This window comes from Acinetobacter legionensis, assembly GCF_057165765.1.
In genome coordinates, this window is sequence record NZ_CM169896.1 from 3,229,601 (window position 1) to 3,287,271 (window position 57,671).

Genomic DNA, 57,671 nt, shown 5'->3' on the forward strand with positions numbered 1-57,671 from the left:
TTTTTCAAAAGCATACATTTAGTAGAAAAAATACTGAATAAATTATTTCAACTCTAAAAATCTTTAAATTTATTAAAAAAAGTTTAATAGAGACAAACCATGCATTAAAATTTAATAAAAATTAATCTAAATCCAATGAAATATTTATCTAAAAATAAAAAACGACCTTTAAACATTAAAAACCAAGCACCCTAAAGTTTAAAAACCAAACTTCAAATTTTAAAAGCAACCTAGATCATACAAAAGATTAATTACTATTATAATAAACATAAAACCAGTTTAGGAAATAAACCTTTTTTTTGATCTTTTACACCAAAATCATTTTTATATAAAAAAATATGCTAGCTTTCAAAGTATAGAAACTTGTTTTACTCTTCAGATCCTAATTACCAAAATAAGGGTTTTAAGACAACAAGGCTTTCTTCAACCAAGTTAAAAATTGAAGAGGTCAAAATGATTAAAGATCTTTATCTAATAAAATTAATTATTAGATATACAAAAACTGTAGCAAGACTTTCGAATACGACTGCGGAGGTTCAACAATGAATAAACATTTTGAACTCGTTGACTGGGTCACCGCGGAAAAGTTTTGCGAACTCACGGGCGAACAGATCTCGAACCTAAAAAACCTACGTCCACAATGGGATGAGGGAAAAGTATGGGTAAAAGTATCTGATCGAAAAATTTTATATAGCTTAAAAGGTTACAACGCATGGGTCGAACAAGCAGCTCAGGTCTACCAAAAGGTACAAGAGCAAGAAGCAGCAAGATACAGATTAATTTTAAATGGAACGGTAAACGCGAGTGGTTCACCCTCGACCTCGCAGACACACCAGCCAACTTCAGTAAGGCGGCTAAGATTAGAGAAGATTTTGTAACTAAGGCCAAGTACGGAATCTTAAAGATTGAAGATATCGAAGCGGTTACAGTCAAACCCATCAAAAAAGCTGACGCTGCGCAAGAATCATTGCCAGCGTCACATGGCCCTACTTTCACTCACTATGCCCAAGAATACCTTTATAACCTTTCAGATCATAAGCACGGCACCAAGAAAAAATATCTATCAATTTTGGAACGGCTGTGGATGCCATTATTTGCTGACATGCCAATTAATACGATCACCAGCCAAATGTTGCGTAGCGCCGTCAATGGGCGTGAATGGTCATCGGCTAAGACTCGAAACGATGCTTTGATTCCATTACGTGGTGCATTCGAATTAGCTCATGATGATGAGATTATTGATAAGAATCCCTGTGACCGATTAAAAAATCAGAAAACGCAGGAAGCTGAACCTGATCCATTTAATGAAATTGAAAGGGAAAGAATACTGAACTGGTTAAGAGAGAAATATCTTGCAGACTATCCAACTGTGTATTGGTATTTTGTAGTGGCATTTTGGACAGGTTGCCGTCCATCAGAAATTATCGCGCTCACTTGGCAGGATGTAAATTTTTTGAATAAGCAGATTCACATCAATAAAGGTCGTGTGAACGGCGTTCAGCAGGAAACCACTAAAACTAATAAGGCCCGATTTGTAGATTTGAATGATTTTGCATTTGAAGCATTCCAACAACTCAGATTACTAACTTATCTCAAATACGAGCATGTATTTATTTGTGATGAGACTGGTGAGGAATTTACTACGCAAAAATCATTGAGTGAAAAGTTTGTGGCTGCATTGAAAGCGAACGGCATACGCTACCGCCCTGCCTATAACACTCGTCATACTTATGCGACTGTATGCTTAATGAATGGACTTAATCCAGTCTATGTGGCTTCACAGCTTGGTCATAGTTTGGTGATGCTTATGAAGCGTTATGCGAAGTGGATTAATTCAGATAAGAACAAAGAAGAGATTGCTAAAATTTCGAATAGTGCCAAAATTGTGCCAAAGAAAAAGGGAATCAAACTATGTATTTGATTCCCTTTAAGATATTTGGCGGAAGCGGTGAGATTCGAACTCACGGAGGACTCACACCCTCGTCGGTTTTCAAGACCGGTGCATTAAACCGCTCTGCCACGCTTCCAATGGCGGCTATCATATAAATAAAATTGCGACTTGGCAAATCTTTTTCAGTATTTCTTCAATCAAGTGTACAAAATAAAGTCAATTTTTACTGATTTGATGAATATTCAAGCTACTCATAACGAATTGAATTGATATACCAACGTTTTTTCCCTAAAGGTGTTACGACTTCAACATCATCATCCACTTGTTTTGAAAGCAAAGCTCTTGCCATCGGTGAGTCAATTGATACATGTTGTGGATGATGATCATAAATCTCATCTACCCCGACAATACGTATGGTTTTCTGTTCACCATCATCATTTTCAATTTCAACCCATGCCCCAAAATACACTTTGCCTGCTTGCTCTGGAGAAAAATCGATAATACGTAATTCTTCTAGCCGCTTACCCAAATAACGTACTCGACGATCAATTTTTCGAAGTAGCTGTTTATTATACTGGTAATCAGCATTCTCAGAACGGTCACCTAGACTTGCAGCCCATGTTACTTTCTTAGTAATTTCAGGTCGTTCTTCTCGCCAAAGATGTTGTAACTCAGCAACCAACAGATCATGCCCTGAACGGGTAATTAAATTTGATTTCATGATTTAAAACCATTCACAATATATATGCACTTGATACTTATTTTTGAAAAAATGTTTTTATAGTCTACAACCAATACAGTAAAAATGTCAGATTAAAAATCTTGCATTTTAAGGTTTAAAAAGGGGTAAAATCCTTTTTTTCCTATTTAAATTCGCACATAAAATTCAACAGAAAAACGTTTTAAAAGTGGTAAATCTTAACTTAACTTTGGAATATTTCCTTACAGTTTTTGACAAGCTATTTCAGCTTTAAAATCCACGTAATTATTAAAAAAATATTCCTTTAAAAATCATAATCTTAAATATTTAAAATTGATCATTTTTCATACAAAGTTTGACAGATCTAAAAACCGCCTATATTATGCGCACATGTTTTATGAGTTTATTTTTTTAATTTTGTAGTTTTTCTGCAAAATCTTTCTATCCCACATGTCATTTTTTGAATGACGTTCATGACTGCCCACCCTTATTGAATTTACCAACTATAAAAAGTTTTTAGGTGTTTTTGTGCTTATGACTTTTTAGGGCAATAAATTACTTGTAGCGGAGACAACATGCACAGTAGTTCAACCTCTGGGTCGAGGCTTAGCCTTAACTCATTTTTTCGTGCGCTGCCAATCAAAACATTAGTTTTAACCACTGCATTAATTCCTTTTAGCATTAATGCGAGTAAGAACAATCAATACAATGCTGTAGTTAATTCGAGTAAATTAACTGTAGTTGCAGTTTCCAATCCAAGCATCGTGTTTAAGGATGGAGACTATAAGCATGGCTTCGGCTATGACTTAGCCCATAACTATGCTGAAAGTTTAAATGTTAAACTTGAGTTTAAAACGGTTTCAGACAATGCAACAGCATTGAAAATGGTTGCTCAAGGTAAAGCTAATTTTGCGATTACCACTGCAAATATGCAGACAATTGAAGCAGAACGTTTAACCTCATTTTCAGCAAGCTGTGGTGATTTCAACAGTTTAAAAAGTAATGGTTTAAACCCAGAATTGAATTGGGTATTTAAACAAGCTGAAGACCCATTAACAGCAACAGCAAGTGGTTTCATTTGCCAAAGCAAACAAAATGGTTCAACTCAGCAACTTGCCTCATTTTATAATCGTAATGTTGTCAAGAAGGACGATTGGAACGTGATCCAACGTGACCTAAGTTCTCGTCTACCGATTTATAAAGCCAGCTTTAAGCGCTCTGCGCAGCAATATGGCTTAGATTGGCACCTACTTGCTGCAATTGGTTATCAAGAATCATATTTAAAACCAGACTCTGTTTCTCCCACAGGTGTCCGTGGTTTGATGATGTTGACCAATACTACAGCCAAAGAAATGGGTGTAAGTAATCGTAGTGACCCCGCTCAGAGTATCCAAGGCGGCGCAAGATATTTTGATATGATGTTGAGTCGTTATTCTTATATTCGTAATCCAGATCGTCATTGGTATGCGTTGGTTGCATACAATATGGGTCCTGGTGCGGTTGAAGGTATTCAAAAGCGTATCAAAGCACAAGGTAAAGATCCTAATGACTGGATGAATCTTTATAATTATTTGACACGTAATCAAGCAAGTAATGGTCGTTATAAGCAAGCAGTACAGTATGTCACACGTATTCGGGCTTATTTAGAACACATTAAAACCACACCTCGATTATTAGAAATTTAATCTGTATATTAAATAGATTGGATTTGTAAAAATCAGGCAATAAAAAAGCTTACTCTTGGGTAAGCTTTTTTATTTTAAAAGGATTAAGCAGTTTGCTCTAATACTTTCTTAAATAAATCTTTTTGCTCTTGGCTTGGCTTCGCTGTTTGTAAAGCCATCAATTGAGACATATCACCTTGAACCTTGATTTTGCCTGTCATAAATGCTTGCATAGCAGCAGCCATATCAAATTCTAAGAATACTTTACGAAGCGTTTCAGCATCCATGTTCAATGTTGTTTTCGCATTTGCAGAACTACCTTTGACGATTTTTCCGCCGTCTAAAGCAAGCTCAGTGTTGCCATCTGCATCTGCAACAACCAAATTAATTGCTAAACCTGAAAGTGCTGGTGGTAAGTTTAAATCACCTGCTTCAGCAGTTAATTTTTCAACATTTGCAAACCAATCATCAGTTAAAAATGCAGGCATGTTCATTCCTCAAATTATTTATTCAATTTATTGTGTTATCTATCCAGACAACATCAGGTTGAAGCAGTTTTGCTTGCCCAATGTTATAGCATGATAATTTCAATTTGGGCTAAAGTTTTTTGTACGGACTGTTCATGTTTTATCGGTTTTATCGTTTTATTTTTTTAAATCAGGCACTCATCTCAATATGAATGCCCGATTCGTTCATTTAATTGGCAAAAAAGATCAATCTGCTGCAAAACTAAGATTTACAACATCTAAACGTTTTTTCATTTCTTCCGTATCACATTTCATATCGAATTCACGTTCTTCATCCAATTTTTCGAAATCAAATAAATCACGGTCAGCCAATTGAGATGGTGAAACATTCTGCAATGCACCAAAAATGCTGTGCAAACGTTTTGGATATTGTTTATCCCAACCACGTAGCATGTCGTTTAACATGGCACGTTGTAAGTTTTCCTGAGAACCACATAAGTTACATGGAATAATCGGGAATTTACGAATTTCAGCATATTTGATGATGTCTTTTTCTTCGACATAAGCCAAAGGACGAATCAAAATGTTCTTTTTATCCGAAGACAGTAATTTTGGTGGCATCGCTTTTAAGCTACCACCATGGAATAGATTCAAGAAGAACGTTGCAATGATATCATCGCGATGATGACCCAATGCCACTTTGGTCGCACCAATCTCTTGCGCAAAACCGTAGAGTGAACCACGGCGTAAACGTGAACACACTGCACAATAGGTTTTACCTTCTGGGGTCAAACGCTTGGTGATGCTATAGGTGTCTTTTTCCAAAATATAATAAGGAATATTGTTTTCTTCCAAATATTTCGGTAACACATCTTCAGGAAAACCAGGTTGCTTTTGATCCAAGTTCACTGCGACAACATCAAAGTTGATCGGTGCAATACGTTTAAATTGCAACAAAATATCAAGCAAGGTGTAACTGTCTTTCCCACCAGAAACACAGACCATTACCTTATCGCCTTCCTCAATCATTTTAAAGTCACGAATTGCATGGCCGACTTGACGACGAAGTTTTTTCAAAAGACGATAATAAGCTGAACTTGTTGGAAGCTCTGGTTTAAAATTAAATCCTTGTTCGGACTCAACTGGCGAGTACATAGACGAGATAAACCCATTAAAAAATACTGGGCAATTTTATCTGATTTGAACGTCAACCGCATCTAAAGATTTTTTTATTTTGCATCTATTTTTATCTGGTCATCTTCCTGTCGTATTTCCACATTTAAAATAGACGGCTCAGTTCATTTTTTAGCCGAAGTGCTTATCTTTTGGACTTTTCCACAGTTTTCCACAAAACCTGTGGATAAAATTGTGGATTGTTTGGGGCTTGACAAAGTTTTCTCACGCAATGATGGGCATTCTCTTTAGATTGATCATTTTTTAACCACTAAATTTTATGTATATTTTTCAAATGCTTAATATAGTCAATAAATATATTTTAAAAAAAATATAAAATTTTTTTTGATTAATATGCCAACAAATAGCACTTGCTTTTTTGCAATTGTATTGTTAAAACTCAATTCATTGTTTTTCTTGTTCAATAACTTTGTTAAACTCCCAAAAATTGGGGAAATATTTTAATTACTACAAAATGAAAAAATTAATTACGGGTTCGTTAGTGTCAATTTTAGGATGTATGAGCTTCGCTTCATTTACATCGCAAAGTTTTGCAGGCCAAATTTATTTCTACAAAGACCAAAATGGTACAACCCTACTCACCAATCGGAAGAACTCAGATCGCTCACTGCAAAAAGTCAAAGTGACTTATTATAAAGACAGCAATATTCACAGTTATAGCAACTGGGGAAGCACAGAATCCGCAGTACTGCCAAGTTATAGTAAAAGTAAAAACTCATTTGACAGTATTATCCGTCAAGCTGCACAGATACATGGTGTTTCAGAAGGCTTAATCAAAGCAGTGATGCATACTGAGTCCGGTTTTAATACCAATGCACGTTCCCCTGTTGGTGCGCAAGGTTTAATGCAACTTATGCCTGCAACAGCACGTCGCTTCAATGTGTCAAACTCTTATGATCCACAGCAGAATATTTTTGGTGGTGCCAAATATCTCAGTTGGTTAATGAAACGATTTAATGGAAATACCAGTTTAGCTTTAGCTGCTTATAATGCTGGTGAGGGTAATGTGGATAAATACGGTGGTATTCCACCCTTCCGTGAAACCCAAGACTATGTCAAACGTGTGACCAGTCGTTTAAATAACCTATATGCTGGCGGGTTAAATTTAACTGCAAATAATATCGACACTTCAACGGGTGCTGGGCAAATCATTGCACAATCAAATCAACCTGAAACCGTACAACAAATCAGCAACAGTTCACCTATTCAACAGGTTAAATATAGTTCTCGACCGATTATTATTGCCTCTGATGGAACATACACGGATGCACCTGCGGGTTCTTATTCAACAGCGCATGCCAGTGCGACAGCACAAATCACTATTGGCAACTGATAAAATCAGACTTTATTTCCAAAATAGAGTTTGTTTATATCTTAAATAAGTATGTAATTTATGCAATTACATATTTTCAACAAATTGCTAAAAAAATAATGTTTTCTCTAATACCGAGAATCTTTTTTTATCTTGTCTATTTTTTTTTATAAATTTCTTATCCACTATCCATTTCATTTTATTTTCTCATTTTTTATCAGATCAATTTTTCTCATTATTCTTGAATTTTAGTCATCTAAACCTCATATTGAATTTCATGATTTATTTTAATACATCATATTATTTATTATTTATAAGAGGATTCTCTCCATGATGCGGATTGGTTTGTTTTTGCTAACCAACCTCGCGGTACTGGTTGTAGCTGGCATTATCCTATCATTATTAGGTGTTGGTAGTTACCACGGCGCTGGCGGTCTTAAATTAGGCAACCTGATGGTCATCTGTTTAGTGTTTGGTATGGTAGGTTCTTTAATCTCCCTCTTTATGTCCAAATGGATGGCGTTAAAAACCACAGGTACTGAATTAATTGACCCGAATGCTCCTCGTAACCAAGCCGAAGTTTGGTTATTACAAGAGGTTGCTCAACTTTCACAACGTGCTGGTATTCAAATGCCAGATGTTGGTATTTTCCCATCTTATCAGTCGAATGCGTTTGCCACAGGTTGGAATAAAAACGATGCGCTTGTATCGGTTTCATCAGGTTTACTGGAACGCATGAACAAAGATGAATTGCGTGCCGTACTTGCGCATGAGATTGGTCACGTTGCCAATGGCGACATGGTCACTTTATCCCTTATTCAAGGTGTAGTGAACGCCTTTGTAATGTTCTTTGCCCGTGTGGTTGGTGATTTTATTGACCGAAACGTCTTTGGCCGTCAAGACGGTGAAGCACCAGGACTTGCTTATTTTGCAATTACCATCGTGCTTGATATCGTTTTCGGTATATTGGCTTCGGCAATCGTGATGTGGTTCTCTCGCTATCGTGAATACCGTGCAGATGAAGCTGGTGCTCAACTTGCAGGTAAAGAAGCCATGATTTCCGCTTTATTGCGTCTACAGGCTGAATCTGAAATGCCAGATCAAATGCCGAAAGAAATGAAAGCTTTTGCTATCGCAGAAGGTAAAGAGCAAGGTTTCAGTTTGGCAGCTTTATTCCAAACTCACCCAAGCATCGAGCAACGTGTTGCCGCTTTACGTCAACTTAATTTACCTTAATCTATACGCTATCGCTAAATTGTAGTGATCGATAGAAAAACAGAGCCTCCAATATGGAGGCTCTGTTTATTTACATCATATTTTAATTTTGCTTGTCCGCTATTTACCGCACAATTTCTATCTACCTATCTTTCTTTAAATACCAATAACTATAACAACTGAAGGAATTAATCTAATTGGATGCAACGAATTAAACTACCATTCGGATCAACTACACAAAACATATCAATTTCTCCGAGATACTGAATTTCAGTTATTTTTGCTTCTGGGAATTGTGCCCAATCTAAGCCTTGCCAATAATGAAACAAATCTGGTAGGACATGGGTCCTTAAGCAAGCACTAAACCATGATTCTTTTGGATTCAGATTGGGGTGGTGAAAAAACTCAACAAGCAAACTGTCTTTGCTTAAGATCATCCATTGTGCAGACTGATAATCACACTGAAAGCCTAAAAATGCATAAAATTTACGAGTATGATCAAAATCAATAGCAGGAAGGTTTGCCGAAATATAATCTTGCATGATCACCTCTGTATTTTAATATCTACATTTTCAAATCAGTTCACTGTTGGAATTTAAGCACGATAGCTTTGATACCAATCCCATATCATATTTACGCCAAACCACATTGCAAGTCCAATCAGGATCAAAACAATCAAGCCTAAAATATCGGGAATATGAATCCAAATCCAAGCAATAACAGGGTTACGCCAAAATGCAGATTGCTGTTGCTTTTGTTCCAGCTTCTCGTGTAAAAATGGGTGAACTACATGATCGTCGCTATAAATCTGATATTCTTCTTGAATATGGTCATGTACAACATCTAAAGCTCTACGACTGGGCCGAATAAAAATATCGAATAAGGTTCCAGCGATGGGTATACATCCCACAACCCCATCAATCACAGCCAATTTTAACACGCCATTGAGTTTTGCTTGAGGCACACCAATCTGTTTAGCTTTATAAACTGCATAACAAGTCAATACAAAGCCTGCAATATCACCAGCGATGGGTATGGTACTGAGTGCAGCATCAGCCCCCACCCCTTGTTTGGTAAATGGAATGCGCACCACCGAATCCATCATATTGGCAAATTTAGCCAAATCTCGTTCAAGTTTAATGACTTCTTGAGTAGATAATTTTTTTTCTGTACCCATAAAGATTTCAATTTTTTTGACATGATTAAGTTAAATTGATCATACCCAATAAATTCAGTATGTTGTGTATAAGTTTAATATTTACAGCAGCAAAATTTTATCTGCGCAATAAAAAACTGAGCACTGTTTTAAAGTACTCAGCTTTTTTCAGAGATACAACCAGATTAATCTAAGAACTTAACCACTGTCCCCGGTTGAACCTTGCGGCCTAAATCATTGGCATCCCAATTGGTCAAACGAATACAACCATGAGAAGCGGTCTTTGAAATTAATGAGGGATTCGGCGTACCATGAATACCAAATGTCGGTTTACTTAAAGCAATCCACATATTGCCAACAGGGCCATTGGGGCCAGGCGGTAATGCCAGCTTTTGACGGTTACTCCCTTGAACAAAGTTTTTCGGGTTATAACCATAGACAGGGTTTGCGGCAACTTTAATGACCTTATGCGTCCCTTTTGGGGATGGTGTACCAGAACCACCAATTGTGGCAGGAAAAGATGCAATCATCTGATTGGCACTATTATACAAATAAAGTTGTCGAGCAGGTTTATGCGCAATAATTAGGGCCACACCCTCAGGCAAATCATTGCGTACGATCGGTACATTGATGGTTTCGCCTACTTTTTTAAAGTTAGCTTTTGGATTGAGTTGTTTAAGAAAGTCTTCATCAATATGAAACTTTTCACCTAACATTTCACTCACACGGGTGTAATACAGACCCGGCATTTTTGCTTGTTGCGCATAATTTCGCGGAATTGCTTTTGCATAAGGCCCTTTAATATCCTCTGCCGTAATTTGATAAGTTCCAAATGCTGCAGTTTTTTGATTTTTTAACAAACTGTCCCACGTCTGTTTATCCAGTTCACCACTAATTGTTAAACTTTTAATCTGTTGATATGCGGCAAGTGCTTTTAAAAAGTTCTTGCCACTTTTACCGTCGATTGGCCCAGGTGAAGCATGTAAATTATTGAGCATCACTTGCGCACGTGCATAAACGGGGAATTGTCCTCTACCAATATTTTCAGACCAATTGGCGGTATTGATACTATTGACTGACCAATCTTGTTTTAAGTCCGCTTTTATCGCTTCTTGACTTTTATCAGCTTTAACATTTTGTTTGGCAAAAATTTGACTTTGAATATTTAAACCCACAAGACACATGATGCAAATCAGGTTTGGCAGAAACTTGCCCATATAAAGCTCTCTATTAACTCAATATTATAATTGATGTACTTATCTAATAAACTATTGTATTACATATACATAGTATACTGATCTCAGACAATAAAAGCGACGTCACACACACCTTGAGTGGATCATTTATATTCTCAAGGCTTTAAACACAATTGTATAAGGTCAATAGCGTGTTTATTCATAAAATGAAAATTATGTATGTTCGAAGTTTATCTTTGTATGACTTTATTATCATTTTTTAAGAAAAATATGCAATAGTACATTTTGACTATTTCATCATTTAAAAACTGTAATTTTAAAATAAATTCAAAATAAGCAATTGAAAATCATTGCCATGTTATACAGTTGTAGATTTTCTGCTAAGCATGAGCACCCAATCATGACACCTACATGACCAATCCGAACAAAATATAAGCTTTAGATTTGTTTTTAATCATTTAATTTGAATTATTGATTAGAAATAGCTGTTATCATTTTAAAGTGTTATAGATTATCATCTCATTTATTTGTCAGTAAGAATTGCCTTGAATACGATCACTTTGCTTCAGCCAGATGACTGGCATGCCCACCTACGTGATGGTCATGCCTTAAAACGTACAGTTCCAGATCTAGCCAAACAATTTGCCCGTGCGATTTGTATGCCGAACCTCGTTCCACCTGTGAAAACTGTAGATGAAGCGAATGCTTATCGTGAGCGTATTATGGCACATGTACCAGAGGGGATTGATTTTGACCCACGCATGGTGCTGTATTTTACCGACCATACTTCTCCAGATGAAGTTCGCAAAATCAAAGAATCTCAATTTGTCAATGCAATTAAACTCTATCCTGCGGGCGCAACAACTAACTCGGATAATGGTGTCAGTGACATTCGCAAGGTCTATGCAGTCATTGAACAACTTGAAGAACATCAAGTGCCATTACTATTACATGGTGAAGTCACCCATCAACATGTGGATATTTTTGACCGTGAAAAACGCTTTTTAGACGAAGTACTTTCACCGCTACTTAAACAATTTCCGAAATTAAAATTGGTGTTAGAACATATTACCACCAGTGAAGCTGCACATTTTGTGCTTGAACAAGATCGTAATGTTGCTGCGACGATCACACCACAACATTTACTGTTCAATCGTAATGATATGTTGGTCGGTGGTATAAAACCGCACTTTTATTGTTTACCGATTTTAAAGCGTCAAACCCATCAACAAACTTTACTTGAAGTTGCTACAAGCGGCAGCCCTAAGTTTTTCTTAGGTACTGACAGTGCGCCGCATTCTAAAAATGCCAAAGAAAATGCATGTGGTTGTGCAGGTTGCTATAGTGCACCTACAGCAATTGAGCTTTATGCTCAGGCTTTTGATCAAGTCAACAAAATTGAACGTCTAGAAGGTTTTGCCAGTATGTTTGGTGCAGACTTCTATGGTTTGCCTCGCAACACAAATAAGATTACCCTTGTGAAAGAAGATCAGGTAATCCCTGAAAGTTTAGATTATTTGGATGGTGAACACATTATTCCACTTTATGCTGGAAAAACCATCCAATGGAGAAAGGTGTGACAACTGAAACATTACCTGTGATTGGACAACGCTTTCGTGGTTTTTTACCCGTTGTGGTTGACGTTGAAACAGCAGGTTTTAATGCAGATACCGATGCATTGCTTGAAATCGCATGCATCCCCATTGTGTATGATGCTGAAGGAAAATTTGTTCTAGGTGAAGCACATCATGCTCATATCAATCCTTTTGAAGGCGCAAATTTAGATCGTCGCTCTTTGGATTTTATTGGTGTAGATCCATTTAATCCAATGCGTATGGCAATGGCTGAAGATGAGAAAACAGCATTAAAACGTATTTTCAAAGCCGTCAATGAAGTACGTCGTCAGCAACATTGTACCCATGCTGTCTTAGTCGGACACAATGCCCACTTTGATTTGGGCTTTCTAAGAGCAGCAATTGCACGAACTGGCACGAAAAATCAGAACCCTTTTCATAGTTTTTCTGTATTTGATACTGTGACTTTAAGTGCGGTGATGTTTGGTCAAACTGTTTTAGCTAAATCATGTATTCAAGCTGGAATTGAGTTCGATGGTAAAGAGGCACACTCGGCCTTGTACGATACTCAAAAGACGGCTGAACTGTTTTGTTATATTTTGAACAAACTCGCACCTCACTTACTTGACAATTTGGTGGCGGATCAATAAGATATCGCCATCTTCTAAACGACCCTATCGTCTAGAGGCCTAGGACATCGCCCTTTCACGGCGGTAACCGGGGTTCGAATCCCCGTAGGGTCGCCATCTAATTATTCTTATAATTTCTTTCTCTTGTTTTGATCCTCTTGATTCAGTTATTTTATTTCATCCCTCTTCTTTAGACTTTAGAAGTTGATGGGTTATTTTATTTTGTCAATTTTGGCATTTTAATTTAAAATATCTCTTTAAAGTTCAATGACATCAAATATGCAATCACCTGATCAATCGAATCAGCACACTGTCGCTGATGGGCAAACTATTGTCTTAAAAAGATCCATGACCAAACGCCACCTGATCATGTTGTCATTAGGTGGTGCGATTGGTACCGGCTTATTTTTGAGTTCAGGTGAAGTGATAGCACAAGCTGGACCGATTGGAGCAGTGATAGCCTATATTATTGGGGGTTTAATTGCCTATATGGTCATGCTGTGCTTAGGTGAGCTTGCCGTTAATCAACCTGTGACTGGGTCTTTTGGTGCTTTTGCAGCTAAAAATATTGGACCAGGCACAGGCTACATGGTGTCGTGGATGTACTGGCTTGGCTGGTCTGCTACCTTGGGGACTGAATTTACAGCAGCAGCCATGCTGATGCAGGAATGGTTTCCAACAACCTCAATCTGGTTATGGACCTTGGTCTTTATTGGGGCAGTCCTAATTTCCAACCTAACCTCAACACGCTTTTTTGCAGAGTCAGAATTTTGGCTGTCTTTTGTTAAAGTCGCAACGGTACTGGTATTTATCTTACTCGGTCTAACCGCAATATTTGGATTAATCCCCTTTCATGGTCATGAAACTGCACCGTTATTCAGTAATCTAACCGCACATGGTTGGTTACCCAATGGTTTATTTCCTATTTTCGCCACCATGCTGATTGTAAATTTTGCCTTTAATGGTACCGAGATGATAGGGATTGCAGCGGGTGAAACTGAAAATCCTGAAAAAAATGTACCTAAAGCAATTCATGCTGCTGTTTGGCGTTTAATGATTTTCTTTGTCGGTACCATCATTGTCATCAGTTCATTATTACCCTATCAAGATGCTGGCTTAACAGCGCATGGTGAAGGGATCAGCAATAGCCCCTTTGTTTCTGTATTTAACTTGATTGGGATTCCTTACGCAGAAGACATCATGCGTTTTGTGATCATCACAGCGTTATTATCCACTGCTAATTCAGGCCTATATGCAGCATCTCGTATGATGTGGGCACTTTCAATTCAAAAACAATTACCTCGAATTTTTTCCAAATTAACCAAATCAGGTACGCCCGTTGTTGCAATATTTGTGACCATGATTGGTGGTTTACCCGGCTTACTGTCAGAACAATTTGGTGCAGATGTCATCTTTAAAAATTTACTCGGGGTGGCTGCATTTACCATGGTTATCGTGTGGATGAGTATTTGTTGGAGTCAGTTTAATTTCCGACGTAAATGGCTTGCTAGCGGTAAAACATTGGCCGATTTAAAATTTAAAACCCCGTGGTATCCTGTCGTGCCGATTCTTGGCTTTATTACCTGTACTGCAACTGGCTTAAGTATGGCGGCAGACCCTGAAATGCTTTCTGGCTTTATTGGCTGCTTAGTGTTTATGGCAGCGTGTTACGCAACTTATTACTGGCTTTATCATCAGAAAAACTAACCATTAGGATAGATAACTGATCAACCCGTATCCGTATGGATTTTTCTGCTATCAAGTCATTAATCATAAATGAAGCTTATGTTTTCCTAGTAACTTTTGAAACTGTTGGTTATCAATTCACTATTGGTACTTTTGAATCATAGATGGTGATCCTAATGTGGGTGACAGAGATGTCGCCCGTTGTGTGTGAGAATGCGGGGGTACCAGAACCTCCCCCTCGCCCAACATAAGCAAAAATAAAGCACTGTTTTGTTTGCAGCGCAAGGTTTGGCAATTCCTACGAAAAGTCAGGTATCGCCTACGCAAAGGTATTTAAACTTTGAATATAAGGTGTGGTAGTTTAAGGTTTTTACAATCAAACAATTTGTTTTCTACATTATTGATTTAATTTAAGATATTAATTAAGAGAAATTATATTCTTGTGGCTAAGTTTTTTGACAGGTTGAATGTATTTTAGGCTTTTAATCTGCAACATAATTTTTAAGTGATCCATATATAAATAATGCAGTTTTTTATTTGATCTGGATTCTTCTAAAAACAAAAATAGCTTTATGGTTAAATTAAAAACAAATACCTAATGATTCGCTTATAGATTCATCAGTTAGACGTTTTTTCGCTAAATCCATTTTGACAAAAAAGTCTTTTATCCTTAATATACGCATCACCTCATCACGACCCTATCGTCTAGAGGCCTAGGACATCGCCCTTTCACGGCGGTAACCGGGGTTCGAATCCCCGTAGGGTCGCCATATTTGAGATTGTTTTTATATAAAACTTTCTCGTAAGAAAAGCCTGAGCAATGCGACTCAGGCTTTTTTATATCTATCGTATTTTAAAGCATTTAAAAACTACCGCTCTCTCATATTTAAAAGATTGTTTTTTCAGCAATAATCTGGATTTTTAATTTAAAATAATCAGCATAGAGTTATATATAAATAATTGATTTAAAAAACTATTTATTAAAAAAATAAACTCACTACGATTTATAGTATTGCTTATTGAGCATTAGCAGCACTCAATCATTGCACTATTTATGAATTGGGCTAAAATAGCGCGCTTCTTGTTTTATTTCCATCTGAAGCTTATGCAGTCATCACCAAATCAAAATGATGCTCAGGTATCATCTAATTCTTCACCACTCAAACGAGCAATGAGTACTCGTCACTTGGTGATGATTTCGCTTGGTGGTGCAATCGGTACTGGGCTTTTTTTAGGTTCTGGTGAGGTGATCTCACAAACAGGTCCTATTGGTGCCATTATCTCTTATATCCTCGGTGGGGTAATTGCCTATATGGTGATGCTGTGCTTAGGTGAACTTGCTGTTCATATGCCTGAGTCAGGTTCATTTGGTACTTATGCGCAACGATATATTGGTCCAGGTACTGGATACACGGTCACATGGTTATATTGGCTGACATGGTCAGCAACTTTAGGGACTGAGTTCACTGCTGCAGCTTTGCTGATGCAAGAATGGTTTCCACATATCTCCATGTGGCTATGGACGCTGATTTTTGCAGCAATCGTGTTTGGCTTAAATATGAGCTCAACCAAATGGTTTGCCGAATCTGAGTTCTGGCTCTCTTTGGTTAAAGTCATCACGGTAATTGCTTTTATTCTTTTTGGTCTGTTGGCAATTTTTGGTATTTTAAATTATCAGGGACATACTTCAGCACCGTTATTTAGTAATTTAACGGATGAAGGCTGGTTCCCACAAGGCCTATTCCCAATCTTCACCACCATGTTAATCGTTAACTTTGCCTTCTCGGGTACAGAGTTAATTGGTGTTGCTGCAGGTGAAACTGAAGATCCCGCGAAAAATGTGCCTAAAGCAATCAATACTGCTATTTGGCGTTTATTGATTTTCTTTGTAGGTACCATCATTGTCATTAGTGCATTGCTTCCCCACCAAATGGCAGGATTACATGCTGAAGGTGTCAGTAGCAGCCCATTTGTTACCGTATTTGATCATATTGGTATTCCATACGCAGAAGACATTATTCGTTTTGTGATCATTACTGCGTTGTTGTCTGCTGCAAACTCAGGGTTATTTGCTGCATCACGTATGATGTGGTCGCTCTCGGCCAAGAAACAGCTTCCAGCATTATTTTCTAGGGTCAATGCACGCGGTATTCCATATATAGCGGTGATTGTCACCATGTTTGGCGCACTACCTGGCTTACTTTCAGAGCAATTTGCGCCTGAAACTATTTTTAAAAACTTGTTGGGTGTAGCTGCTTTTACCATGGTTGTGGTATGGATGAGTATTTGTCTCAGCCAATTTAATTTTAGACGTCAATGGTACAAACAAGGTCATACCAAAGCTGAGTTGGGCTTTGCTGCACCATTGTTTCCAATTGTGCCGATCTTAGGTTTTATCTTCTGTTTAATTACCTGTATCAGTATGGTGTTTGATCCTGAAATGGTGGTTGGCTTTATTTGTTGTTTAATCTTTATTGCAATTTGCTATATCAGCTACGCATTCTTATATAAAGACCAATCACAATCCTAAACAAGACCTATCAGATCATTTCTAAACAAAAAGTGTAGCCATGGGCTACACTTTTTGTACATTCAAAGATAGTCAAAATCAGTTTAAACTCGTAATTTAATAATTAAACATAACAATCTATAAAAAACCCAATGAAGATTATTTTTATTCATGGCATGAACCAGCAGAATTATAATGCTGCAAGTTTAAAACAACATTGGGTTGATATTTTTCAGCAAGGAATTGATGAACTTAAGTTGCCTATTGCAACAGCGCAATTAGATATTCGCTTAGCTTTTTATGGCGATTTAATCACTAAACACCAATTAAGCAATCGCTTTGACTTAGAAAGCTTTCTACCTAAATCATGGGTAAACTTTCACTTTCATAAACATACAACACCACCACCTAGTACAATTTTAAATGCCTCTCCCGCAATTCCAATATTGCCCTACTTCATGCCTGATCACGACTTAAAATTATCTAAACGCTTGTATTTGGCTTCGCAATTGTTAAAAGATAAAGCACTCAAAGAGTTCTCTTTAATTTTAAATAATTTTCCAAAACTCCATGAAAGTCTGATTCATAAATTCCTCATCGAAACTTATTTATACCTCGCCAATCCTCAGTTTATGGATGAAGTCCATCAACGGATACTTGCCAACTTAGAACCCAATCAACCGTATATTATCGTTGCGCATTCGTTAGGGACTGTGATTGCCTATAATCTTTTACAACAACTGCAAGTAAACTACGAGATACAACGCTTTATTACTTTAGGCTCACCATTAGCCTTTAAAGTGATTCAGTCTAAACTGACTCCACCTATCAAAAGACCAAGGTGTCTAAATGGTGATTGGCAAAATTTCTATTCCCCAGATGATTTCTTAACCGCTTTTCCGTTGATCAATGCTCCTTTTGACTTTCAACCGGCAATTATAAATACCGCTATTTCAACTTTTATTCATACTCCCCATCAAATCGCAGGCTATTTACAACATCCAGCAGTGGTTCAGAATATTTTAGAAGCTATGCTGTATTGCAAGCCTCAATAATGGTATTAATTTTAACCACATTGGTCATATTGCTTTGTTTTTATCCATATAAACGTAATTTCAGTTTTTATTGTAGAAAAAAGTTTGACACGTTCCAGTATTCGCCCTAATATACGCCCACCTCTGAAACGACCCTATCGTCTAGAGGCCTAGGACATCGCCCTTTCACGGCGGTAACCGGGGTTCGAATCCCCGTAGGGTCGCCATTAATTTAGTGGTTTTGTTTCAAGAGTCAGCCTCAATTTATTGACCCTATCGTCTAGAGGCCTAGGACATCGCCCTTTCACGGCGGTAACCGGGGTTCGAATCCCCGTAGGGTCGCCACATTCAAGCAAGTATCTATATACCTCTTCTTATAAGAAACCTGAGCATCATGATTCAGGTTTTTTTATGTCTACTATATTTCCAATCAATTCAAACCAGCAACCGAGTCAACCGTTTTCAGTTTCTTTGAATTAAAAATTGCACTTGGCGCAATCACTGTTTCTTGCAATGGAATATGCTGTCCATATCGTTGGTGCATGAGCGCTTTAACACTTCGATCTGTGAGATCAAAACTTTGTAATTTTTCCAAGGGTGCCAGTTCTAGCCCTAAAGCGTATTGATAAGCTTTCCATACAATTTCAGAACAATAAATTGCATCATCATTCCACTCAAAATAAACATCATAGGGCTTATTTAAATAAGTCTCAGCTTGTTTGACTAACTTGTGTTGTTGCTCTGCTGTCAACTCAGTTTGATAACGTTTTACAATATAAGCTTTATTTACACCTCGATTGATCCATTGCCGCAGAGGTGTATATTTCACAGGTTGAATGGCTTCTAAAACCCAAGCTTGCTCGTGTTTAATCACGATCATTCCCATATGACTATATGGTGAATGTGTGGCTTTTTGAATTACCGGACTTTGTGCTGATTTAGAAGTATGAAATATAATATCCCCTGTCTGATATTGTGTTGCATATACAGAGGTAGAACAAAATAACAAGGCCAACAGGAATAACTTGAATTGTTTTTTTAACATCTTTTCAAATCTTAATTTTGATCTTCTTTATCTTGGGTTTAATCTAACAGAGTAATAAAGAATTGCCTAAACTTTGCAATAAAAAAGGAGCAAAATAAACTTTCATTTTGCTCTTTCACTTTTCAATTCAAATAAAAAATATCAGCTGTTTGTGATTTTGCTTTTGACTTAATATGTCATCAAAACCCGATCATTCATCATTTAAAGCACATTCAAAACTACTTGGGGTTTGACCACATCGAACCTTTTTCAAAATTTTCATCATTGTTGGGTCATAGAAGCCTTCTTTTGTCATCTGAATACGGGCTTCACGCATAATCTTAATATAGCCCGGTTTATCCGCTTCACGAATATCAAACCAATATTTATCTGGAACTTCTCGCTCCAGTTTATCAACAAATTGAAATGCTGGGCTGAGCTGTTTAGAAATCATTTCCCGTGCAATTGGCCCCATACCTGCAGGGAACTTATTCCGATGCATAATTAACGTGCCTGTCACCTGTATCAAAGGAAAGCGAATAATGCCACCGACTACATTACCATTTTTATCAGTCATGCCCTTTTTCAATTCTAAAGGCTTAAATAACAAAGCAGGCCCCGCCATAATATCGACTTCTTTATTATTAAACTTTCCACCCACTGTTAATAGGTCAACAGAAACAGGTTGTGCACCGACATTTTGCACCAACTTCTTTTGAGTGCCGTCAAAGTTCATGACCGCTACTTTTTTTCCTGCTGCTTTCGATAAGGTATCAATACGGCGATCATTGACCATGATATATGCCGCACCTAACGGAACAATCCCTACGACTTCATAATCCCTATTCACCATTTTTGCATCGTACTCTGGGCGTGCAAGCAACTGGATCACTGTAGTTAATTGCTTATAGTTTTGCACTGCCCCAATGGCATCAATACTCCCCACAAAAGGGTTAAACTGACGCGCACGAATGTTACTGATTCCAGCTCCATCACAACGTTTACTTCGAAAATCCTCAGTTAATACACGTTCATCGGTATAAACCCTTAAATTAATATCAGTTGAAGCAGTTTTCTTTAATTTTGGATAATTTAAATCAATACGCATCGATAATTTGGTTGGACGGGTAATTTTCATATCTACCCCAAACTCTTTGGCAATTTGGGTAATACGTGGCAATTCACTGATATAACTGGTCGCTTGTTCAAAAGCTTCACTATTGGCACCATCTGGAGAAAATACACACAGCGTGACTGTTTTAGGAATCTGTTGCCAAACTTTTGGATCATTCATTAAGGTTTTAATTTTATTTTTTGAATGTGCAGACAATTCAAGGTCCAATTTTGGAGCTGCTGGAGCTGCATAAGTAATAAATGGTAAAGTGCTCGTCAATGCAAGCATTGAGATAACAAACCGTCGTGACAAAGGATTAAACTTTTGTTTGAGCTTACTGTGCATGATCTTTTCCTGTTTATTTTCGTGGTTATCCATAATCATCACTCACGTGAATTTTTTTATCAGCGTAATTGAAGTGCTTTGATTTGCAATTGACTGAGCAAAATCCTACATTTGTCAGAATAGACACTTTGAAGTTAAAATATGAAATATCGATATTTTAATTGTTTGATATCAAACGATTAGAATATATCTTAAAATCGCCCATTTATCGCAAACTCTGGCGAATAAAAGTAATCGAAATAGAACAATCATATTGCCATTCTTTTTAAAACCGTTTTTTATGATTACTTAATTTTTTATCAATAATATTTTCGGCTCATCAAATCTGTTGCTGGTCAAACTCAATATACATCTTCAAGGAAATGCCAAGCATTGCTTCCCGATTCAACGCTATTGATACTTCATCGCTTTATCGTGACAAATCTCAATTTCTGATGCCGTTTATCAATTCATTGTATACTGGCAATAGTTTAGTTTTAGCATTCAAAATATGGATCAAAATTCACAACTGCGTAAATCTTTAAGACAACAACGACAAAAGCTGACCCGTAATCAACAAGCAATGATCGAACGGCAATGCTTTAAACAGATGCTACGCCACCACCATTTTTTGAATGCGCAGAAAATTGGATTATATTTAGACGCTTTTGGTGAAATTCAAACCAAATTACTTATCGAATATTGCTGTGCAATTGGAAAAACCGTGTATTTGCCCATGATCTGTAACATGAATAAAAAACTGGTTTGGGTCAAAATATCAAATCGGCAGTTTCGCAATCGCCGCTTTTCTTTACATCGTCTTGGGATGTTGGAACCCATGGCAAGTCGTGCTAAGCATATTTCAATACTCGATCTAGTGGTCATGCCTTTATTGGCTTGTGATTTAAAAGGGAGCCGTATGGGCATGGGAGGCGGTTTCTATGATCGAACGCTTGCATCCGCTATATACCGCCCACATCGACTCGGTTTAGCCCATAATTTCCAGTTACTCACCCATGAGCTTACAAGAAATTCATGGGATCAGTCCCTAGATAGCTTAATTACCCCAGCAAAAACCTATTATTTTCGGCGTTAAAGTGACCAATAAATGTAAATAGGTTTATTTGTTAATCAAATACTTGCGATTTTTTAAACTTTTTATTCGGCAAAGCCCTTGTAATTTTTGAAATACACATCACTATAAAAAACATGGCAACACCGTTGTCACTCATTAGGAGTGCCCATGTCTGAGATTATTATGAATCAAGAAAACTTAGAGCCACAGGTTCCAAGTGTATTACCGCTTTTAGCGTTGCGTGACGTGGTTGTGTACCCACATATGCAAATCGCGCTATTTGTGGGTCGTGAAAAATCGATCAATGCAGTTGATGTGGCTCGTAACAGTGACAATTTAGTATTTGTAGTTGCGCAAAAAGATTCGCTTACAGAAGAAATTGATCACGACAACTTATATCAATATGGTACCGTCGCGAAGATTGTACAAGTTGTGAATCATGAAAATGATGAAAACTGTATCAAGGTACTAATTGAAGGCTTACATCGTTCTAAGCTGGTTGAAATCATCGACAATGATGAATACTTATCGGCTGAACATGCATTAAGCCCAATGACGATATCTGTAGATAAAGATACTCAAGCAACACGTGTAGAAGAATTACGTGCACTGTTTTCACAGTATGCAGAAGCCAAATTGCGTAATGCACGTGAATTGATTGCAGCAGCAAATAAAATCGATGATTTATTACAATTGTTGTTCTTTGTTGCAACCCGTGTACCTTTAAATATCGATGTAAAACAAAAATTCCTAGAGCACGATGAGTTTGAAGCACACTTACAAGAGTTGATGACTTATTTACTGCAACAATCTGAAGAACAACAGATTGAGCAAACATTGCATGACTCTGTAAAACGCCAAATGGAAAAGAATCAACGCGAATACTTCCTCAATGAGAAGATGAAAGTCATTCAGCGTGAACTTTCCGATATGAATGGTGGTGCGGAAGATGATGTTGCTGAAATTGAAAAACGTTTAGCGGAAGCTGATTTACCTGAACATGTGCGTAAAAAAGCTGAAAATGAATTCCGCAAATTAAAAGCAATGCAACCAGCATCAAGTGAAGCTGCTGTTGTACGCAACTATATCGAGGCGATTTTAGATACGCCTTGGAATAAAGCGAGCAAAGTCAGCATTAACTTAGCTAAAGCTCAGGAAATTTTAGATACAGACCATTACGGTTTGGACGAAGTCAAAGAACGTATTGTTGAATACCTCGCTGTTCAATCACGCGTTAAAAAACTTCGTGGTCCAATCCTTTGTTTAGTTGGACCTCCAGGTGTTGGTAAAACATCACTCGGAGAATCAATTGCCAAAGCAACTGGTCGTGAATTCGTTCGTATGGCACTCGGTGGTGTTCGTGACGAAGCAGAAATTCGTGGTCACCGTCGTACTTATATTGGTGCGATGCCGGGTAAAATTGTACAGTCGTTGACAAAAGTTGGTGTTAAGAACCCACTGTTCTTGCTCGATGAAGTTGACAAAATGGCACAGGATTATCGTGGTGATCCAGCTTCTGCCCTGCTTGAAGTACTTGATCCATCACAGAATAACAAGTTTAACGATCACTACTTAGATCTTGATCTTGACTTGTCCGAAGTGATGTTTATCTGTACTGCAAACAGTATGAATATTCCAGAGGCTTTATTAGACCGTATGGAAGTAATTCGTTTGCCAGGTTATACCGAAGACGAAAAAGTCAATATTGCAGATCGTTACCTTGTTCCAAAGGCAATCAAGAACAATGGCTTACGTGGCAAAGAATTGACAGTTCATGAGGAAGCGATCCGTGACATTGTCCGTCGTTATACCCGTGAAGCTGGTGTACGTAGTCTTGAACGTGAAGTTTCTAAGATTGCACGTAAAGTAGTAAAAGAGTCCGTCAGTAAGAAAGCGAAAAACTTACATATTGATGTCACTGCTGAAAACTTACCTGAATATTTAGGCGTGCATAAGTTTGATTACGGCATGGCTGAAGAAGAAGCTCAAGTAGGTCGTGTAAACGGTTTGGCATGGACTTCTGTTGGCGGTGAGTTACTCACCATTGAAGTAGCGGCAGTAAAAGGTAAAGGTAAATTTATTACTACGGGTTCACTCGGTGATGTAATGAAAGAATCCATTACTGCGGCAATGACTGTGGTTCGTACACGTGCTGATGAATTGGGTATCGAAGCTTCTCGTTTTGAAGAAACTGATGTACACGTTCATTTACCTGAAGGTGCAACACCGAAAGATGGACCATCAGCAGGTTTGGCTTTAACGACTGCTCTTGTTTCGGCATTCACTGGGATTGCAATTCGTCCTGATATTGCAATGACAGGTGAAACCAGTTTAGGTGGCCGAGCAATGCGTATTGGCGGCTTAAAAGAGAAACTTTTAGCAGCACATCGTGGTGGAGTTAAACTGGTATTTATACCACAAGAAAACGTACGTGACTTAGCTGAAATTCCTCAGAACGTGAAAGATGGTCTAGAAATTAAAGCGGTGAAAAGTATCGATGAGATTCTTCCACTTGCTTTAGTTGAGCATCCTACACCATTGGTCAAAGCACCCATCGTTAAAGCAGTGGATGAAGGCAAAAAAGCTGCACGTCATTAATCCAATGATCGAAAAAAAGAACGCTTCGGCGTTCTTTTTTTTAATGACTCCCCGGATAGTGATCAAAAAATATACTTTCTTACAAAATACAGCTGATCTTAAGTTAAGTTTGTCATAAGCTAATCAGGATAAAGTCTAAAATAGAAGTTAAAGGCTCAATTGCCCTTAGGCTTATGAATACTGCCATGTATGGTCATAAAACAGATAACAGCAAAATAAAAGGACACTTTTATGTCAAATCCAGTGTGTTGGTTCGAAATTTATGTCAATGATATGGCGCGAGCTAAATTATTTTATCAAACTGTAATCGGCACGGAGCTTAGTTTATTAAGTGATCCCAGCAATTCATCAGTAGAAATGTGGGTATTTCCATCAGATATGAACCAATATGGCGCAACTGGCTCATTGGTTAAAATGGAGGGTATATCTGCTGGGGGTAACAGTACCATTATTTATTTTTCCAGTGAAGATTGTGCAATTGAAGAAGCCAGAGTAGAAGCTGCTGGTGGTCAAATTCATCAAACAAAAATGTCGATCGGACCTCATGGTCATATTGTTTTAGCAGTTGATACTGAAGGCAATATATTTGGTATTCACTCAATGAATTAATTGGGTGGGAGTACAAATAGAATGACCAATTTAAAATTGGCAACTTTGCTGGTTGAAAAATACGCTGTCATCCTCATATATAAATTATATAACTATGCGCGCTGTAAGTGTGGTTACTTAACGTCGATTTGGTCTCCAGACAGGTCAACGTTAAAACACAGTCCGACCCATTTTGGACTGTGTTTTTTTATGATTAAATTTGAGTATGCTGACAAAAGCCCATCAATGAAAAAGTATATTTTGTTAATGTACATACAATGCTGATTTATTTTCGATTGCGCTTCCATTGTTGATATTTTTGGCTAATCATCGTAGCCATTAAGTCATAGTTTTCCCATGTATCATCTACAGCATAAGTATCGATCAAACCTTGAGCATTGACTAATATCTCATCATAATCTTTTAAATACTGATGACTCTCATAATAAGCTTGGGTAAATTCAAAACCCTGTGGATTTAAATCTTCTTCCCAAAATTTTTCATCGCACATATTGATCAAAAAATCTCGCCCAGTTATTTGACGTGTACGGACTTGTTCTAATTCATCAACACTTTCTTCTTGGTGAAACTCACCTTCTAATTGATTATTGATAATCCATGCTAAATAAATTCCAATATGCGTCCCACCATTTTCATATGGAAAGCCTGCTTGCTCTGCCGATTCGCCATGCCAATCAATACGATCTATTGCCATTATTTATTTTTCCTTGTGATTATTTATTTAGATCTTTAAGCAGTATAAACACTTATTTTATATTTTTTAATCCAAAAACTATGCAGTTAGAGACAAAAAAGCCCTGAAATTAATTCAGGGCTTTTTTGTAAGCTGATAAGAGAAAAGGAGATCAACCTTGGAAATAACGTAAATCTAAACGGCCTTCATAAACGGTTGCAGTCGGGCCTGTCATCCAAACCACATCGCCTTCTTTCCATTCGATTTGTAATTTACCACCAGCTAACTCAATTTCTACATTATTGGCAAGTAAACCACGACGCATTCCAGAGACTGCGGCTGCACAAGCGCCTGTACCACATGCCATCGTTTCGCCCACACCACGTTCAAACACACGTAAGCGCGCATGCTTTTCATCAACAATTTGCATAAAGCCTGCGTTTACTCGTTGCGGAAAACGCGCATGCGCTTCCACTTGAGGACCAATTTTGGCAACATCTGCAGTTAAAACATCGGGAACGATTGTGACCGCATGTGGATTGCCCATATTGACCACATCAATAGTCAGCGATTCATTATCTTTCAATGCGATGTCATACAATGCATCTGCTTCTTCTGCAAGAAATGGAATCTCATTGGGTAAAAATTTTGGATAGCCCATGTTGACTCGTACCCAACCATTTTCACCCAATTCAGGTTCGACAATACCAGCACTGGTTTGAACCTTAAAACGCTTTTTATTGGTCAACTGACGTTCATAAACAAACCGAGCAAAACAACGTACGCCATTGCCGCATTGCTCTACTTCTGAACCATCTGCATTGAAAATACGATATTTAAAATCAACATTGGGAAAATCTGGTGCTTCAACAATTAACAGTTGATCAAAACCGATCCCGAAATGTCGATCAGCCAAACGGCGAATGGTCATTGCATCAAAAAATGCACGCTGGCTGATTAAATCAACCACCATAAAGTCATTGCCCAGACCATGCATTTTGGTAAATTCTAATAACATTTAAAATGGCTCCTTAAGGCAATAAGCTTTCATTTTCCCAAAGTGATTCAATCGTTTCTCTCTTACGAATCACATACGACTGGTCAGCATCGACCATGACTTCAGCAGCACGACCACGGCTGTTATAATTTGAACTCATGACAAAACCATACGCACCAGCACCTAAAACAGCAAGATTGTCATTTTCCTGAATGGCAAGTTCACGTTCTTTACCGAGGAAATCGCCTGTTTCACAAATGGCACCCACGATATCCCATGTTTTTGCTTCAAGATCTGTACGCGATACCACAGCTTGAATGTCCATCCACGCTTGGTAAAGCGAGGGACGAATCAAGTCATTCATTGCAGCATCAATAATTGCGAAATTACGATGATTGGTTGGTTTTAACAAATCAACTTTCGTCACCAATACCCCAGCATTTGCTGAAATACTGCGACCCGGTTCCATATAGACTTTTAAGCCTAATTTCTCTAAAGCTGGACGCATTGCGTTGGCATATTCTGCAACACTTGGCGGTGTTTCATCTTTATAGGTCACCCCTAAACCGCCACCAATATCGATGTGTTTCAGCTGGATGCCCAATTCTTTTAATTTTGCAATCATCATAATGACGCGGTCAAGCGCATCTACGAAAGGTTGTGTTTCAGTTAATTGCGAACCAATGTGACAATCAATTCCAATCACATCAAGGTTAGGTAAAGACGCTGCATATTGATAAGTTTCAAAAACTGAATCTGATGGAATACCAAATTTATTTTCTTTTAAACCTGTCGAAATATAAGGATGGGTTTTCGCATCTACATCGGGGTTTACCCGTAACGAAATCGGAGCTTTTGTACCTAAAGCTGCCGCAACTTTCTGAATCCGATCAAGCTCAGCATGAGATTCCACATTAAAGCACGCAATCCCCACTTCTAGGGCTTTTTGAATATCTGCTTCTTGTTTGCCTAAACCTGAGAATACGATTTTTGTAGCATCTCCACCTGCGGCAAGGACTCGCGCAAGCTCACCACCTGTGACAATATCAAAGCCTGAGCCTAATTTTGCCAATACATTCAATACCGCAAGATTTGAGTTTGACTTCACCGCAAAACAAATTTGATGATCGATAAAGCTAAATGCCTGATCCATATCCAAATAATGCTTTTCAAAAGTTGCCTTTGAATAAACATAAAGCGGTGTGCCATATTGCTGCGCGAGTTGATCTAAAGAACATTGCTCTGCATGCAATACCCCATGAATGCGGGAGAAACTCATGAATCTATCCTTTCAATGAAAGTGTAATTAGGTTTAGTTTGAAGTAGCTTGAGATGCGGGCACAGACTGATCTGCAACAGCTGTCTGATCTTGCACTTTTGCCTTGCTTTGGGCAGCTTTATTGGCATCTTTTGAATAGAGCAAATATTTGGCACGTTTGTCATAGTCTTGACTGTTTGCCAATTGCAAATTGCCTGATTGACCACAACCCACCAACACAGCACTTGCTAAAACTAAACCGATGCCACAAATTGCAAAACGCATTTGTTCACCTATTTCCAAAATTTTCGTCAGTATACCTTATACCTTGAATCTAAAATATAGACCAAAGCGGAAGCATTAAAGCTTAAAATGAGAATAAAAAAAACGCCAGTAAATTACTGACGTTTTCTTATCAATATCATTGAAATCGTTAATAACTATTTTTTCTTATAAAAACAGAAATAACCAATCGCAAGGATAATGAGCCAGATTGGACTGACCATCAATGATTTCATTGTATCTGGTTCTAATGCAAGAATACCAATCGTACCGACAAAGAAAATGATCACGATATAACAAGTAATCGGTCCACCTGGTAATTTAAACACTGATTTTGCATGAAGTTCTGGGCGTGTTTTGTAATACACCAAGTAACTCCACAAAATAATAATCCATACCAAGATAAACAAGATCGTGGACAGTGTGGTTGCTAAAGTAAATGCTTCGACAGTATTAGGAACGAAGTATTGTAATGCCGCACCACCCAATAGACATACACCAGAGAAATATAAAGCATTCGCTGGAACTGCGCGTTTATTTAACAGACCAAATGCTTTAGGACCTTGATCTTCACGAGAAAGACCAAATAGCATACGACTTGTTGAGAATACACCACTGTTCATTGAAGACATTACAGAAGAAAGAACCACCAAGTTCATAATGATTGCAGCCGCAGCAATTCCCGCTTGACTAAACAAGTTCACAAATGGGCTAACTTTAGGATCAATCATATTCCATGGTGTAACTGACATAACAATCACTAACGCCAATACATAGAAGAAAATAATACGGATTGGGATTGAGTTAACTGCTTTAGGTAAGTTCTTCTCTGGATCTTTGGTTTCTGCTGCGGTGGTACCAACAAGTTCAACACCGACAAAAGCAAATATGGCAATTTGGAAGCCTGCTAAGAAGCCTTCAAAACCTTTCGGGAACATTCCACCATGATCCCAAAGATGAGTAAATGACGCCACTTGACCTGTTGCTGCCGAGGTAAAGCCAGTAAAAATCATCCAGAAACCCACCAAAATTAACACCACAATGGCAATAATTTTGATCAGCGCAAACCAGAATTCCAATTCACCAAACAGTTTTACTGTGACTAGGTTCAATCCTAAAATAAAGAAGATTGCGGCAACACTAATCATGGCCCCTTCAGTCGGGGTAAAGGGCACCCCATTATTGAAGAACTGTAAGTAATAGATAATTGCAGATAAATCTGCGATACCAATAGTGATCCAGCACAGCCAATAAGTCCATCCGACAAAATAGCCTGCCCATGGTCCGATCAAATCTGTAGAAAAATCAATAAATGACTTGTATTGCAAGTTTGAAAGTAACAGTTCACCAAGCGCACGCATGACGAAAAAAACCATCAAACCAATGATCATGTAAATAAATAATATGGATGGTCCTGCAAGACTAATCGTCTTTCCTGAACCCATAAATAAGCCTGTACCAATCGCACCACCAATTGCAATTAATTGTAGATGACGATTCGATAAACTTCTTGCTAGTTCACCTGTTTCCGCAGAAGAACTGAGGTTTTCATTTGACATTGTTATATTCTTCTCTCAGATTTCGTTGTTTAAAAGTAGCTTAAAACAAAAAAAATAAAAAAGCCTTTTTCAATGAATACTTAAAATAACTAAGTTTTTTCATCTTTTAGCTTATTTAATAGTCAAATGACTATCCCTTACCTTTCTTATTTTTACCGTTCCTTCGATTTGCAGTTTACGTGCCAAAATAGTTTTTGGCGAGATGTTGCACAAAAAATTGTATTTCAATAGCGCTATTGGTACATTCAGCAGATCATTCAAAAGGTGAACGCACTCAAAATGGGCAAAGTTAAAACTGTTTATCGTTGTGAACAATGTGGTACAGACCATCCAAAATGGGCAGGTCAATGTTCCGACTGTGGTGAATGGAATTCTCTGACTGAAGTGCGAATAGAACCTGTCGTATCACATCGCGCCAAACCTATGGGCGGTGGATATGCAGGACAAGCAGCCAATGTCACTTTACTCAATCAGATTACAGTGTCTAATGAAACACGTTTAGCTACGGGTATTGGCGAATTTGATCGTGTGCTAGGTGGTGGTTTAGTCACAGGTTCTGTCGTCCTGATTGGGGGTGACCCCGGTATTGGTAAATCTACCATTCTTTTACAAACCGCAACCCATATGGCTGCTGCGAAGAATTCAGCGCTCTATGTCACTGGTGAAGAATCACTTTCACAAGTAGCTTTACGTGCCAATCGTCTTGACTTAGCTACCGATAAATTACAAGTCATGGCAGAAACCTGCGTAGAACGAATTTGTGATACCCTCGCACAATTACGTCCTGCTGTTGCCATCCTTGACTCAATCCAAACCTTATATACTGAAACCTTACAATCTGCTCCCGGCGGTGTTTCGCAAATTCGTGAGTCAGCTGCACTCTTGACTCGGTTTGCAAAAAATAGTGGTACAGCATTATTTCTTGTTGGTCACGTCACCAAAGAAGGTGCATTGGCGGGGCCTCGTGTGCTTGAACATATGGTCGATTGCGTACTGTATTTTGAAGGCCAATCTGACTCCCGCTACCGTATGATTCGTGCTGTCAAAAACCGCTTTGGTGCGGTCAACGAACTTGGTGTATTTGGCATGACCGATAAGGGCTTAAAAGAAGTCGCCAATCCGTCTGCCATCTTTTTAAGTCGTTATGATGAAGCGATTCCCGGTTCAGTGGTGATGATCAGCCGTGAAGGGACACGTCCGTTATTGGTTGAAGTTCAAGCACTGGTTGATGATGCGCATGGACAACCACGTCGGGTTGCACTGGGCTTAGAACAAAACCGTTTAAATATGTTGCTTGCAGTCATGCATCGTCATGGTGGTGTACAGACCTCTGGACAAGACGTTTATGTCAATGTCGTGGGTGGCTTGAAAATTACCGAAACAGGTTCTGATCTTGCGGTACTTTTGGCCTGTGCTTCAAGTTTACGCTCTAAAGCCTTACCACAACAATTGGCTGTATTTGGTGAAGTGGGGTTATCAGGTGAAATACGCCCAGTTCCTAATGGACAAGAGCGCTTAAAAGAAGCCATAAAACATGGTTTTAAATACATCATCGTACCTAGAGGCAATGCACCACAAAAGCCTATTGCAGGTGTACAAATCATTGCAGTAGCTCGACTGCATGAGGCGTTAACAGAGGCCATGCAATTGAGTGATGAGGTCTAATTATCACGTTATAAAATAAGATCAAGCCTTACAAGGAAGTAAGCTTGCGTTGATAGATAGTTTAAATAAAAATTTGTATCTTATCCCTTATTTAAATGAACCCTCACAAATCCAATAAAAAAATAAATATTTGACTAAAACTAAAACAATAGTTGGTTTAATCATTTTTATAACGGATTGAGCGATCAATATGTATTCAAATAATTAAAAGATAAAAGCTATCTACTGGATGCTTTAAATTATCTTTTAAATCATGAGAATTTTTATCATAAATTGCCTCGCTAAATTTATATATCACAGGACAATTTCACCGATATGATAAAAGCCTTTTTAATTTGATTGTTTTAATTATTTCAATAGATTAGAAAATCTGTATTGAGCTTTAAAAGCCCAGCAATATATTCGTTATGTTTATGTGAATATATGTGCAAATAAATCTTAAAAACATTGAAATTCTCTTAAAAAGACTGCATAAAGAGAACTATGGAAAGCAATACAGTAATATGCTTGCACTCATATTCATCAACATTTTTTTTAATATAGGTAGATTCAATGGAAGTTCGACAGCGCGGCTTGATCGCAGGTATTTTAATGGCAACTTTGGCTGTAGCACCTTTAGCTGAAGCAAAACGTGCAGGTGGTGGTAAAAGCCATGGCATGAGCCGTTCTTCGAGTTCAAGTCAGTCTTATTCTCAACCTCGACAAGTTACGCCTGCTCAACAACCAACGCCTGGTCAACAAAAATCAGGTTCTGGTGTAGGTAAAATGGTTGCTGCTGGTGTTGCAGGTGCAGCAGTAGGTGCGATTGCTGCAAATGCAATGGCTGATGATCATAATGGTAACGCACAAGCTCAGACCAATGATGCTGAATTAGCGAAACAACAAGCAGCTGCTCAACAAGAAGAGAAAAAAGGTGGAATTCCAAGTTGGATTTGGTTAATCCTGATTGCTGGTGCTGCATTCTTCCTGTTCCGTAAATTCGGAGCAAAAAAAAAATTAGCCAGCAATAATCCATATGCACCAAATAGCACAGGTCCAACATCTGCGCCATTTGGGCAAAACAATACGGCACGTAGTTCGAATGACTCTACCAATATTTTTGGTCAGTCGGTAAATGGTGGTACTGCAACCCAAGCCCCGTTTGGCGCAGCGTCAATGCAAAGCGGCAATCAACTTCCAGATGGAACTGAACCTGCTGCTTTCTTACGTGTTGCTCGTCAACGCTTTAACCATATCCAGTCAATGAACTCTGTGAGCAACATTGCTGAAATTCAGCGCTATTTAACAGCTGATCTTTATCAGTCAATGTACAGCGATATCATGGCAAACCAAGATCAAGATGTGGCTGAGTTTTCGAACTTAAATGCATTGGTATTGGATAGTGCAACAGAAAATGGACAATACGTGGTGAGTGTTCGTTTTACAGGAACTGTCAGCGAAGACTTAAATAGTCAACCTGTACCGTTCTCAGAAGTATGGCACTTTGTTAAACCAGCAGGGTCTACTCAAGATTGGTTAGTTGCTGGAATTCAACAAGAAAGTTAATTGAATAGCGTTTTATTGCAATAAAAACAGTGCTTCGGCACTGTTTTTTTGTTTTAAAAATATAGTATTTTCTATCGAATAGATTGAATCAAGACGGAAATAGTTTTGTTGAGATGCAGCCATTCGTTTAAAATCACTTTGTCTTTATAATCAAAGCTAATTAAAAAAATGGGATAAAACAAATGAATAAAATAATCTATAGTCTAATTCTCAGTTGTAGTGCATTTTCAAGCTTTAGCTTTGCCTGTGATCCGGCTTCTTTAGACTGGGAGAAATTCCATAAAACCTATGATTTAAATAAAAATGGTACCTTTGAGCTCAATGAGTTCTTAAAAGTCAAAGACTTTGATCCACTCCCATGGCCAGATGACCGACGCTTTAAAGGTCAAGATAAAAACATTAAGTTATTTAAATTCTTAGATAAAAATAAAGATACAAAGCTCTCAAATGAAGAAGTTGGCGCAATCCATAGCCTATTACCTAATCCCTGTGCCAATTGGCCTCACTAACACTAAATAGTCTTTTGAGCTAAGGAAAACCTTCATTTTCGAAATAAAAAAGCCCTGATTCATCAGGGCTAAATTTTTTGCGATACTTAACGTCGTGGTAAAGGGATAAACTGTGAATCAGCACTTTGAACTTTTCGTTCACCCACTTTAACAGTGAGATTGACAGTTTGTTCACCACGAATGACTTCAACTTGAATATCGGTATTTGGTGCTTGAAGTGCAACATAATTAATTAAATGTGAGGTTGAAGTAATATCTTCATTATTCACTTTAATAATACGATCACCGACTTTAATTCCCGCTTCCGCCGCAGGACCTTTTTTCAATACATCAGCAACTACAACACCAGGCTGACGTGGCTGCAATACATCCGCTTGGGTTGGTGGGACTAAACTAATACCCATCCATCCACGAATCACACGACCATCTTTCAAAATCGAATTTAAAATTTGTTGACAGATTTTCGCAGGAATGGCAAAGCCAATGCCCAATGAACCACCAGACTGAGAGAAAATTGCAGTATTGACACCAATCAAATTCCCCGCCACATCAATCAATGCACCACCAGAGTTACCTGGATTAATTGCTGCATCTGTTTGAATAAAATCTTCATAAGTATTAATACCGAGATCAGAACGGCCTGTCGCAGAGATAATACCCTGAGTTACAGTTTGCCCTACACCAAATGGGTTTCCAATTGCCAGTACAACATCTCCTACCTCATTCCCACTCAATTTAAATGGTAATACAGGTAATTCTTTCAATTCTATTTTGATCACAGCCAAATCTGTATCAGGATCTGTGCCAATTACAGTTGCTTCAGCACGACGACCATCTTGCAAGGCAACAACAATTTGTTCTGCTTGAGCAATCACATGGTTATTTGTCAAAATATAACCATCTGGACGAACAATTACCCCTGAACCCAAACTATTTTCATTCTGGTTTTGATTTTGTTCAGGAATCTGATTTCCAAAAAATTCTCTAAACGCAGGATCATTGAGTAATGGATGATTTTGTTTTACTTTTTGAGTTGTAAAAATATTGACTACTGCTGGTGCGGCAACTTTGACCGCAGCACTATAAGACACCACACCGCCCGTTCGAGATGTATTGACCAAAGGTTCAACTTTCTCAGCTGGCATTTTCACACCATCAGCAGCAATAGGCGCTTTGGGCTGTTGAAGTTTTTGCCAAACCACAAAACAAATAATAACCAGTATCAGTAAAACCCAAGGGAGCCAAGTAAATGAACGCCGCACGTTTTTATTCCTCTAAGAATTTTTTAATTCGTTGATGCAAAAGCAATTTGTATATTGTAAAGCAATTCAATCAAGAAACATAAAAAACACAAAGAGTTTTGTTCAGCTTTAGTTACAATTTAAAATATGTTTTGATGTTCTTAACACACTTAATTTAATTAAAGGTTATTCATGGCTTTACTCAAAGATATCATCCAATGGTGTGATCAAACCTTAAAATCGCATGAATTTAAAGATTACGCGCCCAATGGATTACAAATCGAAGGACGATCTGAAGTAAAAAAAATCCTGTGTGCAGTCACGGCGTCACAGGATGCAATTGATGCAGCAATTGCACAACAAGCAGACCTTCTCTTGGTTCATCATGGCTACTTCTGGAAAGGCGAACCCTATCCAATCACAGGCATGCGTGGCAAACGAATCAAAGCATTAATCCAAAATGATATTTCACTTGTTGGATACCACCTCCCCTTAGATTCGCATCCAACACTAGGGAATAATGCAATGATTGCCAAAATCCTTGGACTGGAAAATATTGAAGCTTTAGACCCAAGCGAACGCAATCCGATTGGTAATATCGGTTATTTAAAAGCTCCAATCTCACCAGAAGATTTTAAACACCTTCTTACTGAAAAATTAGGCTTCAATACCATACATTTAACCGCAGAAAAAACGCTGATCCAAAAAGTTGGATTTTGTACAGGCGGAGCACAGGATTTTATAGGCAAAGCGGCAGCAATGAATTGTGATGCCTATATTTCAGGTGAAGTGAGTGAGCGTACTTTTTATGAAGCAAAAGAATTAGATGTGCATTACTATGCATGTGGTCATCATGCAACTGAACGATATGGTGTTCAACAACTTGGTCAAGCGATCGCTGAACAATTCAAGATTGATTATCGCTATTTCGAACTCAACAATCCAATTTAAGTGTTATCCTAAAAATGTAGCTCATTTGTAGACAAATATTGGCTTTTCTATTAGACATTTTTTACATTTTCTTTATACGTATTAAATCGAAATAAATTGTGTATTGTTATTTAACATCTTGCACAATTGTTGAAAGAATCCATTACAATAAAGCCACTTAATGTTAAAACCCAGCTAAATGCAAGGAATTTAAAACATGACAACCATTACTTTACCTGCTTTACCATACGGCTACGAAGATCTTGCGCCGCACATCAGTAAAGAAACTTTAGAATATCATCATGACAAGCACCACAATACCTATGTTGTAAACTTAAACAACTTAATCAAGGGTACTGATCTTGAAGGTAAAACTTTAGAAGAGATCATTGTGGCTGTAGCTGGCGATGCATCTAAAGCAGGTGTATTCAATAACGCTGCACAAGTTTGGAACCACACATTCTACTGGAACTGTATGGCTAAAAACGGTGGCGGTAAAGCTACTGGCGCTTTAGCTGCTAAAATTGATGAAGCTTTCGGTTCTTACGAAAAATTCGCTGAAGAATTCGCTGCTGCTGCAACAACTCAATTCGGTTCAGGTTGGGCTTGGTTAGTTGCTGATAAAGTGAATGGCGAGCTTTCTATTCTTAAAACTTCAAATGCAGATACTCCACTTGCACATGGCAAAGTAGCGGTACTTACAATTGACGTTTGGGAGCATGCATATTACATCGACTTCCGTAATGCTCGTCCTAAATACATTTCGACTTTCTTAGAAAGCCTTGTAAACTGGGACTATGCAAACGCGAAATATGCGGGCCAAGAAGCTGGTGTTGAAAAATAAGATCTAAGCATTTTATTTTTGGATAAAGGCCATTCTTTTTAGAATGGCCTTTTTATGTGATTCATTTTTTTCAATTCTAATATGATCAATCCTAGTTACACTGTAAAAGCAGATCCAATAAAAATCTTTTATAGTTATGCCATGCTTAGCGCCATTCAGATCCCCTGTTATCTCTATATTACCAATTCGGACGATATCAGCTTCACTTTCATTTTGGTGGTCCTGTTTTGGCTGTTTATCGTGTTGTTTGAACTTATTTCATTGTCTTTGCTGATCAAACATGGACGACCACAGATACGTTTTCATTCCGAGTTTTGTCAAATTCAAATGCATGCAATAAAAATCACCTTCGATTATGCACAAATTTCCGCTTTCAGCATGCGTAAAATACAGCAAGAACATAGAGGCTTTTCTTTTGGTATGTGTTACGAACTTGACTTAATGTTTATTGATCAAATTATGCAACAACATTTTTTGTGGAAAAAAGCCTATAGGGCTAAAAAGATAGTGATTTCATCAAACTTGCGTTTTAAAAATATTCAAATCTTAGAAATCGCGATTATTTTTAGCGCTTTAGTCCGAATGAAACCATCACAACGAATACAAACCCTTCTCCAACTGCAACAAAATTTAATCACTTATGATCATTTAATCTCGAATAAAGAACTAGAAAACTTTAAAAATAATCAATATATATACAAACTCTTTAAATTCGGACAATAAAAAAACATTTAAGCCTTTTTTCTTATCATTTCACTTGACCACTTTGGCTTTCATCCATAAAATGCGCATCAGATTCTCCAATAGCTCAGTCGGTAGAGCGACGGACTGTTAATCCGCAGGTCCCTGGTTCGAGCCCAGGTTGGAGAGCCATCTATTCTTCCATAGCTCAGTCGGTAGAGCGACGGACTGTTAATCCGCAGGTCCCTGGTTCGAGCCCAGGTGGAAGAGCCAAATTCTAAAAAGCCCACTCATCATGCAGTGGGCTTTTTTATATCTTTATTTTCTATAAAGAAAAGATGTAGGGTCAAATCATTTAATTATTCATATAAGTCATTGATTATAAATAAAGCTTATGTTTTTGTATCAAATTTTAGAAAATGTTAGTTATCAATTCATTTTTGTACTTTTGAATCCTAGATGGTTATCCTACCGCGGGGCGACAGGGATGTCGCCGTTGGGCGGAGGTACAGGACGTCCCCCTCGCCCATGAGCAAAAACAAAGCACTGCTTTGTTAGCAGCGCAAGGTTTGGCATCGCCTACGCAAAGGAATTTAAACTTTGAATGTAAGATGTGGTGTTGCAAGCTTTTTATAATTAACAATTTATTTTTTCCATAAAATTGATTTAATTAAAAATATTAATAGAAATTATATTCTTGAGTCTGAGTTTTTTTGACAGGTTGACTATAATTGATTTCACTCTCAATTTCAGAACGCTTAAAACAACTTTAATTTTTATTCAGATTTACTTTTATTCAGAATGATCAAATATTTAGCAAATAATGCTTTTTTATGATGGATTTAACAATTTTTCCTTGACCCATTCCCATTTCATCCCTAAAATGCGTTCCAGATTCTCCAATAGCTCAGTCGGTAGAGCGACGGACTGTTAATCCGCAGGTCCCTGGTTCGAGCCCAGGTTGGAGAGCCAGATTTTAAAAACCCACTCATGATTGAGTGGGTTTTTTCTTGTCTATATGATACCGATCGCTTATGTCTCTCGATTTACATCAAATTTTATTTTTATTGATTGGCAGTATCGCAACCATTGCTTTATTGCTTGCCTGCTTTGGTCAGTATTTATTTCGAAATAAACATTATTATGCAAAACGTGTGATCACCCCTTTTGAACAGAAAATGTTTTTCCGTTTAAATGAAGCCTTTCCACAACATCATGTACTTGCGCAAGTCGCGTTTAGCGCATTAATTGATTGCAATCAATTTAAATTGCGTTCCAAATTCAATCGTAAAGTGACCGATTTTGTTTTACTCGATAAACAGCTTGAAGTAATTGCTATTATTGAACTCGATGATCCCAGTCACCTTGGCAAAGAGCATATCGATGCACAACGTGACGAGATGTTAGAGCAAGCAGGTTATCAGGTATATCGCTATACAGATATTCCCAGTTGTCGTGATTTAAGAAAAGATATTGCTAATTAAACATGATCAGCCAAGCATTTTTAAAGCTTATACCCTTCAGCCATGTCTTATAAAATAATCGATGCAATACATAAGTAAACGATAACACCTGTTGCATCACAAATCGAAGTGACTAAAGGTGCCGAAGCACTTGCTGGATCCAGCTTTAAACGATTTAATATAAATGGCAGACTCATCCCTATTAAGCAGCCCATCAATACTATACCCATCATACTTAAAGCTAAAACCAAGGCGACCATTGCATCCCCTCTAAAGTAGCCAAGAATGGACACAGCAATTGCCATTGTTCCGCCCAAGCATAAACCGACCAAGCTTTCACGCCCAATCAGGTACATCCAATCTTTTAAATGTACATCACCCGTTGCCAATGCCCGCACCATTAACGTGGCCGACTGTGAACCGGCATTCCCACCACTCCCGACCAAAAGCGGCAAAAAGAATACCAGCACAATATTTTTTGCAATAATATCTTCAAAATGGGCAATCCCAAATCCAGACAATAAGCTGCCAAAAACTAAAATCACCAACCAAAATACCCGTTTCTTATATAGGTAATGAATCGGCGCTGTCTTAATACTCATTTTAGGAGAAGATGAGACTGCACTGGATTTTAAAAAATCTTCAGTGGCTTCTTCGGTGACAACATCCATCGCATCATCATAAGTGACAATACCTAAGAGACGCTGTTGCTCATCAACGATAGGCAGCGCAATAAAGTCATAATAATGCAACTTCTCTGCAATACTTTCTTGGTCTTCATTAACATCCCCTACAATCAAATCCGTACTCATAACTTCAGCAATGGTTTGTTCAGGCTCAGCAAGAATAATTTCACGTAAGGACACAACCCCAAGTAACGTACCTTGAGGATTGATCACATAAATCAAATAGACTGTTTCACGATTTGTAGCAATTGCTCTGATCTGCTTGATGGCTTGCATCATGTTCAAATCAGGTGACAATGTCACATAATCTGAACTCATGATTGCACCAGCAGACTCTTCTGGATATCTGGCTAAATGTTGGATCTGCAGTTGTATTTCAGTGCTTAAATCAGCATAAACAGCTTGCTGTAATGCATAAGGCAAATACTTAAATAAATCTGTACGATCGTCCGAGTGCATCTCAGAAATGATATTGACCAGTATTTGTTTTGGTAAATGCTCAGAAATTTTAAGTTGTTGTTCGAGTGATAAAAACTCAAGAATGTACGCAGCATTGGGCAAATACTCCACCAATGTCAGCTGTTCATTTAAAGATAAGTCTGCCAAAATTTTTGCGATATCAGCGTCATTGATTTGTTCAAATTGTTTTTCGATGATATCAAATTGATGGTTTTGAATGGCTTTTTCTATTTCTGAAACGAGTGCCAAAGAAAATTGCATAGGATGATCCAAATTCCATCAAACTTTTGCCACATGTTGGACTGCAATCCCACGAAAATAAAGATGTTTTTTGTTGTGAAACATGTTTTAACGGTTCTGTATGATTTTAAGCTTGATCAATCCTCATCTAAGAACATTGATCAAGCTAAGGCCATCAATCGACACCATTACTCAGAGGGTGCTTTTGATTTAAAAATTGAGCGAACCAACACATACATAAATGGGATAAACAGTAAAACCAAAACTGTTCCAAAGATCACCCCACCTAACACACTTACACCAATTTCTTGACGGCTGGCAGCACCTGCACCAAATGCAACAACCAATGGAATAATCCCCGCACCAAAGGCTAATGATGTCATTAGAATTGGACGTAACCGCAGCCCTGCACCTTCTAATGCAGCTGCAATAGCTGTTTTACCTTTTTCCTGAGACAGAGCAGCAAACTCAACAATCAAAATCGCATTTTTACAAGACAAACCAATCGTGGTCAACAATGCAATTTGAAAATAAATGTCGTTTGGAAAACCTATCAATTTACTGAAAATAATATTGCCTCCAATCCCCAAAGGAATTGCCGCAATCACAGCAGTTGGAATCGACCAACTTTCATATAAAGCTGCTAGACAAAGAAAAATAAAGCCGATTGAAATCAAATAGAGTAACCATGCTTGGCTACTGGATTTTTGTTCTTCAAATGACAAGCCACTCCACGCAACATCTATTCCCTCTTGTTGACTAATCAAGGTCTGAATATCTTTCATGGCTTGACCTGAACTAGTATGCGCCGCAGCATTGGCTTCCATTTGCAAGGCGGTATAACCTTGGAAACGATTCACTACATCTGGCCCACCTTCCCAGCGCGTTGTTGCGAAATTGCTAAATGGCACCATCTGGTTCTGTGCATTACGCACCGTCCATACCTGTAGGTCTTCTGGCTTGGAACGAAATTCTGCATCGCCTTGCATCATTACTCGTTTAATTCGCCCACGATCAATAAAGTCATTTACATAAGAACCACCCCATGCTGCTGACAAGGTGTTGTTAATCGCGGTTTGACTCAGTCCATTTGCCAATGCCAATTTTTGATTAACATCAACTTTTAACTTAGATTTATCGGGATTGGACTTTTTATCCAGATTCTCAAAGGATCGGAACTGTTTGGCTTGCGCCTGCAATGTATTGAATTGTTGGTCTAAATATTTTCGACCTTGACCATTAATATCCTGAATCCAGAATTCTAAGCTATCACTATCTCCCAAACCATTTACAGAAGCAGGCAAACTCACTGTAATCCGAGCATTGCGATCTTGACTAAAATATTTTGTTGCACGTTCACGAATTGCTTGCGCAGAATTTTGTGTACCTGACCGATCATCCCAATGCTTTAAGGCTACAAAGCCTGTTCCTAAATTTTGTCCTGTACCTGAAAAATTACGCCCATAACGAATCAATACAATATCTACATTTTGTTTTTCATTTTCAAGGAAATATCTTCGAATATTTTCTCCAACCACCTGACTACTTGACATCGGTGCACCATCGGCTAAACGGAACTGTACACTCAACATACCCTGATCTTCACTTGGAATAAAACTAGTAGGTAAAGTCCGATAAATCAGTGTAAACACAGCAATCAAAGCCACAAAAATCGTCAAAACCACCCATTTCAAATTTAAGGTCTTTTGAATCAGTCGAATATAACGTTGTCTTAGATTTTCAAGTTTGCGATTAAACCAAGTGGCCCAACGCATGGGTTTGGGGTTCGGTTTTAAAATAATGGCACACAGTGCAGGGGTTAATATCAATGCAACCAACAGTGACAAGGCCATTGCCGCCACTAAGGTAATGGAGAATTGACGATAAATCACACCTGTTGAACCCGTAAAGAATGCCATCGGGATAAATACAGCCGTCAAGACCACTGTAATTCCAATCAAAGCCCCTGTCATTTCCTGCATAGACTCGATAGATGCCTGTTTTGCAGTTAGACCCTGCTCATGCATCAAACGCTCGACATTTTCCACCACAACAATCGCATCATCGACCAACAGACCAATTGCCAACACTAAGGCAAATAAAGTCAATGTGTTAATACTCATACCGAGCACATTGAGTACCGCAAAAGTACCTAAAATTACAATCGGAACAGTAATAGTAGGAACCAACGTTGCACGCCAGCTTTGTAGGAAAATAAACATGACCAGAACCACCAATACGATGGCTTCTAATAATGTTTTTACCACCTCTTTAATGGATTCTTGCACAAACGGCGTATTATCACGTGGATAAACAATCTTATAACCTTGTGGTAGTTTTTCAGAAATCTTTGCCAACTCGGCTTTGATTAATGCCGATGTTGCTAGTGCATTTGCACCTGAGGATAAAGAAATCCCCATACCTGATGAAGGATAACCATTGATGGTATTAAAAGATTGGTAGTTTTCTGCGCCCAATTCAATACGCGCCACATCTTTTAAATAGATATAGCCTCCATCGGTATTGGATTTGACTATAATATTCTTAAATTCGTCCACAGTTCTTAAACGTGAACCAGCAGTGACTTTTGCATTTAAATATTGGTCAGCAGTTACTGGTAAATCGCCTACACCACCAGCGGCAACCTGTGTATTCTGTGCCTCAATTGCTGTCCGAATATCACTGGGCATCAATTGATATTGTCGAAGCAAATTCGGATTGAGCCAAATTCGCATGGCATATTGTGAGCCAAATACATCAACTTCACCAATCCCTTCAATCCGTGATAATTCTTGTTCTATATGATCAGATAAATAGTCACCTAACTCGATATTGTTACTTTTACCCGTTTCATCATATAAACCCACCACCATAAATGTATCGCCAAGTGATTTATTTACCGTTACACCTTGACGCTGTACATCGTCAGGTAAACGGTTAAGTACGCCATTAATGCTATTTTGTACTTGTACTTGTGCGGTATCTGGGTCAGTTCCATTTTCAAAACTGATACTAATTCTAGCACGACCTGATGAGTCACTACTCGAACTAAAGTACAGTAGATGGTCGATCCCTTTAATTTGTTGTTCTAAAACCTGTGTAACACTCTCTTCAACCGTTTCAGCATCTGCGCCTGTATATGTTGTCGAAACAGTAATTCGTGGTGGAGCAATATCAGGGTATCGCTCTATAGGTAAATTTAAGACTGAAAATACGCCTAAAGCCATAACAATAATTGCGAGTACACAGGCAAAAATAGGACGTTGAATAAAAAATTTAGAGAGCATCAGAGTAGGTTCTGTGTCAAAGGATTGAGGTTAAAGCTGTTCGAACAATTAAATCTGCTTTATATGGATATTCTGTGACTTGAACTAAAAACTCAAGGAAAAATAACAGAAAAGCGAATGATAAGTTTAAATATGAAGAAACTGTGAAGAATTCATTTCTTCGGATCATAAATCTACAAAAAAGATTTCATCATCTTGTATCTTGATGTCATCACAGTGTCAATTTAACCACATACACTACGCTCAGTTTACTTATAAGAATTTGAGAGAAATATGATTAAAAATACTGGGTTATTGGTAAGTATCATGGCCTTATTAACTGCTTGTAATGATGACGATAAAAATATAGATAACGTCACGCCCGAATACAAGGAACCAAAAATTATTATCGTTGGTCACCGAGGAGCCAGTGCTTTACGTCCTGAACATACCCTTGAAAGTTATCAAAAAGCCATTGATGATGGTGCTGATTTTATTGAACCAGATTTAGTATCGACTAAAGATGGGGTTTTGGTTGCACGTCATGAAAATGAAATTGGCGGTACAACCAATGTCAGTACATTCAGCCAATTTGCAGATCGTAAGAAAACAAAAATCATCGATGGGACATCGTTAACGGGATGGTTTACTGAAGACTTTACTTTAAATGAATTGAATCAACTTAAAGCACGTGAGCGTATCCCAGCGTTACGCCCGAACAATACCCAATACAATGACCAATTTAATATTCCCACCCTTGAGCAGATCATTGAACTGGCTGAAAAGAATTATAAAATAACTGGTAAGGTGGTTGGGCTCTATATTGAAACCAAGCACCCAACATATTTTCAAAAACTAAATTTAGCCATGGAAGATCCATTGCTTAAAACTTTGGCAAAGTACCAATATAGCCGTGAAATTGCACCGATTTATCTACAGTCATTTGAAGTAAATAATTTAAAGTACTTTAAAGACCAATTGACAGCCCATAAAAGCTTAAAGCATGCCAAAATTATTCAGCTTTATGATGATAAGAAAATCAGTCCAGCAGATTATGTCGTACAAGGGATTAAAACCACCTATGGTGATATGGCCACAGCACAAGGTTTAAAAGAAGTTGCCAAATATGCTGATGGTGTTGGTCCATGGAAACCGTATATTTTTAATGATAGCTATACTGCACCTTCTTCTTTTGTTACAGATGCTCATGCTGTGAACTTAAAAGTCCATCCATATACTTTCCGTCCTGAAAATAATTTCCTTGCCAACAATTTAAAATGTAGTACTGGTGAAGCAGATGCAGCCAAGCGTTGTGAAGCTGGCGCGAATAAAGAATATGAGATGTATTTTAAAGCTGGTGTGGACGGTGTATTTACCGATGATCCTGCGCTGGGTCGTAAAGCTTTGGATGCGTACTTAAAAACCAATCCAAATGCAAAGTAACATCTGATTTATTCAAAAAATTAAGCAAACGATTCAAATGTTTGCTTAATTTTTTCTAAACTTAGTGCTTTTTGTTTAAAATTAATCCCCATTTAAGTTTAAAATAATACACTTTTTAAAAATTTAGCTGCTTTGATGTATGAGTGATTATTCTCCATTTAAGGGTACGACGGGTTTCAAACGCATTCTCAATGCAACTGGCTATTCTTTAGCAGGATTTAAAGCTGCATATCAAAATGAAGCTGCTTTCCGTCAGATTGTTTGGATTAATATTGTTTTAATTCCGATTACATTCTTCGTTGATGTCTCTTCTGTTGAACAAGCAGTGATGATTGCTGTGTGCTTATTGGCAATCATTGTAGAACTGTTTAATTCAGCATTAGAAGCTGTCGTTGATCGAGTTTCTTTAGAACGCCATCCACTGTCTAAAAATGCCAAAGATATGGGAAGTGCTGCGCAGTTTGTAGCTCAAGCAATTATTTTCTTTACTTGGGTGATTATTCTTTTTAGATAAATTATTGTTTTTAAATCAGTTAGAGAGAACATTAACATTCCACCGAGCGTAAAATGTCAATTTATAAAAGCCTAATTTCTCTTTGCTGTGTTAATCAAGTCAAAGTACTGTGATATTTTTAACTTGACGAAATTCCTTATCTCTTAAAATTATTTCTATAAATAATTCATTAAAGTGAAGGTTTTGGAATTGGTGTTTTCTTGTCTATTTTATCAGGCCGATTGAGATTCATTGAACAATTGGTAAATCCCCATTTGGTCACTTTACCGCGTTCTAGCATAAATTTTTCAACACAAGAACCCCTATCATCATTATAAGAAATAATTTTAGCGCCGCTCGGAACTGTATAACTTCTAGATGGTGGTCCCCATTTTTTCTTCTGTCTCGCCTACCGAAGACTGCATTAAATCATTTCTAGTTTCAAGTCGTTGCCCCATCATACTTAAACATCCAGTTAACACCAGGCTAATTACAATAATGAAAATTAATCTTTTCATTTTACTCCCCCCTCACAATTTTCGTATTGTATTTATATTTACCGAATAGTAGAAAAGGATAATAATAAATCTACAAAAAACAAGAATAAAGTAACTTGCATAAAAAATCCCCGCATAAAAGCGGGGATTTTTTATGATCTGAGATTGAAACGATATTACATCATACCGCCCATACCACCCATGCCACCCATATCAGGCATAGCAGGTTTGTCTTCTGGGATATCAGTAATCATACATTCAGTTGTTAACATCAAACCAGCAACAGATGCAGCGTGCTCAAGTGCAGAACGCGTTACTTTAGCAGGGTCAAGGATACCCATTTCTAACATATCACCATATTGTGAAGTTGCAGCGTTGTAACCAAAGTTACCTTCACCGCTTTTCACTGCATTGATCACAACAGATGGCTCATCGCCAGCGTTAGACACGATTTGACGAAGTGGCGCTTCAATCGCACGACGAAGGATGTTCACACCTACAGTTTGGTCATCATTTGCACCAACAAGACCGTCAAGTACTTTAGCTGCACGTACCAACGCAACACCACCACCTGCAACAACACCTTCTTCAACCGCAGCACGCGTTGCATGAAGCGCATCATCTACACGGTCTTTCTTCTCTTTCATTTCAACTTCAGTTGCAGCACCAATTTTGATTACAGCAACACCGCCAGCGAGTTTAGCTACGCGCTCTTGAAGTTTTTCTTTATCGTATTCAGATGTTGATTCTTCGATTTGAGCACGAATTTGAGTTACACGTTCAGCAATTTGATTTGCATCACCAGCACCATCAACAATCACAGTATTTTCTTTAGAAATCGTGATTTTATGTGCAGTACCTAAATCTTGAAGCGTTGCTTGTTCTAAAGACATACCCACTTCTTCAGAAATCACAGTAGCACCTGTCAAGATCGCGATATCTTGAAGCATTGCTTTACGACGATCACCAAAACCAGGCGCTTTAACCGCACATACTTTGATGATACCGCGCATGTTGTTTACAACCAGTGTTGCAAGTGCTTCACCCTCAACATCTTCAGCGATGATGAGTAATGGTTTACCTGTTTTTGCAACAGCTTCTAAAACTGTAATCAATTCACGGATATTACCAATTTTCTTATCAACAAGAAGAATGAATGGATTTTCAAGTTCAGCAGTCAAAGTATCTTGTTTGTTTGCAAAGTACGGGCTGATATAACCACGGTCAAACTGCATACCTTCTACAACATCAAGCGCATCTTCAAAGCCTGAACCTTCTTCAACAGTAATCACGCCTTCTTTACCAACGCGTTCCATTGCTTGCGCAATCAACTTACCTACAGTTTCATCAGAGTTTGCCGAAATCGAACCGACTTGTTCAATTGCTTTGGTATCAGAAGCTGGTTTAGCAGTTGCTTTGATATTTTCAACAACAGCTCTAACCGCAAGGTCGATACCACGTTTCAAATCCATTGGGTTCATACCCGCAGTTACAGATTTGATCCCTTCATTTAAGATCGCTTGAGCAAGTACAGTTGCAGTTGTTGTACCATCACCTGCGATATCATTGGTTTTTGAAGAAACTTCACGAACCAATTGCGCGCCCATATTTTCGAATTTATCTTTTAAAGAAATTTCTTTAGCAACAGTTACACCATCTTTAGTGATGTGTGGTGCACCGAAAGAACGATCAATAACAACGTTACGCCCTTTAGGACCTAAAGTTACTTTTACTGCATCTGCAAGTACGTTTACACCGGCGATCATTTTTGAACGCGCTGAATCACCAAATTTTACGTCTTTAGCTGACATACTAAACTCCAGATATCTTTATAAATTTTAAATTTTGACCAATATGTTTTGGATGAAAACTCATTTGAACGGCAGAAGATTAACCTTCCAATACCGCTAAAATATCAGACTCTTTCATCACAAGAAGTTCTTCACCATCAACTTTAACTTTAGTACCTGCGTAAGCACCAAATAATACGTTATCGCCCACTTTCACGTCTAAAGCGCGTACGCCATTATCAGTGATTTTGCCATTACCTACAGCAAGGATTTCACCTTGAGCAGGTTGTTCAGCTGCTGAAGTACTTAAAATTAAACCACCTGCTGTTTTAGTTTCTTTTTCAACACGGCGAATAACAACGTTGTCATGTAAAGGACGAATCTTGCTCATTTCTAACTCCATAGACATTTTAAATGTCATTGATTACTCAGCGAAGATGACTTCTTATTCCTAGGTCATCGACAAAATATTTGTATGTCACATTTGTGGGGATGGAAATAAACGCTTCAAGGGGAAAATGAAAAAAAATTTATTTAATTTGTACGTTTTTTCTTCTTTTGTATCAAATCAGCTCTGATTCAGAATTTTTCAGCTCATTTTTCGCAATAAAATCTTGTAATTGCTCATCAAAAAAATAATGCTCAAACTCACCATTTTGATGAATCACATTAAAACTGTTTGGCATATTTTTATGTAAGCGTCGAGAAACTGCTGTACCCGCATGAACTTCATAAACCGGTTGCTTTAAATTTAGCGCAAAGGCTTGATTCAAATCATAGACCGCAACTAAATGTAAATGACCATGTAATAAAGCATACAGTTGATGTTGTCCCCATTCTTTAATGGCAAACTGCCCTAAAGCAGGACAATCTTTTAAGTGATGATCTTCATTTGAAGTATAAAAAGGTTGGTGACTAACAATTATTTTTAATTTATTTTTCGGTGCATTGACCAACAACTGATTTACATTTTGAATTTGCTCAAATGAGATATGCCCGCGTGTATGATAACGCCGACGAATACTGTTCATGCCAATTAAATAAAAATGCTCTGTAAATAAAGTGCGTTCTAAACTACCAAAGAACAGTTGATATAAGCCAAATGGTCTAAAGGCACGATTCCAGACATGATATAAAGGAATATCATGATTGCCAGGCACCACAAAATAAGGGATTTTTAGCGATTCTAAAAACTGTTTACATGCATAGAACTCTTTAAATTTAGCACGTTGAGTTAAATCACCGCTCACCACAACCACTTCTGGTTTATGCACAGCACAAAACTTTTGAATCGCTCGTATACACTCTGGACGCTCAGTACCAAAATGTAGATCAGACAGATGCAATAACATGCGGCACCATAATTTTTAAAGCATTTTTTTCTACGTGTAAGGTTAATGGGGTCGTCATTGAAACAATTTCTCCATCGACAGCAACGGTCAGTTTAGGCTTTTTTGAATAAACAATGACTTTTTGTGCACCAAAACTATACACATCGGAAGCGTTTTCCAATTTTCCACGAATGGTTTGAAACAAGGTTTTAAATAAAGTGGCTTTATCTCCTTTGGCGATCACCACACCGGCAATCTCACCCACCTCTGCACATTTTGAAATTTTTAAATTCAATTCTTTTAATTGCAGTTGATTATTACCAAAAAAAATCAGTGGTGTTTTTACAGGATACTTTTGTCCATCTACTTCGATCTCTAATTTGAGTTCTTTACGGTCACGGATCAGTACATCCAAACCAGAGGTGTAAGCATTTAAAGGAAAGCGTCCAAACTTACGATTATATTCTTCACGTTTTTTAATAAATAAAGGATATAAACCTAAACTGGCATTATTTAGATAAATTTGATCGTTGATACAGGCCACATGTGATGCACGCGGCTCCCCTGTGGCGATCACATTTGCTGCCTCCAAAATATTCAGGGGAATATGTAGAACACGCGCCACATAATTAAAAGTACCCAAAGGTAGTATTCCCATAGGAATTTTTTGATTTAACATTTGCGAGGCGACTGCATTCAACGTACCATCACCACCTGCAGCGACAATGACACCGCAATCTGAGTACTGTGCATGACGTTGAATGATTTTTTGCATCAGGGTTTTTATATCAGGCTCTGAACTGATATCAAAAACTTGAATTTCAAAACCATGTGAAGTCCAGATGGTCATGAGTTTTTCATAAATATCATCTTTCTGATTGGCATGAAAACCTGACTTTTCATTGTAAATCATTGAAAGAGGCTTGAGTTCTGTGTCCATAAGCTTGATTATTTTGAAGTATTTGCACTAATTTCGTCGATTTTCTAAACAAATAAAAGCACCTTTATGTAAAATTCGAATTATGTCCATTTATTAAATCAATAATTAATTTAGTAAATCTTATAATTTCAACTTATTGTAAACTATTATTATTTACAATTAAAATACCCTACATTCCGTTTTAAAATACTAATAAAAATCAAACAATAATCAATGTTAGACAATAAAAATCAAACACTTAGTAAAAACTCAAGCATTGGTATCTTTTAAGCCTTTAGTCTTATTTTTTTTATGAATATATGTTTTAATACCACCACTTTTTTTCATACTTAAATTTGAATGTAGTATCCCTTCATTCAGATTATTATTTGTACACAAAATTGTACATATTTTAGATAGGCCTCACCATGACCCAAGTGAACGCACCAGAATTCGTTCGTCATCCCAAGCTCATTGCATGGGTTGAAGAAATTGCTAAATTAACTAAACCTGCAAAAATTGAATGGTGTGACGGAAGCGAAGAAGAGAATCAACGTTACATCGACTTGATGATCGCTAACGGCACTATGCAAGCGTTGAACCAAGAAAAACATCCTGGTTCTTATTTAGCGAATTCTGATCCGTCTGACGTAGCGCGTGTTGAAGGTCGTACATACATCTGCTCTGAAAAACAAGAAGATGCTGGTGCGACAAACAACTGGGAAGCTCCTGCTGAGATGCGTACTCGCCTTAACAGTTTGTTTGATGGTGCAATGCAAGGACGTACAATGTACGTGGTTCCATTCTCTATGGGGCCATTAGGTTCTCACATTGCTCACATCGGTATCGAAATTACAGATTCTCCTTATGTTGCTGTAAGTATGCGTAAAATGGCTCGTATGGGTAAAGCTGTTTATGATGTACTGGGTACAGATGGCGATTATGTTCCTTGCGTACATACTGTTGGCGCTCCGTTGGCTGAAGGTCAAAAAGATGTTGCATGGCCTTGTAACCCTGAAAAATATATCGTGCATTATCCAGAAACTCGTGAGATCTGGTCTTACGGTTCAGGATACGGCGGTAACGCATTATTGGGTAAAAAATGCCTTGCTTTACGTATTGCTTCATCTATGGGTCGTCAACAAGGCTGGTTAGCTGAACACATGTTGATCCTTGGTGTGACCAATCCACAAGGTGAGAAACATTACATTGCAGCGGCATTCCCATCTGCATGTGGTAAAACCAACTTCGCGATGTTGATTCCACCAGCGGGTTATGAAGGTTGGAAAATTGAAACTGTAGGTGACGATATTGCTTGGATCAAGCCAGGTGAAGATGGTCGCTTATATGCAATCAACCCTGAAGCTGGTTTCTTTGGTGTAGCACCTGGTACAAACATCAAAACAAATCCAAACTGCATGGCGACACTTCACAAAGATGTCATCTATACAAACGTTGCTGTAACAAATGACGGTGACGTATGGTGGGAAGGTCTAACGAAAGAAGCGCCTGCTAATTTAACCAACTGGAAAGGCCAACCACATGTTGCTGGTGAAAAAGCAGCGCATCCAAATGCTCGCTTCACAGTTGCAGCGGGTCAATGCCCTTCTATTGATGCTGACTGGGAAAATCCAGCTGGCGTACCAATTTCTGCATTCATCTTCGGTGGTCGTCGCGCAGATACAGTACCTTTAATCTCAGAAGCTTTTGACTGGGTTGATGGTGTTTATAAAGCAGCAACAATGGGTTCTGAAACAACTGCAGCTGCAGTAGGTCAACAAGGTGTTGTACGCCGTGACCCATTTGCCATGCTTCCATTTGCTGGCTACAACATGGCTGACTATTTCTCTCATTGGTTAGAAATGGGCGAAGAAGTTGGTGCTAAAGCAAAAGCTGCGGGCAATAAACTTCCAGGTATTTATAACGTAAACTGGTTCCGTCGTGATGCTGAAGGTAACTTTGTTTGGCCTGGTTTTGGTCAAAACATGCGTGTGCTTGAGTGGATCATTGACCGTTGTGAAGGTCGTGCTGAAGCAGTAGAAACACCAATTGGTTTTGTTCCAACCTATGAGCAATTGAACTGGACAGGTTCTGACTTCACTAAAGACCAATTTAATCTTGTGACTTCTCAAGACAAAGATCAGTGGATCAAAGAAATTGAAAGCCACACTGAGTTATTTGATAAACTTGGTGAACGTTTACCAGCTGCACTTAAAACTCGTCAAAATGAGCTTTTAGAAGCTGTTAAGAAATCTGCTTAGTCCTCTGATTAATTGATACAAAAAGACCGCCATATAGCGGTCTTTTTGTTATTAAAGTGATTCTTTTCACTTTATTGTTTAGATATTCATTACAATTATGTAATAAAAATATAAATGATTACTATTTCCATATACAAAATTCATATTTTCTCTATAATTCAAACATTCATTATTTTATTGATTTTTTTTAATCATGATTGAAAATATTATTTATTCGGCAAAAGTGATTAGAGCCAAATTTGTCTCAGATAGACGCTATCTCACCAAAAGATTTATTGCTAAATTGGGTTATACCCCGAACTTTGATCAGCCTAAAAGTTTCAATGAAAAAGTCACCGCCAGAATGATCTATGAAAGAGTACCCTTACATACAAAATTAGCGGATAAATTTGCAGTACGAGAAATCATTTCAGATAAAATTTGTTGTTCCCATTTCGTTCCACTGATTGGCGTATATAAATGCTTTGAGGAAATTGACTTTAATCAACTTCCCAACAAGTTTGTTTTAAAATGCAATCATGACAGTGGCAGTGCGATTGTCTGTAACGATAAAGCGCAATTTGATATCAAAAAAGCGCAGCACAAACTCAATCACCACCTTAAACAAAATATGTATTTTAGAAAACGAGAATGGCATTACAAAGATATTGTTCCTTTAATTTTGGCCGAACAACATATTGATTTATTTACTGATCAAAACAATAAGTTCACCATTACAACATGTCGTGTTCATTGTTTTGAAGGTCAGCCTCGATATCTCGAAGTCGATGTACAAGATAGCAAAGGTATAGATTATTCAAATATGTATGACACATCTTGGATTCTGCAACCCTTTACCGTTGATCTAAAAAACAATACGCCAAGCTGTTTAGCACGACCGCAAAAATTAAATAAAATGCTTCAATTGTCAGAAGATCTTTGTTTTAAATATGGTTATAGCCGAATTGATTTCTTATTATCTCAAGACGATGTTTTCTTCAGTGAGATTACCTTAACCCCCAATGCAGGTCGTATGGTCATCACCCCAAGTGAGTGGGATGAAAAATTAGGCGCTTTATGGCTAACTGACTAAACCGAGCAAAAAGGCCGACGAGTTCGGTCTTTTTTATGATTTAATCTAATCATTCAATGATCTAAAAATAAGCGTAATGACACCTATTAAAAACATCACCACAGCTCAACCTTATCTAACATTGTTACCTGACCATGAAGTCGTCTTCGCCCCTTCAAGTCTATTTCTAGCACAGCATTTACTTCCGCTTATTTCAATTGATTTATCCGCAATAAATACTGCATGGCAAGGAAAAATTCATTTGCTGAATGCTATTGAACCTTATGAAGGCTATATTGGAAGTGATACCACAGAATTTTCAGATACTTTTGCCAATGAAAAATGGTTCATTATGCAATTAAATCAACAAAATCAATATGAATGGTTAGCAAACAAAAGATATTTTGCTTTAGAAAATCCTGATTGCGAGGCTGATCTAAAAACCCATCACAAAGAAATGCATGAAGATTACTTGCAGCTTAAACAGCGCTTTGCCGAAACTGGAAAAATCATTTCAACATCCCGCATTGAATATCAAAATAATTCTCCAACAACCTTGCTTGACCAATTAGGCGGCGAATGTGGCGGTGGAAACTGGACTTATCCGATTGATCAACATTTTGATTTACGCTACATCAACGCAGACCGTGATGATCAAGAAGTTCATATTTCTGACCGCGATGGCAATCGTTATTATTTTATTGCAGCTGTTGCAGGTTGGGAATATTGTTCACATGGTGCAGATTCGATTTTATTGTATTACCAACCTGAAACCCGACGCGTTTTATATACCTTTGATTGGTCATAACACATCCTCAGCAAAGCAATATATTTCCATTTTTGCTTAGGCAACATTTCTCTGTACGCGGCGTTCATGCAATTCAAGCAAATATTCATCCAGTACTTGAATTTCAGTTTCTGTAAATTTTAAATATAACTTGGTACGGCGCTTTAAAATATCCTGACTGGTGATCGCCCACTCATGATCAACCAAATAATCAACCTCTTGGGCATATAAACCATGTCCAAAATCTTGACCAAGTTCATGAACAGATGTCGAATGATTTAAAAATTTCCATGTATAGGTTCCATAGGCATGTGCCCAGCGGCTTGAAGTTTCATGATCAAGCCCTTTGATTTTATTTTGAATTTCTAAAACCAACCCATCAACAGAAATTAAATTCTCAGCACCTGGCAACAAGGATTTTCCAGTCCAAGGTTTTCCAGCTTTAGGGAAAAACTTCTGCAAATGCTCCATTGCAGATTCAGCCAAGCGTCTATAGGTGGTTAACTTCCCACCAAACACAGAAAGTAATGGTGCATCATTTTCATGATCTTGCGATAAAGCCAAAGTGTAATCACGGGTAATTGCTGCTGGATTATCAGACTCATCATCACACAACGGGCGTACCCCTGAGAATGTCTGAATAATATCGGCTTGAGTTAGTTGCACTTTAAAATGATCATTGGATACATCAAGCAGATAATCAATCTCTTGCTGACTAATTTCAACATTATTCGGATCTGCTAAATATTCACGGTCAGTTGTGCCAATCATGGTGTATTGATTGAGATAAGGAATTGCAAACACGATACGTTGATCATCATTTTGCATAATAAAGGCTTTATCACCGTCATAGATTTTCGGCACAATAATATGACTGCCTTGAATTAAACGAATCCCATATTGTGATTTTAACTGAAGCTCTTGCTTAATGAATTGTGCAACCCAAGGTCCTGCAGCATTGACCAAAGCCTTCGCTTGTATGTGATAAATACCCTGTTCATTTTCAAACTGAATAGTCCACAAGCCATGTTCTCGTTGTGCTGAAATACAGCGTGTTTGGGTCACCACAGTGGCATTTTTCTCACGTGCTTGCATCGCATTTAAAATCACTAAGCGTGAATCATCTACAGCACAATCTGAGTATTCAAAACCCCGTTTGAACGCTGTTTTTAGTGGGCTGGTATTAGGGTCAAACTCAACCAAATGTGAACCTGCAAGCTTCTCTCTTTTACCCAAATGATCATATAAAAACAGACCCGTACGAATCAGCCAAGCAGGACGTAAATGAGGCTGATGTGGCATGATAAAACGCATAGGGCGAATGATATGTGGTGCCTTTGCTAGTAAGACTTCTCGCTCCGCTAAAGCCTCTCGGACTAAACGAAATTCTTTATGTTCCAAATAACGCAGACCACCATGAATCAACTTGCTGCTTGCAGACGAAGTATGGCTGGCTAAATCATCTTTTTCACACAAGAACACAGATAAACCACGCCCAGCAGCATCATTGGCAATACCAACACCATTTATTCCACCACCAATTACAGCAATATCATAGTAAGCTTGTTGCTCATTGATTTGTGTCATAAACGCCACCACCTTTGATCATTTGCATATATTCACAATCATTTTTGAAAATATATTTTCATTTGTTTTCATTTAAGAAAATAATAGATAGTTTTTTAATCAATGTCTATCAAAAAATGATCAATTTCACGTTTATCATGTTTTCACTATGGGTTTAAAACTTAGCCTAAACCACAGTTAAAGCTACTTCTGCTGCATGAATTTGTTTTAAATAATTTTCAGTGGGGGTTTTATTGGTAAAAAGCCGATCTATTTCAGAAAGATGGCCTAAGCGCATCATTGCATGGCGACCGAACTTGCTCTCATCTGCTGCTAAAAATACCTGCCGAGCACCTAGAATAATTTCTTGCGAGACTGACACTTCTTGAAAATCGAAATCGAGCATCGTTCCATCTTCATCAATTCCACTGATACCAATCAAGGCATAATCAACTTTAAACTGCTTAAAAAATTCGGAGGTGGCTTGCCCAATCACGCCTCCATCAGGGCGCACTTTCCCACTGGCGATCAGCACTTCAAAATCATCGTTAATACTCAAAATTTTTGCCACATTTAAATTATTGGTAATCACTTTTAAACCGCGATGTTGCAATAAAGCATGGGCAATAGCTTCGGTCGTTGTACCAATATTGATAAACAAAGATGCATGATCTGGAATTGCTTTTGCAACAGCTGTTGCAATGCGCTGTTTTGCAGCTAAATTATGGCTGATCCGTTGACTATATGCTGTATTGGTAACGCTTGAGTCTACTGCAGCACCACCGTGATAACGACGTAATAGTCCGGCATCTGCCAATTGATTGATATCTCGCCGTACAGTTTGCGGGGTAACTGCAAAATGCTGTGCAATCTCATCAATACTGATGTAGCCCCGAGCCTTAACCAATGCTAATGTTTGCTGTTGTCGAATCATTAAGTCCATAGATGTGAAACCTTATTGTTTTATTTTCAAAAATGAACATTTAGCTACTATAAATAGCATGACTACTTACTGTACGACTAGATTAAATTCTTAAATTCATCCAACTCAGCTTACTAAATTGTTTATATTCCATACATTTAGACGCAAATAAATAGGCTTTAACTTTGAGATAAATTCTTATAATTTATAAAATATTTAAAATTAAATGCCTGTTTTAAAAAAATATTCATTTATTTATAGAATTTCTCATCTTGGAACAATAATGAGCTCTCAACACAGCTAAGACCAAAGTCTAATAAGGTCTGCTTTCATTCAAGCGTATAACGACCATTGTAATTATTTGTACCCCCTCGTCATACTTACTTAAATTCTCTCTGTTTGATTTTCTTCTTTGATTTTCATCCAAAATGAAAGTTAAACAGGCTGTATTTTGCATATTCTTTTGGAGAATTGCCTTGTCCAATTCATCTCCTCAAGCTGCCACTTCGCAACTTGATAGAAAAACTCGTTTCAAATCTATACTAGGTGGCTCAGCTGGTAATTTAGTCGAATGGTATGATTGGTATGTATATGCCGCATTTACCCTCTATTTTGCGCCTGTGTTCTTTCCTGAAGGTAATGAAACCGTCAAACTTCTCCAAGCTGCTGCAGTTTTCGCTTTAGGCTTTTTAATGCGTCCGATCGGTGCATGGATCATGGGCATTTATGCTGACCGTAAAGGTCGCAAAGCCGGCTTAACACTTTCTGTTTCATTGATGTGTATTGGCTCATTAATCATTGCTTGTGCGCCATCTTATGATTCAGTTGGGATGTTTGCTCCTGCACTGCTTTTATTTGCGCGTTTATTACAAGGTTTAAGTGTTGGTGGTGAGTATGGCTCAAGTGCCACCTATTTAACTGAAATGGCGGGTAAAAATCATCGTGGCTTTTTCTCAAGTTTCCAATATGTTACTCTGATCTCAGGTCAATTACTTGCACTCTGCGTACTGATTATCCTGCAACATAATCTTTCTGAAGAATCCTTACATGCTTGGGGATGGCGTATTCCTTTCTTTATTGGTGCATTACTCGCAATTGTTGTGTTCTGGATTCGTCGTGGTCTCGTTGAAACAGAATCATCTAAACAAGCGCAACAACAAGCAAAAAATGGCGGTGAAACATCTGGTGCTTTGGCTTTATTCACCAAGTATCCTAAACAAGCATTTACAGTGATTATGCTAACTGCGGGCGGCACCTTAGCTTTCAATACATTTACGACTTATTTACAAAAATATTTAGTTAACACTTCTGGCTTTGAAAAAACCACCGCAACTGAAATTAC

At 37.9% G+C, this 57,671-nt stretch carries 48 protein-coding genes and 8 tRNA genes (1 of these 56 cut by a window edge); 32 read left to right on the plus strand and 24 right to left on the minus strand.

Annotated elements, in window-relative coordinates; genetic code table 11:
• The first annotated feature begins 712 nt into the window (after nt 1-712).
• Nucleotides 713-1,921, plus strand: coding sequence for a tyrosine-type recombinase/integrase (locus AC2G3J_RS14615; RefSeq protein WP_483770207.1), 1,209 nt, complete (start codon nt 713-715; stop codon nt 1,919-1,921).
• Between the two features lie 16 nt (nt 1,922-1,937).
• Here AC2G3J_RS14615 and AC2G3J_RS14620 read toward each other — a convergent pair.
• A tRNA-Ser gene (locus AC2G3J_RS14620) sits at nt 1,938-2,027 on the minus strand.
• Nucleotides 2,028-2,138: 111 nt separating this feature from the next.
• Nucleotides 2,139-2,612 (minus strand): transcription elongation factor GreB, encoded by a 474-nt coding sequence (gene greB, locus AC2G3J_RS14625; protein ID WP_419329036.1) that lies wholly within the window; start codon nt 2,610-2,612, stop codon nt 2,139-2,141.
• A 554-nt stretch (nt 2,613-3,166) separates the two neighbouring features.
• Between greB and AC2G3J_RS14630 the strand changes: the two genes are divergently transcribed.
• Nucleotides 3,167-4,276, plus strand: a complete 1,110-nt coding sequence (locus AC2G3J_RS14630) for an MltF family protein (RefSeq protein ID WP_336952668.1) — start codon at nt 3,167-3,169, stop codon at nt 4,274-4,276.
• 83 nt (nt 4,277-4,359) lie between these two features.
• Here the strand turns inward: AC2G3J_RS14630 and AC2G3J_RS14635 are convergent, their stop codons facing one another.
• Entirely contained in the window at nt 4,360-4,743 is a 384-nt protein-coding gene (locus AC2G3J_RS14635) for an SCP2 sterol-binding domain-containing protein (protein WP_004722377.1), read from the minus strand.
• A 225-nt stretch (nt 4,744-4,968) separates the two neighbouring features.
• Nucleotides 4,969-5,877 (minus strand): tRNA 2-thiocytidine(32) synthetase TtcA, encoded by a 909-nt coding sequence (gene ttcA / locus AC2G3J_RS14640; protein ID WP_004722379.1) that lies wholly within the window; start codon nt 5,875-5,877, stop codon nt 4,969-4,971.
• Nucleotides 5,878-6,415: 538 nt separating this feature from the next.
• On the opposite strand from ttcA, the gene AC2G3J_RS14645 reads away from it, so the two are divergent.
• Entirely contained in the window at nt 6,416-7,249 is an 834-nt protein-coding gene (locus AC2G3J_RS14645; protein ID WP_483771087.1) for a lytic transglycosylase domain-containing protein, read from the plus strand.
• A gap of 309 nt (nt 7,250-7,558) precedes the next feature.
• Nucleotides 7,559-8,464, plus strand: a complete 906-nt coding sequence (htpX, locus tag AC2G3J_RS14650; protein ID WP_336952671.1) for a protease HtpX — start codon at nt 7,559-7,561, stop codon at nt 8,462-8,464.
• A gap of 167 nt (nt 8,465-8,631) precedes the next feature.
• On the opposite strand, the gene AC2G3J_RS14655 is transcribed toward htpX, so the two are convergent.
• The 3 genes from AC2G3J_RS14655 to AC2G3J_RS14665 all read right to left on the minus strand — a co-directional run bounded on the left by AC2G3J_RS14655 (nt 8,632) and on the right by AC2G3J_RS14665 (nt 10,816).
• Complete coding sequence (locus AC2G3J_RS14655; protein WP_336952672.1) at nt 8,632-8,985, minus strand: bleomycin resistance protein; 354 nt, start codon at nt 8,983-8,985, stop codon at nt 8,632-8,634.
• A gap of 53 nt (nt 8,986-9,038) precedes the next feature.
• The gene (locus AC2G3J_RS14660) at nt 9,039-9,620 is read right to left on the minus strand and encodes a DUF4112 domain-containing protein (protein ID WP_336952673.1); all 582 of its coding nucleotides are present in this window, start codon (nt 9,618-9,620) and stop codon (nt 9,039-9,041) included.
• 164 nt (nt 9,621-9,784) lie between these two features.
• Nucleotides 9,785-10,816 (minus strand): L,D-transpeptidase family protein, encoded by a 1,032-nt coding sequence (locus AC2G3J_RS14665; protein ID WP_483770208.1) that lies wholly within the window; start codon nt 10,814-10,816, stop codon nt 9,785-9,787.
• Between the two features lie 524 nt (nt 10,817-11,340).
• Here AC2G3J_RS14665 and pyrC point away from each other — a divergent pair.
• The 9 genes from pyrC (at nt 11,341) to AC2G3J_RS14710 (ending at nt 18,572) form a co-directional block, all read left to right on the plus strand.
• Nucleotides 11,341-12,375, plus strand: coding sequence for a dihydroorotase (gene pyrC, locus AC2G3J_RS14670; protein WP_483770209.1), 1,035 nt, complete (start codon nt 11,341-11,343; stop codon nt 12,373-12,375).
• On the plus strand, nt 12,360-13,019 hold the full coding sequence (rnt, locus tag AC2G3J_RS14675; RefSeq protein WP_483770210.1) for a ribonuclease T: 660 nt from the start codon (nt 12,360-12,362) through the stop codon (nt 13,017-13,019). Before pyrC ends, rnt begins: the two co-directional genes overlap by 16 nt.
• Nucleotides 13,020-13,039: 20 nt before the next feature.
• Nucleotides 13,040-13,115: transfer RNA gene (locus AC2G3J_RS14680), tRNA-Glu, on the plus strand.
• A 162-nt stretch (nt 13,116-13,277) separates the two neighbouring features.
• On the plus strand, nt 13,278-14,705 hold the full coding sequence (locus tag AC2G3J_RS14685; RefSeq protein WP_336952679.1) for an amino acid permease: 1,428 nt from the start codon (nt 13,278-13,280) through the stop codon (nt 14,703-14,705).
• Between the two features lie 673 nt (nt 14,706-15,378).
• A tRNA-Glu gene (locus tag AC2G3J_RS14690) sits at nt 15,379-15,454 on the plus strand.
• Between the two features lie 335 nt (nt 15,455-15,789).
• On the plus strand, nt 15,790-17,214 hold the full coding sequence (locus AC2G3J_RS14695; protein ID WP_056514257.1) for an amino acid permease: 1,425 nt from the start codon (nt 15,790-15,792) through the stop codon (nt 17,212-17,214).
• A gap of 131 nt (nt 17,215-17,345) precedes the next feature.
• Nucleotides 17,346-18,248 carry a lipase family protein gene (locus AC2G3J_RS14700; RefSeq protein WP_483770211.1) on the plus strand — a complete coding sequence of 301 codons (903 nt, stop codon included), beginning with the start codon at nt 17,346-17,348 and terminating at the stop codon, nt 18,246-18,248.
• Nucleotides 18,249-18,378: 130 nt separating this feature from the next.
• Nucleotides 18,379-18,454, plus strand: a tRNA-Glu gene (locus AC2G3J_RS14705).
• A 42-nt stretch (nt 18,455-18,496) separates the two neighbouring features.
• Nucleotides 18,497-18,572 (plus strand) — tRNA-Glu (locus tag AC2G3J_RS14710).
• An 85-nt stretch (nt 18,573-18,657) separates the two neighbouring features.
• Here AC2G3J_RS14710 and AC2G3J_RS14715 read toward each other — a convergent pair.
• Complete coding sequence (locus AC2G3J_RS14715) at nt 18,658-19,272, minus strand: YiiX family permuted papain-like enzyme (protein WP_483770212.1); 615 nt, start codon at nt 19,270-19,272, stop codon at nt 18,658-18,660.
• Nucleotides 19,273-19,462: 190 nt separating this feature from the next.
• Nucleotides 19,463-20,653, minus strand: coding sequence for a putative solute-binding protein (locus AC2G3J_RS14720; protein WP_419329054.1), 1,191 nt, complete (start codon nt 20,651-20,653; stop codon nt 19,463-19,465).
• A 547-nt stretch (nt 20,654-21,200) separates the two neighbouring features.
• Between AC2G3J_RS14720 and AC2G3J_RS14725 the strand changes: the two genes are divergently transcribed.
• From AC2G3J_RS14725 to AC2G3J_RS14735, 3 genes are all read left to right on the plus strand, one after another.
• On the plus strand, nt 21,201-21,785 hold the full coding sequence (locus AC2G3J_RS14725) for a 5-formyltetrahydrofolate cyclo-ligase (protein ID WP_336952686.1): 585 nt from the start codon (nt 21,201-21,203) through the stop codon (nt 21,783-21,785).
• A gap of 147 nt (nt 21,786-21,932) precedes the next feature.
• A complete protein-coding gene (lon, locus tag AC2G3J_RS14730) occupies nt 21,933-24,362 on the plus strand; it encodes an endopeptidase La (protein WP_336952688.1) in 2,430 nt (809 codons plus the stop codon).
• 231 nt (nt 24,363-24,593) lie between these two features.
• On the plus strand, nt 24,594-24,971 hold the full coding sequence (locus AC2G3J_RS14735; protein ID WP_336952690.1) for a VOC family protein: 378 nt from the start codon (nt 24,594-24,596) through the stop codon (nt 24,969-24,971).
• Nucleotides 24,972-25,236: 265 nt separating this feature from the next.
• Here the strand turns inward: AC2G3J_RS14735 and AC2G3J_RS14740 are convergent, their stop codons facing one another.
• From AC2G3J_RS14740 to AC2G3J_RS14760, 5 genes are all read right to left on the minus strand, one after another.
• Nucleotides 25,237-25,665: a DUF7832 domain-containing protein gene (locus AC2G3J_RS14740; protein WP_336952692.1), complete on the minus strand. Its 429-nt coding sequence runs from the start codon at nt 25,663-25,665 to the stop codon at nt 25,237-25,239.
• A 151-nt stretch (nt 25,666-25,816) separates the two neighbouring features.
• Nucleotides 25,817-26,662: a diaminopimelate epimerase gene (gene dapF / locus AC2G3J_RS14745; protein ID WP_336952693.1), complete on the minus strand. Its 846-nt coding sequence runs from the start codon at nt 26,660-26,662 to the stop codon at nt 25,817-25,819.
• Nucleotides 26,663-26,675: 13 nt separating this feature from the next.
• Nucleotides 26,676-27,920, minus strand: a complete 1,245-nt coding sequence (lysA, locus tag AC2G3J_RS14750) for a diaminopimelate decarboxylase (protein ID WP_336952695.1) — start codon at nt 27,918-27,920, stop codon at nt 26,676-26,678.
• 33 nt (nt 27,921-27,953) lie between these two features.
• A complete protein-coding gene (locus AC2G3J_RS14755; protein WP_034617490.1) occupies nt 27,954-28,184 on the minus strand; it encodes a hypothetical protein in 231 nt (76 codons plus the stop codon).
• Between the two features lie 155 nt (nt 28,185-28,339).
• Nucleotides 28,340-29,740, minus strand: a complete 1,401-nt coding sequence (locus AC2G3J_RS14760) for an amino acid permease (protein ID WP_004819689.1) — start codon at nt 29,738-29,740, stop codon at nt 28,340-28,342.
• Nucleotides 29,741-30,019: 279 nt separating this feature from the next.
• Here AC2G3J_RS14760 and radA point away from each other — a divergent pair, with 279 nt between their 5' ends.
• The 3 genes from radA (at nt 30,020) to AC2G3J_RS14775 (ending at nt 33,459) form a co-directional block, all read left to right on the plus strand.
• On the plus strand, nt 30,020-31,405 hold the full coding sequence (gene radA, locus AC2G3J_RS14765) for a DNA repair protein RadA (protein WP_004722416.1): 1,386 nt from the start codon (nt 30,020-30,022) through the stop codon (nt 31,403-31,405).
• A gap of 552 nt (nt 31,406-31,957) precedes the next feature.
• Nucleotides 31,958-32,950 (plus strand): Tim44 domain-containing protein, encoded by a 993-nt coding sequence (locus AC2G3J_RS14770; RefSeq protein WP_483770213.1) that lies wholly within the window; start codon nt 31,958-31,960, stop codon nt 32,948-32,950.
• A gap of 182 nt (nt 32,951-33,132) precedes the next feature.
• Nucleotides 33,133-33,459 (plus strand): EF-hand domain-containing protein, encoded by a 327-nt coding sequence (locus tag AC2G3J_RS14775; RefSeq protein WP_336952701.1) that lies wholly within the window; start codon nt 33,133-33,135, stop codon nt 33,457-33,459.
• An 86-nt stretch (nt 33,460-33,545) separates the two neighbouring features.
• On the opposite strand, the gene AC2G3J_RS14780 is transcribed toward AC2G3J_RS14775, so the two are convergent.
• The gene (locus AC2G3J_RS14780) at nt 33,546-34,721 is read right to left on the minus strand and encodes a S1C family serine protease (protein WP_336952703.1); all 1,176 of its coding nucleotides are present in this window, start codon (nt 34,719-34,721) and stop codon (nt 33,546-33,548) included.
• Nucleotides 34,722-34,892: 171 nt separating this feature from the next.
• On the opposite strand from AC2G3J_RS14780, the gene AC2G3J_RS14785 reads away from it, so the two are divergent.
• From AC2G3J_RS14785 to AC2G3J_RS14815, 7 genes are all read left to right on the plus strand, one after another.
• Entirely contained in the window at nt 34,893-35,651 is a 759-nt protein-coding gene (locus AC2G3J_RS14785) for a Nif3-like dinuclear metal center hexameric protein (protein WP_336952705.1), read from the plus strand.
• Between the two features lie 196 nt (nt 35,652-35,847).
• Nucleotides 35,848-36,474: a superoxide dismutase SodB gene (locus tag AC2G3J_RS14790; protein WP_336952707.1), complete on the plus strand. Its 627-nt coding sequence runs from the start codon at nt 35,848-35,850 to the stop codon at nt 36,472-36,474.
• 327 nt (nt 36,475-36,801) lie between these two features.
• Entirely contained in the window at nt 36,802-37,197 is a 396-nt protein-coding gene (locus AC2G3J_RS14795) for a hypothetical protein (RefSeq protein WP_483770214.1), read from the plus strand.
• 74 nt (nt 37,198-37,271) lie between these two features.
• Nucleotides 37,272-37,347, plus strand: a tRNA-Asn gene (locus AC2G3J_RS14800).
• A gap of 5 nt (nt 37,348-37,352) precedes the next feature.
• Nucleotides 37,353-37,428 (plus strand) — tRNA-Asn (locus AC2G3J_RS14805).
• 623 nt (nt 37,429-38,051) lie between these two features.
• Nucleotides 38,052-38,127: transfer RNA gene (locus tag AC2G3J_RS14810), tRNA-Asn, on the plus strand.
• 62 nt (nt 38,128-38,189) lie between these two features.
• Nucleotides 38,190-38,639 (plus strand): DUF2726 domain-containing protein, encoded by a 450-nt coding sequence (locus AC2G3J_RS14815; protein WP_336952711.1) that lies wholly within the window; start codon nt 38,190-38,192, stop codon nt 38,637-38,639.
• A gap of 47 nt (nt 38,640-38,686) precedes the next feature.
• On the opposite strand, the gene mgtE is transcribed toward AC2G3J_RS14815, so the two are convergent.
• A complete protein-coding gene (gene mgtE / locus AC2G3J_RS14820) occupies nt 38,687-40,024 on the minus strand; it encodes a magnesium transporter (RefSeq protein WP_419819531.1) in 1,338 nt (445 codons plus the stop codon).
• A gap of 167 nt (nt 40,025-40,191) precedes the next feature.
• Nucleotides 40,192-43,290: a multidrug efflux RND transporter permease subunit gene (locus AC2G3J_RS14825; protein WP_419819532.1), complete on the minus strand. Its 3,099-nt coding sequence runs from the start codon at nt 43,288-43,290 to the stop codon at nt 40,192-40,194.
• A 273-nt stretch (nt 43,291-43,563) separates the two neighbouring features.
• Here AC2G3J_RS14825 and AC2G3J_RS14830 point away from each other — a divergent pair, with 273 nt between their 5' ends.
• Both AC2G3J_RS14830 and AC2G3J_RS14835 read left to right on the plus strand, forming a co-directional pair.
• Nucleotides 43,564-44,712, plus strand: coding sequence for a glycerophosphodiester phosphodiesterase (locus tag AC2G3J_RS14830; protein WP_419327628.1), 1,149 nt, complete (start codon nt 43,564-43,566; stop codon nt 44,710-44,712).
• Between the two features lie 139 nt (nt 44,713-44,851).
• On the plus strand, nt 44,852-45,226 hold the full coding sequence (locus tag AC2G3J_RS14835) for a diacylglycerol kinase (protein WP_004819673.1): 375 nt from the start codon (nt 44,852-44,854) through the stop codon (nt 45,224-45,226).
• Between the two features lie 353 nt (nt 45,227-45,579).
• Here the strand turns inward: AC2G3J_RS14835 and AC2G3J_RS14840 are convergent, their stop codons facing one another.
• The 5 genes from AC2G3J_RS14840 to AC2G3J_RS14860 form a co-directional block, all read right to left on the minus strand.
• On the minus strand, nt 45,580-45,723 hold the full coding sequence (locus AC2G3J_RS14840) for a lipoprotein (RefSeq protein WP_419359894.1): 144 nt from the start codon (nt 45,721-45,723) through the stop codon (nt 45,580-45,582).
• Between the two features lie 155 nt (nt 45,724-45,878).
• Entirely contained in the window at nt 45,879-47,513 is a 1,635-nt protein-coding gene (gene groL / locus AC2G3J_RS14845) for a chaperonin GroEL (protein ID WP_004819670.1), read from the minus strand.
• A 79-nt stretch (nt 47,514-47,592) separates the two neighbouring features.
• Nucleotides 47,593-47,883: a co-chaperone GroES gene (locus AC2G3J_RS14850; protein ID WP_004722444.1), complete on the minus strand. Its 291-nt coding sequence runs from the start codon at nt 47,881-47,883 to the stop codon at nt 47,593-47,595.
• Nucleotides 47,884-48,055: 172 nt separating this feature from the next.
• Complete coding sequence (locus AC2G3J_RS14855; protein ID WP_336952719.1) at nt 48,056-48,844, minus strand: metallophosphoesterase family protein; 789 nt, start codon at nt 48,842-48,844, stop codon at nt 48,056-48,058.
• Nucleotides 48,825-49,763 carry a diacylglycerol/lipid kinase family protein gene (locus AC2G3J_RS14860; protein WP_336952720.1) on the minus strand — a complete coding sequence of 313 codons (939 nt, stop codon included), beginning with the start codon at nt 49,761-49,763 and terminating at the stop codon, nt 48,825-48,827. The genes AC2G3J_RS14855 and AC2G3J_RS14860 overlap by 20 nt, the downstream gene beginning before the upstream one ends.
• A 407-nt stretch (nt 49,764-50,170) precedes the next feature.
• Between AC2G3J_RS14860 and AC2G3J_RS14865 the strand changes: the two genes are divergently transcribed.
• The 3 genes from AC2G3J_RS14865 to AC2G3J_RS14875 all read left to right on the plus strand — a co-directional run bounded on the left by AC2G3J_RS14865 (nt 50,171) and on the right by AC2G3J_RS14875 (nt 53,862).
• The gene (locus tag AC2G3J_RS14865) at nt 50,171-52,003 is read left to right on the plus strand and encodes a phosphoenolpyruvate carboxykinase (GTP) (protein WP_483770215.1); all 1,833 of its coding nucleotides are present in this window, start codon (nt 50,171-50,173) and stop codon (nt 52,001-52,003) included.
• A gap of 193 nt (nt 52,004-52,196) precedes the next feature.
• Nucleotides 52,197-53,075, plus strand: coding sequence for an ATP-grasp fold amidoligase family protein (locus AC2G3J_RS14870; RefSeq protein ID WP_336952724.1), 879 nt, complete (start codon nt 52,197-52,199; stop codon nt 53,073-53,075).
• A 76-nt stretch (nt 53,076-53,151) separates the two neighbouring features.
• Complete coding sequence (locus AC2G3J_RS14875) at nt 53,152-53,862, plus strand: hypothetical protein (protein ID WP_483770216.1); 711 nt, start codon at nt 53,152-53,154, stop codon at nt 53,860-53,862.
• A 36-nt stretch (nt 53,863-53,898) separates the two neighbouring features.
• Here the strand turns inward: AC2G3J_RS14875 and glpD are convergent, their stop codons facing one another.
• Nucleotides 53,899-55,428, minus strand: coding sequence for a glycerol-3-phosphate dehydrogenase (gene glpD, locus AC2G3J_RS14880; RefSeq protein ID WP_483770217.1), 1,530 nt, complete (start codon nt 55,426-55,428; stop codon nt 53,899-53,901).
• A gap of 166 nt (nt 55,429-55,594) precedes the next feature.
• Entirely contained in the window at nt 55,595-56,350 is a 756-nt protein-coding gene (locus AC2G3J_RS14885) for a DeoR/GlpR family DNA-binding transcription regulator (RefSeq protein WP_336952728.1), read from the minus strand.
• 455 nt (nt 56,351-56,805) lie between these two features.
• On the opposite strand from AC2G3J_RS14885, the gene AC2G3J_RS14890 reads away from it, so the two are divergent.
• Nucleotides 56,806-57,671, plus strand: partial view of an MFS transporter gene (locus tag AC2G3J_RS14890; protein ID WP_483770218.1) — the 5' portion only. It continues 454 nt past the right edge of the window; 866 of the gene's 1,320 nt are visible here — the first part of the coding sequence; the start codon lies at nt 56,806-56,808; its stop codon lies off the right edge, out of view.

Excerpts from the sequence above, each read along its gene's own strand:
- lon (WP_336952688.1), top strand. The coding sequence starts at position 21,933 with ATGTCTGAGATTATTATGAATCAAGAAAACTTAGAGCCACAGGTTCCA.
- AC2G3J_RS14775 (WP_336952701.1), top strand. The coding sequence starts at position 33,133 with ATGAATAAAATAATCTATAGTCTAATTCTCAGTTGTAGTGCATTTTCA.
- AC2G3J_RS14870 (WP_336952724.1), top strand. The coding sequence starts at position 52,197 with ATGATTGAAAATATTATTTATTCGGCAAAAGTGATTAGAGCCAAATTT.
- htpX (WP_336952671.1), top strand. The coding sequence starts at position 7,559 with ATGATGCGGATTGGTTTGTTTTTGCTAACCAACCTCGCGGTACTGGTT.
- AC2G3J_RS14660 (WP_336952673.1), bottom strand. The coding sequence starts at position 9,620 with ATGGGTACAGAAAAAAAATTATCTACTCAAGAAGTCATTAAACTTGAA.
- AC2G3J_RS14850 (WP_004722444.1), bottom strand. The coding sequence starts at position 47,883 with ATGAGCAAGATTCGTCCTTTACATGACAACGTTGTTATTCGCCGTGTT.
- radA (WP_004722416.1), top strand. The coding sequence starts at position 30,020 with ATGGGCAAAGTTAAAACTGTTTATCGTTGTGAACAATGTGGTACAGAC.
- AC2G3J_RS14630 (WP_336952668.1), top strand. The coding sequence starts at position 3,167 with ATGCACAGTAGTTCAACCTCTGGGTCGAGGCTTAGCCTTAACTCATTT.
- glpD (WP_483770217.1), bottom strand. The coding sequence starts at position 55,428 with ATGACACAAATCAATGAGCAACAAGCTTACTATGATATTGCTGTAATT.
- AC2G3J_RS14635 (WP_004722377.1), bottom strand. The coding sequence starts at position 4,743 with ATGCCTGCATTTTTAACTGATGATTGGTTTGCAAATGTTGAAAAATTA.
- AC2G3J_RS14685 (WP_336952679.1), top strand. The coding sequence starts at position 13,278 with ATGCAATCACCTGATCAATCGAATCAGCACACTGTCGCTGATGGGCAA.
- AC2G3J_RS14715 (WP_483770212.1), bottom strand. The coding sequence starts at position 19,272 with ATGTTAAAAAAACAATTCAAGTTATTCCTGTTGGCCTTGTTATTTTGT.
- groL (WP_004819670.1), bottom strand. The coding sequence starts at position 47,513 with ATGTCAGCTAAAGACGTAAAATTTGGTGATTCAGCGCGTTCAAAAATG.
- ttcA (WP_004722379.1), bottom strand. The coding sequence starts at position 5,877 with ATGTACTCGCCAGTTGAGTCCGAACAAGGATTTAATTTTAAACCAGAG.
- AC2G3J_RS14830 (WP_419327628.1), top strand. The coding sequence starts at position 43,564 with ATGATTAAAAATACTGGGTTATTGGTAAGTATCATGGCCTTATTAACT.
- mgtE (WP_419819531.1), bottom strand. The coding sequence starts at position 40,024 with ATGCAATTTTCTTTGGCACTCGTTTCAGAAATAGAAAAAGCCATTCAA.
- AC2G3J_RS14855 (WP_336952719.1), bottom strand. The coding sequence starts at position 48,844 with ATGTTATTGCATCTGTCTGATCTACATTTTGGTACTGAGCGTCCAGAG.
- AC2G3J_RS14655 (WP_336952672.1), bottom strand. The coding sequence starts at position 8,985 with ATGCAAGATTATATTTCGGCAAACCTTCCTGCTATTGATTTTGATCAT.
- AC2G3J_RS14770 (WP_483770213.1), top strand. The coding sequence starts at position 31,958 with ATGGAAGTTCGACAGCGCGGCTTGATCGCAGGTATTTTAATGGCAACT.
- AC2G3J_RS14815 (WP_336952711.1), top strand. The coding sequence starts at position 38,190 with ATGTCTCTCGATTTACATCAAATTTTATTTTTATTGATTGGCAGTATC.
- AC2G3J_RS14840 (WP_419359894.1), bottom strand. The coding sequence starts at position 45,723 with ATGAAAAGATTAATTTTCATTATTGTAATTAGCCTGGTGTTAACTGGA.
- AC2G3J_RS14825 (WP_419819532.1), bottom strand. The coding sequence starts at position 43,290 with ATGCTCTCTAAATTTTTTATTCAACGTCCTATTTTTGCCTGTGTACTC.
- AC2G3J_RS14790 (WP_336952707.1), top strand. The coding sequence starts at position 35,848 with ATGACAACCATTACTTTACCTGCTTTACCATACGGCTACGAAGATCTT.
- dapF (WP_336952693.1), bottom strand. The coding sequence starts at position 26,662 with ATGTTATTAGAATTTACCAAAATGCATGGTCTGGGCAATGACTTTATG.
- AC2G3J_RS14645 (WP_483771087.1), top strand. The coding sequence starts at position 6,416 with ATGAGCTTCGCTTCATTTACATCGCAAAGTTTTGCAGGCCAAATTTAT.
- AC2G3J_RS14700 (WP_483770211.1), top strand. The coding sequence starts at position 17,346 with ATGAAGATTATTTTTATTCATGGCATGAACCAGCAGAATTATAATGCT.
- AC2G3J_RS14875 (WP_483770216.1), top strand. The coding sequence starts at position 53,152 with ATGACACCTATTAAAAACATCACCACAGCTCAACCTTATCTAACATTG.
- AC2G3J_RS14860 (WP_336952720.1), bottom strand. The coding sequence starts at position 49,763 with ATGGACACAGAACTCAAGCCTCTTTCAATGATTTACAATGAAAAGTCA.
- AC2G3J_RS14785 (WP_336952705.1), top strand. The coding sequence starts at position 34,893 with ATGGCTTTACTCAAAGATATCATCCAATGGTGTGATCAAACCTTAAAA.
- greB (WP_419329036.1), bottom strand. The coding sequence starts at position 2,612 with ATGAAATCAAATTTAATTACCCGTTCAGGGCATGATCTGTTGGTTGCT.
- AC2G3J_RS14865 (WP_483770215.1), top strand. The coding sequence starts at position 50,171 with ATGACCCAAGTGAACGCACCAGAATTCGTTCGTCATCCCAAGCTCATT.
- rnt (WP_483770210.1), top strand. The coding sequence starts at position 12,360 with ATGGAGAAAGGTGTGACAACTGAAACATTACCTGTGATTGGACAACGC.
- AC2G3J_RS14720 (WP_419329054.1), bottom strand. The coding sequence starts at position 20,653 with ATGCTTGCATTGACGAGCACTTTACCATTTATTACTTATGCAGCTCCA.
- AC2G3J_RS14740 (WP_336952692.1), bottom strand. The coding sequence starts at position 25,665 with ATGGCAATAGATCGTATTGATTGGCATGGCGAATCGGCAGAGCAAGCA.
- AC2G3J_RS14885 (WP_336952728.1), bottom strand. The coding sequence starts at position 56,350 with ATGGACTTAATGATTCGACAACAGCAAACATTAGCATTGGTTAAGGCT.
- AC2G3J_RS14735 (WP_336952690.1), top strand. The coding sequence starts at position 24,594 with ATGTCAAATCCAGTGTGTTGGTTCGAAATTTATGTCAATGATATGGCG.
- AC2G3J_RS14795 (WP_483770214.1), top strand. The coding sequence starts at position 36,802 with ATGCATGCAATAAAAATCACCTTCGATTATGCACAAATTTCCGCTTTC.
- AC2G3J_RS14760 (WP_004819689.1), bottom strand. The coding sequence starts at position 29,740 with ATGTCAAATGAAAACCTCAGTTCTTCTGCGGAAACAGGTGAACTAGCA.
- lysA (WP_336952695.1), bottom strand. The coding sequence starts at position 27,920 with ATGAGTTTCTCCCGCATTCATGGGGTATTGCATGCAGAGCAATGTTCT.
- AC2G3J_RS14755 (WP_034617490.1), bottom strand. The coding sequence starts at position 28,184 with ATGCGTTTTGCAATTTGTGGCATCGGTTTAGTTTTAGCAAGTGCTGTG.
- AC2G3J_RS14665 (WP_483770208.1), bottom strand. The coding sequence starts at position 10,816 with ATGGGCAAGTTTCTGCCAAACCTGATTTGCATCATGTGTCTTGTGGGT.
- AC2G3J_RS14615 (WP_483770207.1), top strand. The coding sequence starts at position 713 with ATGGGTCGAACAAGCAGCTCAGGTCTACCAAAAGGTACAAGAGCAAGA.
- AC2G3J_RS14725 (WP_336952686.1), top strand. The coding sequence starts at position 21,201 with ATGGATCAAAATTCACAACTGCGTAAATCTTTAAGACAACAACGACAA.
- AC2G3J_RS14835 (WP_004819673.1), top strand. The coding sequence starts at position 44,852 with ATGAGTGATTATTCTCCATTTAAGGGTACGACGGGTTTCAAACGCATT.
- AC2G3J_RS14695 (WP_056514257.1), top strand. The coding sequence starts at position 15,790 with ATGCAGTCATCACCAAATCAAAATGATGCTCAGGTATCATCTAATTCT.